This is a genomic window from Pseudomonas agarici (assembly GCF_001543125.1).
GTDB classification, from domain to species: domain Bacteria; phylum Pseudomonadota; class Gammaproteobacteria; order Pseudomonadales; family Pseudomonadaceae; genus Aquipseudomonas; species Aquipseudomonas agarici.
In genome coordinates this window covers 1,692,911-1,742,398 of record NZ_CP014135.1, presented here as the reverse complement: position 1 = coordinate 1,742,398, position 49,488 = coordinate 1,692,911, and the positions used below count along the sequence as shown (strand labels likewise).

At 58.0% G+C, this 49,488-nt stretch carries 36 protein-coding genes, 5 pseudogenes and 1 riboswitch; of the genes and pseudogenes, 22 read left to right on the top strand and 19 right to left on the bottom strand.

Features of this window, described 5'->3' with window-relative positions; genetic code table 11:
- Together AWM79_RS07640 and AWM79_RS24210 are read right to left on the bottom strand one after the other, a co-directional pair.
- A partial coding sequence (locus tag AWM79_RS07640; protein ID WP_156430093.1) for an Ig-like domain-containing protein occupies positions 1 to 1,057 on the bottom strand: 1,057 nt, incomplete at its 3' end.
- 928 nt (positions 1,058 to 1,985) lie between these two features.
- Positions 1,986 to 2,849 (bottom strand): annotated as a pseudogene (locus AWM79_RS24210) (transposase); the annotation flags it as partial.
- A gap of 302 nt (positions 2,850 to 3,151) precedes the next feature.
- Between AWM79_RS24210 and AWM79_RS07625 the strand changes: the two are divergent.
- Together AWM79_RS07625 and AWM79_RS07620 are read left to right on the top strand one after the other, a co-directional pair.
- A pseudogene (locus AWM79_RS07625) lies at positions 3,152 to 3,532 on the top strand (arginase family protein); the annotation flags it as partial.
- A gap of 273 nt (positions 3,533 to 3,805) precedes the next feature.
- On the top strand, positions 3,806 to 5,041 hold the full coding sequence (locus AWM79_RS07620; RefSeq protein ID WP_060783953.1) for a TIGR03862 family flavoprotein: 1,236 nt from the start codon (positions 3,806 to 3,808) through the stop codon (positions 5,039 to 5,041).
- Between the two features lie 71 nt (positions 5,042 to 5,112).
- On the opposite strand, the gene rhlE1 is transcribed toward AWM79_RS07620, so the two are convergent.
- From rhlE1 to AWM79_RS07595, 5 genes are all read right to left on the bottom strand, one after another.
- On the bottom strand, positions 5,113 to 6,453 hold the full coding sequence (rhlE1, locus tag AWM79_RS07615; RefSeq protein ID WP_060782537.1) for an RNA helicase RhlE1: 1,341 nt from the start codon (positions 6,451 to 6,453) through the stop codon (positions 5,113 to 5,115).
- A 61-nt stretch (positions 6,454 to 6,514) separates the two neighbouring features.
- Complete coding sequence (gene yedA, locus AWM79_RS07610; protein WP_017131470.1) at positions 6,515 to 7,405, bottom strand: drug/metabolite exporter YedA; 891 nt, start codon at positions 7,403 to 7,405, stop codon at positions 6,515 to 6,517.
- Positions 7,406 to 7,743: 338 nt separating this feature from the next.
- Complete coding sequence (locus tag AWM79_RS07605; protein ID WP_017131469.1) at positions 7,744 to 8,355, bottom strand: 3'-5' exonuclease; 612 nt, start codon at positions 8,353 to 8,355, stop codon at positions 7,744 to 7,746.
- A 27-nt stretch (positions 8,356 to 8,382) separates the two neighbouring features.
- Positions 8,383 to 8,862 carry an NYN domain-containing protein gene (locus tag AWM79_RS07600; RefSeq protein ID WP_017131468.1) on the bottom strand — a complete coding sequence of 160 codons (480 nt, stop codon included), beginning with the start codon at positions 8,860 to 8,862 and terminating at the stop codon, positions 8,383 to 8,385.
- Between the two features lie 153 nt (positions 8,863 to 9,015).
- The gene (locus tag AWM79_RS07595; RefSeq protein WP_017131467.1) at positions 9,016 to 9,765 is read right to left on the bottom strand and encodes a DUF2076 domain-containing protein; all 750 of its coding nucleotides are present in this window, start codon (positions 9,763 to 9,765) and stop codon (positions 9,016 to 9,018) included.
- Positions 9,766 to 9,945: 180 nt separating this feature from the next.
- Between AWM79_RS07595 and AWM79_RS07590 the strand changes: the two genes are divergently transcribed.
- From AWM79_RS07590 to AWM79_RS07580, 3 genes and pseudogenes are all read left to right on the top strand, one after another.
- Entirely contained in the window at positions 9,946 to 10,608 is a 663-nt protein-coding gene (locus AWM79_RS07590) for a YciC family protein (protein WP_017131466.1), read from the top strand.
- An 86-nt stretch (positions 10,609 to 10,694) separates the two neighbouring features.
- Positions 10,695 to 11,777: pseudogene (locus AWM79_RS07585) on the top strand (endonuclease/exonuclease/phosphatase family protein).
- A gap of 368 nt (positions 11,778 to 12,145) precedes the next feature.
- A complete protein-coding gene (locus tag AWM79_RS07580; protein WP_026013114.1) occupies positions 12,146 to 13,612 on the top strand; it encodes a benzaldehyde dehydrogenase in 1,467 nt (488 codons plus the stop codon).
- 75 nt (positions 13,613 to 13,687) lie between these two features.
- On the opposite strand, the gene pcaQ is transcribed toward AWM79_RS07580, so the two are convergent.
- Positions 13,688 to 14,602, bottom strand: a complete 915-nt coding sequence (gene pcaQ / locus AWM79_RS07575) for a pca operon transcription factor PcaQ (RefSeq protein ID WP_017131463.1) — start codon at positions 14,600 to 14,602, stop codon at positions 13,688 to 13,690.
- 302 nt (positions 14,603 to 14,904) lie between these two features.
- Between pcaQ and AWM79_RS07570 the strand changes: the two genes are divergently transcribed.
- A complete protein-coding gene (locus AWM79_RS07570; protein ID WP_143063256.1) occupies positions 14,905 to 16,125 on the top strand; it encodes an OmpP1/FadL family transporter in 1,221 nt (406 codons plus the stop codon).
- A gap of 57 nt (positions 16,126 to 16,182) precedes the next feature.
- Here AWM79_RS07570 and AWM79_RS07565 read toward each other — a convergent pair whose 3' ends face one another.
- On the bottom strand, positions 16,183 to 17,841 hold the full coding sequence (locus AWM79_RS07565) for a GMC family oxidoreductase (RefSeq protein WP_051000615.1): 1,659 nt from the start codon (positions 17,839 to 17,841) through the stop codon (positions 16,183 to 16,185).
- Positions 17,842 to 18,337: 496 nt separating this feature from the next.
- On the opposite strand from AWM79_RS07565, the gene AWM79_RS07560 reads away from it, so the two are divergent.
- On the top strand, positions 18,338 to 19,327 hold the full coding sequence (locus AWM79_RS07560) for a LysR family transcriptional regulator (protein ID WP_017131460.1): 990 nt from the start codon (positions 18,338 to 18,340) through the stop codon (positions 19,325 to 19,327).
- Positions 19,328 to 19,365: 38 nt separating this feature from the next.
- On the opposite strand, the gene AWM79_RS07555 is transcribed toward AWM79_RS07560, so the two are convergent.
- The 3 genes and pseudogenes from AWM79_RS07555 to AWM79_RS26050 form a co-directional block, all read right to left on the bottom strand.
- Complete coding sequence (locus tag AWM79_RS07555) at positions 19,366 to 19,947, bottom strand: NADPH-dependent FMN reductase (RefSeq protein WP_017131459.1); 582 nt, start codon at positions 19,945 to 19,947, stop codon at positions 19,366 to 19,368.
- 73 nt (positions 19,948 to 20,020) lie between these two features.
- A complete protein-coding gene (locus tag AWM79_RS07550) occupies positions 20,021 to 20,704 on the bottom strand; it encodes a nitroreductase (protein ID WP_060782536.1) in 684 nt (227 codons plus the stop codon).
- Between the two features lie 349 nt (positions 20,705 to 21,053).
- Positions 21,054 to 21,294: pseudogene (locus AWM79_RS26050) on the bottom strand (hypothetical protein); the annotation flags it as partial.
- Positions 21,295 to 21,705: 411 nt separating this feature from the next.
- A riboswitch (guanidine-I (ykkC/yxkD leader) is annotated at positions 21,706 to 21,808 on the top strand.
- A gap of 66 nt (positions 21,809 to 21,874) precedes the next feature.
- Between AWM79_RS26050 and AWM79_RS07540 the strand changes: the two are divergent.
- The 7 genes and pseudogenes from AWM79_RS07540 to atzF all read left to right on the top strand — a co-directional run bounded on the left by AWM79_RS07540 (position 21,875) and on the right by atzF (position 31,480).
- On the top strand, positions 21,875 to 22,942 hold the full coding sequence (locus AWM79_RS07540; RefSeq protein ID WP_060782535.1) for a putative urea ABC transporter substrate-binding protein: 1,068 nt from the start codon (positions 21,875 to 21,877) through the stop codon (positions 22,940 to 22,942).
- Positions 22,943 to 22,957: 15 nt separating this feature from the next.
- Positions 22,958 to 23,772, top strand: a pseudogene (locus AWM79_RS07535) (ABC transporter permease).
- The gene (locus AWM79_RS07530; protein ID WP_017131453.1) at positions 23,769 to 24,566 is read left to right on the top strand and encodes an ABC transporter ATP-binding protein; all 798 of its coding nucleotides are present in this window, start codon (positions 23,769 to 23,771) and stop codon (positions 24,564 to 24,566) included. The pseudogene AWM79_RS07535 and the gene AWM79_RS07530 overlap by 4 nt, the downstream one beginning before the upstream one ends.
- A complete protein-coding gene (locus AWM79_RS07525) occupies positions 24,559 to 25,272 on the top strand; it encodes an urea amidolyase associated protein UAAP1 (RefSeq protein WP_060782534.1) in 714 nt (237 codons plus the stop codon). Before AWM79_RS07530 ends, AWM79_RS07525 begins: the two co-directional genes overlap by 8 nt.
- Positions 25,273 to 25,282: 10 nt before the next feature.
- A complete protein-coding gene (locus tag AWM79_RS07520; protein WP_017131451.1) occupies positions 25,283 to 25,909 on the top strand; it encodes an urea amidolyase associated protein UAAP2 in 627 nt (208 codons plus the stop codon).
- Positions 25,910 to 26,114: 205 nt separating this feature from the next.
- Positions 26,115 to 29,720, top strand: a complete 3,606-nt coding sequence (gene uca / locus AWM79_RS07515) for an urea carboxylase (protein ID WP_060782533.1) — start codon at positions 26,115 to 26,117, stop codon at positions 29,718 to 29,720.
- Positions 29,717 to 31,480: an allophanate hydrolase gene (gene atzF, locus AWM79_RS07510; protein ID WP_017131449.1), complete on the top strand. Its 1,764-nt coding sequence runs from the start codon at positions 29,717 to 29,719 to the stop codon at positions 31,478 to 31,480. Before uca ends, atzF begins: the two co-directional genes overlap by 4 nt.
- Before the next feature lie 288 nt (positions 31,481 to 31,768).
- On the opposite strand, the gene hrpB is transcribed toward atzF, so the two are convergent.
- Entirely contained in the window at positions 31,769 to 34,291 is a 2,523-nt protein-coding gene (gene hrpB, locus AWM79_RS07505) for an ATP-dependent helicase HrpB (RefSeq protein ID WP_026013113.1), read from the bottom strand.
- Between the two features lie 230 nt (positions 34,292 to 34,521).
- Here hrpB and AWM79_RS07500 point away from each other — a divergent pair, with 230 nt between their 5' ends.
- Entirely contained in the window at positions 34,522 to 34,941 is a 420-nt protein-coding gene (locus AWM79_RS07500; RefSeq protein WP_017131447.1) for a hypothetical protein, read from the top strand.
- A 43-nt stretch (positions 34,942 to 34,984) separates the two neighbouring features.
- Positions 34,985 to 35,875, top strand: a complete 891-nt coding sequence (locus AWM79_RS07495) for a cation diffusion facilitator family transporter (RefSeq protein ID WP_017131446.1) — start codon at positions 34,985 to 34,987, stop codon at positions 35,873 to 35,875.
- An 11-nt stretch (positions 35,876 to 35,886) separates the two neighbouring features.
- Here the strand turns inward: AWM79_RS07495 and AWM79_RS07490 are convergent, their stop codons facing one another.
- On the bottom strand, positions 35,887 to 36,888 hold the full coding sequence (locus AWM79_RS07490; RefSeq protein WP_060782532.1) for a DUF6515 family protein: 1,002 nt from the start codon (positions 36,886 to 36,888) through the stop codon (positions 35,887 to 35,889).
- Positions 36,889 to 37,316: 428 nt separating this feature from the next.
- Between AWM79_RS07490 and AWM79_RS07485 the strand changes: the two genes are divergently transcribed.
- Positions 37,317 to 37,796 (top strand): Lrp/AsnC family transcriptional regulator, encoded by a 480-nt coding sequence (locus tag AWM79_RS07485; protein WP_017131444.1) that lies wholly within the window; start codon positions 37,317 to 37,319, stop codon positions 37,794 to 37,796.
- Between the two features lie 100 nt (positions 37,797 to 37,896).
- Positions 37,897 to 38,106 (top strand): DUF2788 domain-containing protein, encoded by a 210-nt coding sequence (locus AWM79_RS07480; protein ID WP_017123375.1) that lies wholly within the window; start codon positions 37,897 to 37,899, stop codon positions 38,104 to 38,106.
- Here AWM79_RS07480 and AWM79_RS07475 read toward each other — a convergent pair.
- The 4 genes from AWM79_RS07475 to AWM79_RS07460 all read right to left on the bottom strand — a co-directional run bounded on the left by AWM79_RS07475 (position 38,101) and on the right by AWM79_RS07460 (position 44,542).
- Positions 38,101 to 38,667: a pseudouridine synthase gene (locus AWM79_RS07475; protein ID WP_167375450.1), complete on the bottom strand. Its 567-nt coding sequence runs from the start codon at positions 38,665 to 38,667 to the stop codon at positions 38,101 to 38,103. The genes AWM79_RS07480 and AWM79_RS07475 overlap by 6 nt on opposite strands.
- A 193-nt stretch (positions 38,668 to 38,860) precedes the next feature.
- Positions 38,861 to 40,333, bottom strand: coding sequence for an AMP nucleosidase (amn, locus tag AWM79_RS07470; RefSeq protein ID WP_167375422.1), 1,473 nt, complete (start codon positions 40,331 to 40,333; stop codon positions 38,861 to 38,863).
- A gap of 99 nt (positions 40,334 to 40,432) precedes the next feature.
- Positions 40,433 to 42,082, bottom strand: a complete 1,650-nt coding sequence (locus tag AWM79_RS07465) for an acyl-CoA dehydrogenase family protein (RefSeq protein WP_060782530.1) — start codon at positions 42,080 to 42,082, stop codon at positions 40,433 to 40,435.
- A gap of 78 nt (positions 42,083 to 42,160) precedes the next feature.
- Complete coding sequence (locus AWM79_RS07460) at positions 42,161 to 44,542, bottom strand: hybrid sensor histidine kinase/response regulator (RefSeq protein WP_060782529.1); 2,382 nt, start codon at positions 44,540 to 44,542, stop codon at positions 42,161 to 42,163.
- 285 nt (positions 44,543 to 44,827) lie between these two features.
- Here AWM79_RS07460 and AWM79_RS07455 point away from each other — a divergent pair, with 285 nt between their 5' ends.
- The 4 genes from AWM79_RS07455 to AWM79_RS07440 all read left to right on the top strand — a co-directional run bounded on the left by AWM79_RS07455 (position 44,828) and on the right by AWM79_RS07440 (position 48,396).
- Positions 44,828 to 45,625 carry a hydroxymethylpyrimidine/phosphomethylpyrimidine kinase gene (locus AWM79_RS07455; protein WP_017131439.1) on the top strand — a complete coding sequence of 266 codons (798 nt, stop codon included), beginning with the start codon at positions 44,828 to 44,830 and terminating at the stop codon, positions 45,623 to 45,625.
- A gap of 71 nt (positions 45,626 to 45,696) precedes the next feature.
- Positions 45,697 to 46,320, top strand: coding sequence for a thiamine phosphate synthase (gene thiE / locus AWM79_RS07450; protein ID WP_060782528.1), 624 nt, complete (start codon positions 45,697 to 45,699; stop codon positions 46,318 to 46,320).
- Between the two features lie 17 nt (positions 46,321 to 46,337).
- The gene (hemL, locus tag AWM79_RS07445; RefSeq protein ID WP_060783952.1) at positions 46,338 to 47,621 is read left to right on the top strand and encodes a glutamate-1-semialdehyde 2,1-aminomutase; all 1,284 of its coding nucleotides are present in this window, start codon (positions 46,338 to 46,340) and stop codon (positions 47,619 to 47,621) included.
- Positions 47,622 to 47,847: 226 nt separating this feature from the next.
- Positions 47,848 to 48,396, top strand: a complete 549-nt coding sequence (locus tag AWM79_RS07440; RefSeq protein ID WP_017131436.1) for a tetratricopeptide repeat protein — start codon at positions 47,848 to 47,850, stop codon at positions 48,394 to 48,396.
- Between the two features lie 147 nt (positions 48,397 to 48,543).
- Here the strand turns inward: AWM79_RS07440 and AWM79_RS07435 are convergent, their stop codons facing one another.
- Positions 48,544 to 48,870: a DUF1820 family protein gene (locus AWM79_RS07435; RefSeq protein WP_003236992.1), complete on the bottom strand. Its 327-nt coding sequence runs from the start codon at positions 48,868 to 48,870 to the stop codon at positions 48,544 to 48,546.
- Positions 48,871 to 49,488 lie beyond the last annotated feature (618 nt).

The following is a 49,488-nucleotide window of genomic DNA, read 5'->3' as shown; positions in this document are numbered from 1 at the left end:
CGGCATCGGCGTCAGCATCCGCGTCGGCGTCGGCGTCGGCGTCGGCGTCGGCGTCGGCATCAGCATCGGCGTCGTTGTCATCTATATCAACCGCAACCACGGTAGTCGGAACAGACTCGTTCCCCGCCGCATCCGTCAGCGTGACGCTGAGGGTTTCGCCGTTGACTTGAGGCGGGTCCAGGGTGACCTGGAAGTTGCCATCAGCTCCTACCGTGCCGGTACCGATCACGTTGCCGTTGGCATCGGTGATGGTGACAGTGGTATTGGGTTCACCCTTACCGGTGAGAGCAGTGCCATCAGGGCTGACTTCCAGCCCGGTAGCGGCAGCAGGCGCGGTAGTGTCACCCGCCACAACCGTAGCTGGCGTCGACTCGTTGCCCGACGCATCCTTGAGGACCACCTGCAGGGTTTCGCCATTGGTTTGCGGCGTGCCCAGGTTGACCTGGAAATTACCGTCGGCACCGACAGTCCCGGTGCCGATCACATTGCCGGCAGCATCCTTGACCGTCACGGTGGTGCCGCCTTGGCCCTTACCGCTGAGGACCGTGCCCGCGCTGCTCACTGACAACTCGCTCGCCGGCCCTGGTGGGGTGACGGGCGGCGGCGCATCGTGATGACCGCCCCCACCACCGCCACCGTCGATGGCCGCTGCGGCACCGCCCACAGCAAGAATCCCCAGCCCCCACAACACCCAGCTCGGGATCGAACTGTCGGCGGCGATGGCGGCCACGCCCAAGTCGTCGAGAGTAGAAATCTGCGTAAAGTTGAAGCCCGAATACGGGGTGGAATAGTTGCCCAGCAACAGTGCTCCATCGGCGTTTTCCAGAACCAGTTGGTTCGTCGCACCGTCAACACCCACCACAAAAAAATTCTGAATAGTGACGGTTTTTCCGGACTTCAGAGTGACCACCAAATTCTGGCCGGACTGTTGAAAGGTTTGAACGCTTTCCAGTCCGAAGGGCAATTTTACAATGCTGGTTCCTTTAAGGCTGGTATTGCCAAAGGCATGTTCCGTCGCCGTCCCCGTCGCCTTGTCGACAATTATTATGTTTTTCATCTTTCACCCGTTTCTATCAATGAACACGCAGAGTTCAGCGCGAGCGAATGCCCACGGCGGTTATGACTGCCGAGCACTAAACATGTTATTGCGTTATTTAAGGGCTGTTCAGAATCCGCGCGGGTCAACCCACGCCGGTTTCTTCACGCGGTTGCACGTCGACCCACTCAGACGTGCAACGTGTTGGCGCCGATTCAGGAGAGGGGCTGGTATGCCCGCAAGCCCAGAGATCAAGCAATCGGGAGAGATGGCGTGCCGCGAGACGGACTTTTACAAGCTCTCGGGCAGCTTCGGTCGATGTGGTCGAGTGCCCGGGGATACCCGATGTACGATTCCTTTCGTTAGCCATCTCTGACGCACCTGCACAACTTTAAAAAGTACAACGCTTGGGCGGGAGCCGTCGATACATGGCGCCGCCGACAACGCCCGCGAGGCCGATACTAACGAGGCAAGAGTCAACATAAAAGGGAAAATTAAACACGCATTAAACATGAGCATTTAAACAGAACACTCACCGCACACCGATCGCACATCACTTATTAATCCATTATTACAGAATGATAACAAAGCACTCCTCCTCTACGAGCCGAGTGACGATACCGTTATAAAAAACAGGCTCCATTCATAAACATTATAAATTTGTAAAATCATATTTCAACGACGCACACACCTTCGAAAAGCTCAAGCCAAATAGTTAGCGGATTAGTAATAACTGAAGCTTATGTATTTATATAAGGCTCATTAATTTCGGGATGCAGAGATGCCTCCGCAATTTGCGGAAGAGGAAGGTATTCCTAAAAAGAGGGGTGCGAGCGGCAGGCGCAGCAAGGCCATAAACGAGGGAGGAGCGCTGTATCAACCAAAAACCCAGGGACCCGCCCGACGCGGCACCCCGTAAAATCGTCAGATTGCGCAGGGCCGTTTCTCAATCCGGTTTGGGCATATGAGCCACATAATCACGCTTGATCGTCTTCACGAAACTCTCCGCCATCCCATTGCTCTGCGGACTGCGCACAGGTGTTCTTCGCACCGTCGTCGCAGCGGAATTCGAAGCCGTCCGAGCACCAACGGGTATCACTGGTCATGACTGCGATTCGGCCTTCATGCCTGCGCTGGACGCCGGGCTGCTTTACGCGTCGTTGTAGCAGCAGATTGTGATCGCGCATCACGCGATAAACCCGCTTCACATTGATCGGTGGCAGCGACTGGGCTTCACGCTCACGGCGTAACAAACCCCAGACACGGCGGTAGCCATAGCTCGGTAAATCGCTGACTTGCTGCTCGATCTCGGCGACCAATTGCGTGTCGTTCACAAGCCGGCGTCGCCGTACTATGGGCGATACCGATTGCTGGATCCGAACCGTTAATTGCGAGCGCGACACACCGAGACATTTACTGACCAGTTTCACTGGTCGTCCCCCGGCAACAAGGGTGAGTGCGCAATCCATTTTCGCGACCGAGCGATCTCCACGGCCTCTTTGAGAACTTCCGCTTCCATCGTCTTCTTGCCTAGCATCCGCTGTAATTCGCGGATCTGTTTGAGCGCATCGCTTAGCTCGGACGCTGGTACCACGGCCTCGCCAGCACTGACCGCCGACAGACTTCCGTCCTGGTACAGCTTGCGCCACAGAAACAGCTGGTTGGCATTGATGCCGTTACGCCGGGCTACCACGGACACGCTTTGTCCGGGCTCAAGGCTCTCGCGAACCATGGCCAGCTTCTGGTCGGTGCTCCAGCGCCGCCGACGTTCCCGGCCGAGCAACTCGCCACCCTTATCATTGCTGTTAGTCATGAACATACCCGTTTGCCTATCCCCCTATCTTAAGGGGGGAACAGTGTCCTGTCTTTCATGGGGCTCGTTCAGTTAGGATCAAACGCGATACCGCTTTTGCTCCGAACTATCGATGGAAGTGAAGGACAGAAATCACTCCCATCCATTATGAAATCTTTCTCTGGTCTTTTACTCATCGGGATGAGCCTCCACACGCAATTGTTTTTGCATTTGCAAGGACACAGCGGTGGCTTTTTTCTTGATGTGACGCTGGTTATATACAGTCGCCATTCCGGGTGTTTGGGACCACCCCATCAACCTAGCATTGCGAGAAAAATTTCCCCGCACGCAAAGCCCCCAGCGACTGGGACATTCCACTGCCCATGGGCATGGGCGATGCCGACTACCTGCGGGTGGTGGATAACGCCCTGAATTACCTGCTACCGCTCTATCAGCCGGATCTGGTGCTCTACGACGCCGGTGTGGATGTCCATAAGGACGATGCCCTGGGTTATCTGAAACTGACGGACGCGGGGCTGGCGGCGCGAGACGAACAGGTCCCGCGCCATTGCCTGGGCCGGGACATTCCAGTGGTCGGGGTAATCGGTGGCGGCTACAGCAAGGACCGCCAGGCCCTGGCGCGGCGCCACGGCATCCTGCATCACAGCGCGCAGCGGGTCTGGACGTCATCAGGCTGTCACTGAATCGTGCTTGCTTACCCACAATGCCTGTGGAACCGCCTGTGGATAACCTGCGTGAAATGCGCTACAACACCTACGGAATAAGGGCTACAGACCGCTGTATGTTTTTTGTACAAGCCTCCTGAAAGCGCCGACAGTCCTGTGTTGGAGCGGGCTTGTCCACGAACGTCTCATCGCTGTTTTACCGACACCGCCTATTTTCGTTCTTCGTGGGCAAGCCCACTCCCCCAAAGAAAACGTAGAATGCCTGCCTACCATGCCACTTCGCAGCCTGCCATGACTCGCCCAACGCTCGACTCGCCTCCCCACGTCGCCATTATCGGCGGCGGCCCAGCCGGCCTGATGGCCGCCGAAGTCCTGAGTCAGGCGGATGTCCGGGTCGACCTCTACGACGGCATGCCTTCAGTCGGGCGCAAGTTTTTGCTGGCTGGCGTCGGCGGCATGAACATTACCCATTCCGAGCCCTACCCGGCATTTCTCTCGCGTTATGCCGAGCAGGCCTCACGGATCGCCCCGATGCTGCGGGCCTTCGGTGCCGATGATCTGCGCGACTGGATTCATGGCCTGGGGATAACTACCTTTGTCGGCAGTTCCGGACGAGTCTTTCCCAGCGATATGAAGGCCGCTCCGCTACTGCGCGCCTGGCTCAAGCGTCTGCGCGATGCCGGGGTCGTTATCCACACCCGCCATCGCTGGATGGGCTGGCAGGATGACCAGTTGGTTATCCACAGCCCGGACGGCAAAAAACACGTCCAGGCCGATGCCACGCTGCTTGCGCTGGGCGGCGGCAGTTGGGCACGCCTGGGTTCCGATGCGGCCTGGCTACCGCTACTGGAACAGCGCGGCGTGCGCGCTGCCCCATTGCAACCGAGCAATTGCGGATTTGAAGTCCAGGCCTGGAGCGAACTGCTGCGCGACAAGTTTGCCGGTGCCCCGCTGAAAAACGTCGCCATCGGCCTGCGACATACCGCTCCACGCCTGGGCGAGTGCGTGATTACCGCCAGCGGGATCGAGGGCAGTCTGATCTACGCCTTGTCCGCGCCGATCCGCGAGCAGATCAACCAAAACGGCTCGGCGATCATCGAAATCGACCTGCTCCCCGGCAAGACCCAGCAGCAGATCCAAGCCTCGCTCGCCAAACCACGCGGTTCACGCTCCATGGCCAAGCACTTGCACAACCAGCTCGGTATCGACGGGGTCAAGGCAGCGTTGCTGCGTGAACTGGCGGATGCCGCCTGCTTCAGCGACACCGCGCAACTGGCGAGCGCGATCAAATCCCTGCCACTGCAACTGGTCGCCTCCCGCCCGCTGGACGAAGCGATCAGCAGCGCCGGTGGCGTGCCTTTCGAAGCCATGGACGAACAGCTAATGCTCAAGGCGTTGCCGGGCGTATTCTGTGCCGGCGAGATGCTCGATTGGGAGGCGCCGACCGGCGGTTATCTGCTGACCGCCTGCTTCGCCAGCGGGCGGTTGGCGGGCAAAGGCATACTGGAGTGGTTACGGCGGGCCTAAGCCTTTTGCCCCTGCGCTCGGCCTGACGCCAGGGGAGCCGGTTGGCCTGCTCCCACAAGGTAACGCGCGCCTCAGGGCTTGCGCTTACGCGGCCCGGTGTTGAACACCGGCACCTTGCGCACCGGCTTGACCGATGGCGCCACGTCTTCCGGCTTTTCGCCGCTGTCCACCCATTTGCCCAGATTACGTTTACCACCACCGCCCGCGGCCTTCGGCTTTTTTGGTTTCTTCGGTTTTTTGATCACTTGCCCGGACACATCGGTTTGCGGCACTCGGTGTTCGGGCTCGAAATCTGCTTCTTCGCGACGGCTCAGCGCCTGGCGCGTCAGCACCTCGATGGCCGACAACAGATTGACTTCATCGGCACACACCAGGGAAATCGCCTCGCCGGTAGCGCCCGCACGACCGGTACGGCCGATACGATGAATGTAATCCTCGGCGACAATCGGCAGGTCGAAATTGACCACCAGCGGCAGGTCTTCGATATCCAGGCCACGGGCCGCGACATCGGTCGCCACGAGGATCTGGATCTCGCTGGCCTTGAAACGGTCCAGCGCCCGTTGGCGGGTCGCTTGAGGTTTGTCGCCATGGATGCCGTCGGCGTTCACACTCAGGCCCTGGAGTTTTTCCACCAACTGGTCGACGCCGTTGCGAGTCTTGGCAAACACCAGCACCTGCTTCCACTTGTGCTTGCGCAACAGATGCACGAAGAGCTCCGGCTTGCGCTTCTTGTCGACCGTCACCAGCCACTGTTTGACCGTGTTAGCCGCCACGTTGCGCGGGCTGACTTCAATGCTCAACGGATCGTTGAGCGTTTGCCCAGCCAACAGGCGGATGGCATCGGAGAACGTCGCAGAGAACAACAGGGTCTGGCGCTTTTTCGGCAAGGCTTTATAGATATTGCCCAGCTCTTCCTGGAAACCCAGGTCGAGCATGCGATCAGCCTCGTCGAGCACCAGGACTTGCAACTGGTTGAACTTGAGCGCGTTCTGGCGGAACAGATCAAGCAGGCGCCCCGGCGTGGCCACCAGCAGGTCGACGCCTTTGCGCAGCTTCATCATCTGCGGGTTGATACTGACGCCGCCATACACCGCATACGTGCTCAGCGGCAGGTGCTCGGCGTACTGGCGCACGCTTTCATGCACCTGCTCGGCGAGTTCGCGGGTCGGTACCAGGATCAGCGAACGGACCGAGTTAGCGGCGACCTTCGGTCCTTCCAGGGTCAGCAACTGCAACAGCGGCAGGGCGAAACCGGCGGTCTTGCCGGTGCCGGTCTGCGCGGCGGCCATCAGGTCGCGGCCAGCCAGCACGGCGGGAATGGCCTGGGCCTGGACCGGTGTCGGCGTCTTGTAGCCGAGAGTATCCAGGGCCCGGGTCAGGGGCTCGATCAGGCCGAGAGTCTCGAATGTCATGCAAGTACCATAGAAAGAAAAAGTGTCAACGCACAGGAGCGATGCGCGGCAGTTTACCTGCTCAAGCCTCTTTCGGCTTGCGCCACTGTGGTAAACCGATCAACACCACGGCGCTGATGATCACGCCCATGGCGATGCACTCGTGCCAGCCGATGTGTTCGTCGGCAAACAGGATGCCCAGCAACACCGCCACCGCCGGATTGACATAGGCATAACTGGTCGCCGCCGCTGGCCGCACATGCTTCAACAGGTACATGTAAGCGTTGAAGGCGATGATGGAACCAAAGACGATCAGGTAGAGCAGCGCCAGCCAGCCTTCGGTCGAGGGCATCTGGGTCAGGCGCTCGCCCCTGACAAAGCTGGCCAGCAACAGGACCGCGCCGCCCACCAACATTTGCGCCGCACTGGCCATGCCGCCCGGAGGCAGCGGCAGATGCTTGCTCCACACCGACCCGAACGCCCAGGTCGCCGCCGCCAGCAGCAGCAAGCCGGCACCCAATGGGCTGCCTTGCAGGTTGGACCCCATGTTCAGCAGGGCGATACCGATCAGGCCCAGCACGATCCCGGCCCATTCCAGAGCGGTATTACGAGCGCCCCAGAAATAGCCGCAGAGCAAGGTGAACAGTGGCACCGTGGCAATCGTCAGCGCCGCGACACCCGAGGCCACGCCCGTGTACTCGGCCAGGGTCACCGCACCATTGCCGAAACTGAGCAGTAGTACGCCGATGGCCCCCGCCGCTTTCCATTGTCGCCAGGTTGGCGCCGGTACACCGCGCCAGCGCTGATAGGCATACAGCAGGCTGCCGGCGATTACGAAACGGATACCCCCCATCATCAACGGCGGCCAGGACTCCACGCCGATACGAATACCCAGGTAGGTCGATCCCCAGATGAAGTACAAGGCAAAGAAGGCACCGATCAGCGGTAACGGAAAACGGCGTGGGGTTGGCATGGAAGGCTCTGGGCAGGACAAGGAAACGTTATTCTAGAAAGGTCATCGGCAAATAATAAGTTACAAAATCGCGTTATCACGCCAGTACACTTTATAAAGCATGGATATCTCGGGCGCAGAACCAGGCTTGGTCATGCAAGAGCATGGCCCGGAGTTTGAGGTGATGGCGAGTAAGGACTTGAGGTGCGAGGCTGATAACAGCCCGTATTGCATGCTCTATAGCTACGACACTATCAATGACACAGCCTTGATACTGAATCAGGTGCAAAACGTCGGGATTGGCCGGTGCATTACTGCCTGGTCAGAGACATCGACTGACGCTCGTCTCCGACCTTGCTTCAGGCGCGCTGATATCGCTTCAAATGCTCCCCCACCTTCGCCGCCGGCACTTTCTGCAATTTGCACAGCAGATCATGGGACAGCTCCCGCAGCCCATGCTTCTCGCGCAGTTCACTGGCCAGGTGCGCCAACAAGTTAGCGGCCATCTCGGCATCGGCCATGGCCCGGTGCGCCTGACCGGTGTGCGGCAGCCGCGCATGGGCCGTCAAAGTGCCCAGTTTGTGATTCGGTGCCGTCGGCATCAGACGTCGCGCCAGCAACAGTGAACAGGCAAAGTTTTGCAGGCGCGTGCGCTTGATCCGGCCCATCTCGAAGTCCCAGAACTTCTGGTCGAATGCAGCGTTATGCGCCAGCAGTGGCGTGATGCCAACGAATGCGTTGACCTCGTTCATCACCCGCTCCGCCGATGGTGCGGTGCGCAACATGGCGTTGCTGATGCCGGTCAGTTGTTCGATAAAGGCCGGCACTCGTACCCCGGCATTCATCAGGCTCTGGTAACGGTCGACAATGCGCCCTTGTTCCAGGATGACCACGGCGATTTCCGTTGCCCGACAGGCACTGCTCGGCGAGATCCCGGTGGTTTCAAAGTCGATGACCGCAATACGTTCCAAAAGCCCTGCCCTTTTCGATAATCGGTTTCAGTTTTTCAACAACAGCGTGCCTTCGATGGGCACGTAGCGGCTCGCTGCGCGGATCAGCGAATTGGCCGTCAGCCCCGGCACGCCATAGGCCACCGCCTCGACCCCGTGCTTGTCGATGATCCGCTCAAGCAGCAGGTCGAAATCACCGTCACCGGACGCCAGCACCACTTCGTCGACATTCGGCGCCACATCCATGATATCGATGGTGATGCCCACATCCCAGTCCCCCTTAGCGGAGCCGTCGCTGCGCTGGATATACGGTTTGAGTTTCACCGTGAAACCCAAGTTGCGCAGAATCTGCTGGAATTGCTGCTGCTTGCTGTCGCCACGGTCGATCGCATAGGCATAGGCCTCGACGATCTGTCCGCGCTGACTGATATCGGCCCACAGGGCGGTGTAATTGAAATGACAACCGTAAGCCTGGCGGACGGTGTAATAGAGGTTCTGGACATCGGCGAACACCGCGATTTTCTTCACCGTGAATCCTCATGGCGCAAGCGCGCACTGGCCGGGGTGACAGACACTCGAAAGCGAGTAGGCGCCCAGTATGCCAGCCCAAGGCAATTTTCAGCGAACAATCAGCCATGCCAGCGCAGTCCGGAGCGCAAAGGCGCTCCGGACCTTGGGAGGTCAGACGTAAGAATCGTCGTCGGCGAAAGAGGAAGAACTGTCGTCGCTATAGCCGCCGTCGAGGAAACCGCCCTGGTCGCTGTTGCCCCAGGCGTCGTTGTTGGCCATGCGCCGGTCATCTCCCCAACCATCGCTGTGGTTGCTCATCGGGCTGGGCTCAATGATTTCTTCGATGATCTGCGGCTGCTGGTGGTGATGGAACAGGCTGCTGATACCTTCGGCCAACATGACCCCGCCGGCGACGCCGGCTGCGGTTTTCAGCGCACCGCCAAGGAAACCGCTGCCAATAGGACTGGCCGCAGCCGGCTGCTGCGGCGCGTAATTGGGCTGAGGATTGTAATTCTGCTGTGGCGGGGCATTAAACGCCGGGCGTGTCGGTTCACGCCAGCCGCCACCGGAGTTGCTCGGCGCCGGAGCGGGTGCCGGATTGCGACTGCCACCGCCAAAGATGCTCGACAGGAAACCGCCGCTGCTCGGTACTGGCGCCGTACTTCGCGCGCGAGCCTCTTGCAAATCGGCCTGGGCTTGCTGCAATTGGGCCTGGAGCTGCTTGTTCTGCTCGTCGAGACTTTTGAGCGCATGCTCTTGCACCAGGATCGACTGAGTCATGTAGTACGTCGCAGCCGGTTGGCGCGTCAGATGCTCCTTGATCCGCGCCTCCGCCAGGGCGTCACGCGGGGCTGAATCCTTTTCGGCTTGTTGCAACCGTGAAAACAGTCCATCGATCAGGGTTTGCTCTTCGCTGTTCATGGCGACCTCATTAGATTGCCGGGTAGAAATCGGTCGCCCTGGCCGATCCGGTCAGGGCGTGCATCAGTTATGGGGCTGTTACAGGAAGTTTCAATGATCCTTACCTAACGTTTACATTTGAATGTCGGCCCACCTCATCGGTTAAAGTATCGCTTTGCTTTGACCTTCGATAGCGAGCCTATGAACCCGCTCACCATACTGCGCGACTCCCTGTACTTTTTTCGGCACAACCTGGGCCAGATCGCCCGCCTCTGCCTGCCGCTGGTGATCTTCGAAGCCGTGCTTCAGCGACTGCTGGACATCGCCATCGGCGCCCCTGTATCGCCTGCCTACGATCTGCTGGCCGGGCTGCTGGTGTACCCGCTGTACACCGCGGCACTGATCCTGTTTCTCGATGCCCGCAGCCGAGGCGAAACTCCGCGCAATCGCGATCTGCTGGCCATGTCCTTGCGCCTGTGGCCGCGCATGGCGCTGCTAGCGGCGATCAATACCGTGGCCATCGTGCTGGGGCTGTCGTTGTATTTCATCCCCGGTATCTGGCTGACCGTGGTGCTGGCGTTCGCCGAGTACTCATTGGTATTGCGGGGTCGCGAGCCGCTGCGGGCGATGAAGGAAAGCTTCAATCTCAGTCGCGGGCATTTCTGGCGGACCTTCAGTTGCATCCTCTGCGTCATGGGACCACTGTGGCTGCTCAAGGGCTTGAGTGCCAATGCTTACCCCGAGCCGCAAAATCCGCTTCTGACACTGATCATCGATAGCACTCACAGTTTCCTGCAACTGTTTACCAGCGTTGTACTCTTCCGGCTGTATATGCTGATCAGCCAAACAGCCGACAGGGACTGAGCGGGCCCCCTCCCGATAGAGGGTTAGGCGGCGACAAGGCTGTCGGCTATGCTCCCACACCTATTGCAACGTCATAAGCCGAGCCCATGACCCGTTTATTACGTTACACACTATTGAGCATGGCCCTTTTTGCCGGTCTGCTTGGACTGTTCATCTACAACCTGAGCTGGCATCCCGACAACAAGCAGGCGCTGCCGGTCAGTTGCACCGCCCAGGCCCCGGTGCTGGTCGCTGGCCAGGCCCTCAAGGCAATGACCTGGAATATCCAGTACCTGGCGGGCAAACGCTATGTGTTCTGGTACGACATGGCCGACGGCAGCGGCAAGGATGAACGCCCCACCCAGGAAGACATGGCCTTCAGCCTTGACGAAGTGTCGCGGATCATTCGCGACGAGCAACCGGATATCGTGCTGCTGCAAGAGGTCGATGAAAACGCCAAGGCCAGCGCCTATCAGGACCAGTTCAAGCTGCTCCAGGAGCGTGTGGCGGACCTCTATCCGTGCAGCTCGCAGGCCTTCGATTGGAAGGCCGACTTCGTCCCCGACTGGCATATCTTCGGCAGCGTCGGGCGCAAGCTGGCGACCTTGAGCCGCTATCGGATCGAGCATGCCGAGCGGCTGCAACTGCCCCTGGCTCCAGCCAACCTGATCCAACGCCAGTTCCAACCCCGCCAGGCGCTGCTGCTCAACTATCTGCCGCTCAGTGATGGCGGACAATTGGCGGTGATCAGTACCCAATTAGCTCCCTTTACCCAGAACGACACCCCGTTGCGCCAGGTACAGGCGATTGCTCGCCTGCTGGATAAGTTCGAAGGCCAGGGCACGCCATGGCTGATCGGTGGCGATTTCAACCTGCTGCCGCTAGGCCAATACCTGCGCCTGCCGCCGAGGTGGCGCGGCAGCTACTCGGCGGACAGCGAATTACATGTGCTGTAGGACAAGTACCCAATGATCCCGAGCAACAACGAAGCCAGCGGCATCGACCGCGAACACTGGCTGACCCATTACCCCAACGACCCCGACGTCAGCGGCCCGGACCGAACCCTGGATTACTTCTTCTACAGTGCCAAACTGAAGCGGGTCGAAGCGCGGGTACGGCAGGACGATACCTTGAAAATCTCCGATCACCTGCCGGTGATTGCGCGGTTCCTGTTGCCGGTGGCGCACTGACTGCCCCGGGTTACGCTCGCCGAGAAATAACGCCTGCATTTCCAGATTTATCGCCCCGCCCCTACTGAAACTTGCACGAACCGTTGTCGCAGCGTTACGTGTTTGAAAGGCACCATAAAGCTCAAACACCACCAAAGGCAGAAACTTGATCAGGAATTTTTTCTTCCACGCCCTGCTATTGCTCCATCAATAACCAAGAGGTTAATGATGCCTCATTTTATTTCAGTGTTACTCGCCCAATCTTCAAGCAAAACTCACTGTCGACCGACTGGTGATGAAGGTCGCCCGTCCCGCTTCTTTTCGAACTTCGATCGTCAGTTATTTTATAAAAGGCCTTCAATCAGGCTCCAACAATAAAGGAAAAAGCCATGTCTACTTTACCACTGCTACCTGCCGAACTCTGGAACGAGCGCCTGTTTACAGGAGACTGGCAGTTGGGGCCATTGCCTGCGACAGTTGTTGTCGAGCCAGCCAGCGGAGCACCACTTGGATCTATCGGCAACGCCGATGCTGCACTGGTTGCCCTCTCTTCGCAGACCGCTAGCCAGGCTCAGAAGCAGTGGTATGCACTGCCCCACTCCGAGCGGGCGCAGGTATTTCGTCGTGCTGCCCAGGCCTGCGAGACGCACCATGACGAGATTGTCGACTGGTTGATCCGTGAGAGCGGATCGACACGGCCTAAAGCGATGTTCGAAGTCAACCAGATGCTGCAGATTCTCAATGAGAGTGCGGCCCTGCCATCCCGCAGCCAAGGTGAAGTACTACCCTCGACTCCCGGGCGCTTGAGCTTGGCACGGCGTAAGCCTTTGGGGGTGATTGGGGTTATCTCTCCCTTTAACTACCCGTTATGTTTGGCAATTCGGGCGGTTGCCCCGGCACTTGCAGTGGGCAACGCCGTGATACTTAAACCTGATCCGAGAACTTCGATCAGCGGCGGTTTCGTGATCGCTCGGATCTTCGAATTAGCCGGGCTACCCAAGGGATTGTTACATGTACTGCCAGGGAGCGCAGAGGCAGGTGCCGCACTGACAACAGATCCACACATTGCAATGATCCAATTCACCGGTTCGACAGGTGCAGGGCGCAAGATTGCCGAAGCAGCCGGGCGCCATTTAAAGAAGGTTTCGTTGGAGCTGGGCGGTAAAAACTCGTTGATCATCCTCGACGACGCCGATCTTGATCTTGCGGTTTCCAACGCAACATGGGGCACCTACCTGCATCAGGGGCAAGTGTGCGTGGCGATCGGTCGTATTCTTGTTCACCGTAGCCTGTACCCGGCCTTTCTTGCACGATTGGTGGCAAAAGCTAAGAGTCTGACCGTGGGCGATCCCGCCAAAGGTGATTACGCCCTGGGCCCGCTCATCAACGCCCAACAACGCGATCACGTCGATCGCTTGGTTAAGGCGGCGGAACAGGCCGGTGCGCGCATCGAAGCTGGCGGCAACTACGAGGGGTTGTTTTACCAACCGACTGTCTTGAGTGGTGTCGATGAACGCAACCCGATCTTCAAGGAAGAAGTGTTCGGTCCCGTGGCGGTGGTAATGCCATTCGACAGTGATGAGGATGCGGTCAGACTCGCCAACAACACCGAGTTCGGCCTGGCCGGCGCAGTCATTTCAAACGATGTCGGCCGTGCGCTGAACCTCGGCGAGCAATTGCATGTCGGCTTGCTGCACATCAATGACCAGACGGTGGTAGACGAAGTTATCAACCCCTTCGGTGGCGTTGGAGCATCGGGTAACGGCAGCAGCATTGGTGGTCCGGCCAACTGGGAAGAGTTCACCCAATGGCAATGGATCACGTTGAAAAGTGAAGCGCCGCGCTATCCGATGTAAATCTCAAGCCTGATGAGAGCACTTTGGAGGGGAGAGCACTTCGCCCCTCCACGCCAAATAGCAAGAGTCATGAAGCTACAGGCTGTCATATCCCTGAGTTATCTCACGCAGCACTGCTATGCACCATTGCGCGGCCGGCGACAGCTCCAAGACGGGGTTGCGGCACACCCCGACCGATCCACCCGGCCCTCTGATACCCAGTTCCACCCATTCGCCTTTATTCAAATCCAGACGCACCGCATCCATTGGTGCCAGCCACAGGGCATGACTGCACTGCACGTACCGTCGACTCAGAGACACGGATAAGGTTTCCAAGACCCGACTTGGTAGATTGGCGTTATATTGAGCGAAAAGGCTATCGGCAAACTTACGAATAGTGGTGCCCGCCAAAGGCAGCACCAGTGGATAGTCCTCAAGTTTTTTGCATGCGCACGGGTCGGTAAACAGCGGGTGGTCACTACGAACTACAAGCGTCATCGATTCGTTATAAAGATGTTCGAACGCCAACCCCTGAATTTGAGGGCTGTCTGTCATACGTCCCACCACCAGGTCCAATTCTCCCTCTCCTAATCGGGACAGCAAGTACGCACTGGGGCCTGTGATGACCGTGACGATCAGCGACGGATGACGAGCATGCAGCCGACATACGACCTCGGGAATCAACACGCTCTCGACTGTCGAAAGCACTCCAAGCCGTATGGTGGTTGGCTCGTGAACACCAGAGCGCAGGCTGTTGACCCCCTCGCGTAAGGCCTGCACGCTCGGCCCGGCGAAGCGCAAAAAAGCCACGCCAGATGGGGTCAGTGCAGCCCCGGCCTTGCTCCGTACAAACAAGCTGACACTCAGTAGTGTTTCCAGCTCCTTTAGGGTCTTGGACAACGCCGGCTGGCTGACGGCTAATTTATCCGCAGCGCGCGCCAAACTCCCCTGCCGCGCCACTTCAAGGAAACACACCAAATGACGATATTTAATCCGTGTGTCGATGTTCACTAAGGCACTAACTCCTTTCATATAGCGGCCCGAAATGAACGTCGCGCTCTAGTGGCCTGTACGGTGAGTTCGTTATCCGAGCATCGCATAACAGCTATTTAGGAGGCAGTGAAAACTATGCAGGAAGATATTGCATAAAACGAATCCAAGAGCAGACAAGACCGAATTCGAGCATTTGCATCCATAACCGTCTGAGTAAGGGTAGGTTCTTTTTTTTCAATAGTTGAAACTATCTTTATCGAGAAATATAGGCGCTAGTGCGTAGCCGATACGTGCACCTAAAATAATAACAACGAGGCCGTATGAATAATTTATCCAAGCCGTTAAATTTCAATCGTTCCCCTTTGAAAAATACCTATACATTGAGCAGCATGGCAGTCAACACATTGTCACTTGGCATTGCGTTACTATGCTGTTGCGAGGTACAAGCCAACAATGGCATCCAACTTCCGGGATACGGTGCCAAAGCCATGGGTATGGGCGGCGCGTCCATCGCGCTGCCCCAGGACTCCGTGGAGTCCGCTAACAATCCTGCAGGCATGGCATTGGTGGGTGATCGAACGGACATGGACCTGACCGTCCTCCATGCCGACGTCAATTCCGAAGTGAATGGCCAGCATTACGGCACCGACCCCGTAGTTCCGGTGCCCGCAGGTGGCATCAACTTTACAATCAACCCAGATGTGACGGCTGGACTTTCCGTTTTTGGGCAAGGGGTTAAGCTCGATTACAAAGAGCCGATCTGGGGTACTAAGGACATGAAGTCTGAAATCAATCAGGTGATCATGGCGCCCACTATTACTTACCAATTCAAACCTGGGCATTATATCGGCTTCTCCCCCCGCCTTGCTTATCAGTATCTTGATATCGCCGGCTTCGAAGGATTCGGCTTCAACTCACCTGGCTCCGATCACGCGTTCGGTTATGGCTTCGCCGTTGGTTATATCGGTAAAATCCTCGACAATCTGCAGCTGGGCTTGACTTACTCCAGCAAAATCCGCTTTCAGCAACTTGATCGTTATAAGTCGCTGGTCCCCAATGGCCGGATCGATACGCCACAGCAAGCGGGTTTAGGTTTGAGTTACATGGCCACCCCCGACCTGACTCTGGCCTTCGATTATTTATGGATCAACTGGGCTGGTGAACGTGCTTATGGAAACAGCATGGTCGAAGGTGGGCCAATGGGTGCAAGCAATGGCCCAGGATACGGATGGCGTAACCAACGGATCTATCGCTTCGGTGTAGCCTATGAATTCAATCAAAAATGGACGGTACGCGCAGGCACTTCGCTGGCCAGTAAATTGATTCCGGACAGTGAAAGCACATTCGCGACTACCTCTCCACTTATGGATACCGACCACTATAGCGTGGGGGCAACATACAATTTGGATAAAAACATAGAAATAAATGGAAGCTACACCAGAGCCCTGAACGCCACCGTGCATGGAACTGGAGCCAGTAGTGGCGTTGACGCCAGTGTCTCGGTCGACTACTTGAATATTGGTATGGGTTACAAATTTTAGATTAGAAAACAAAGGCCCAATGATTTTAGTTAAACCATTGGGCCTTTGCCGATGTCGTTAGCCCTTGACGTATTCGCTCGCCTTGCTATGCGCCGAATGTTCTTGAACACGCCGTCCCCGAGTTCCCATCATATGATCGACGCCCTTGTCAGCAACGGCCATAGCAGTTGCGTTGGTATTGGCACTGATAATCACCGGCATCATCGAACAGTCGAAAACGCGTAGGTTTTGGACCCCTATTACTTTCAGGTCTGCATTCACCACCGACATCGGGTCGTCTTCCAGACCCATCTTGCATGTACCGACCGGATGGTAATTACTCTCGGTGGTTTGGTGGATGTAATCCATCAACTCTTCATCCGATTGCAGGTTCGCGCTTGGTGAAAACACCTCATCTATCGTTGAAGCAAAGGGTTCGGTCGCGGTAATTTTTCTGAGGTACTTGAGAGCCTGCAAGAGGCGACGACTGTCTTCCGGATTGCTGAGCCAGCCAAGATTCATTTCAGGATGATCCGCAGGATCTGCCGAGCGCAGCCGAACCTGACCGCGCGATAGAGGCTTGACCAAGTTCGCCAATAACGTGACCGCATCGGTCGGCTCGCGCTTGATCGATGGGTACATGACACCAACGCAGTAAATCTGTATATCGGGGTCAGCCTCGGGATCATCGAGGTTCACGAACGCCATGCTTTCCGAGCCGGTCGAGCCGATAGGACCACTGTTTTTAAAGGCGAAATATTGGATTGCATTTTTAAGCGCTTTCACCCCACGATCTTCACCGAAATAGCCAATCGGCCGTTTGGTCGTGGCGGATAGAATGGCGACATGGTGGTCCTGTAAGTTCTGACCGACTCCCGGTAAATCAACGAGCGGCTTGATTCCATGCTGCTCAAGATGTTCTCGTGGACCGATACCAGACAACATCAGCAACTGTGGTGTTACCAACGCACCTGCTGTGAGGATGACTTCTCCGGTGGTGGTACGCTCATGTGTCACTCCATTTACCACATATTGCACGCCCACTGCGCGCTTACCCTCAAAGAGAATGCGGTTTACACGCGCAGAAGTTACTAAGGTCAGTCGTGGATCATCTATGATCGGAAGCAGGAATGCGTCCGCCGCACTGCAACGCTTGCCTTTGTATATCGTGGATTGAGTGAGGCCAACACCGTGCAAATTGCCAGCGTTGAAGTCAGCAGTGAAGGGAACGCCTAGGTTTTGCATGGTGCGCAGAAATAAGGTATCGGCTTCGATCAGATAAGGAGCGTCCGATACTTTCAGCGGCCCATCACCACCATGAGCTTCGTTCTCGAAACGCTGGTTACTCTCTTGGCGTCGAAAATAGGGAACCATATCATCCCAGCCCCAACCGGCACCATCAGTGGCCTGATCCCATCTTTCGTAATCCAGGCGTGAGCCTCTTGCATACAGCATAATGTTGACTGAACTTCCACCACCCACAACGTTACCCTGAGGTATCTCGACAATCCGCCCTCCAAGCGAAGCCTGCGGCGTCGAAGCGATGCGTTTAACAAAGGGAGAGCTACCAGAAAGCATTTTAAAGCTGGCGGCAGGTATTTTAATAAGAGAATTGTTATCGCTAGGCCCCGCTTCCAGTAATAAAACTCGAGCATCATGTTCCAAAACAAGTCTGTTTGCAGTAACGCAACCGGAACTGCCAGCGCCAATAACAATATAATCGAAACGGTCTTTCATTATTATTTTATCCTAGCCATTAGTTGAACACAGCTCATTAATCCCAGGGCACAGCATTGTAACGAGTAGCTACCTGGAGATTTTTGCGACCCAAGTCAGCTAACAACATCCTTGCGCCATTTCGGCACAGAGATGCAAAAATTTTTAGCCGTTACAATTTCTCCATAACTGAAAAAATAGCATCGCACAGCGCTCCCCGGATCGGCAGTGAAAATTATGCAGAAAGACAATGCATAGAACAGGACGAATAATTCTCGTGACCCGCTCAATTTGAGAAAACTTTGAGTACCTGGAGCTCGCATCCGTTTTCATCTAAAGACACTTCCGACTTATCGCCTCCAACAATCTCCATCTTCGATCTTCCATAGAAATATAATTCTATGCAGTATCGAAATGCAGTAACCTCATTAGCTCTCAAACAGGGAAGCGGGCTTGCCAACGGCAGCTTTTTATAATCAAATCAATAGCTAATACGGCCTATCCGGAAATTTTCACCATGATTGCTTTCGACAAACTGGATCTCAATCTAATTAGAGTATTTGATGCGGTTATGGAAGAACACAGTGTGCTGCGTGCCAGCCAACGCCTGCATCTGAGTCAATCGGCTGTCAGTCATGCGTTGTCCCGTTTACGAGAAGGCTTGGGCCAGGAGATTTTTGTGCGCACGGGGAAGGGGATGACACCCACCAGCTATGCGATAGAGATCAGCGGCCCGCTTCGTGCGGCATTACTCAACATGAGTAAAACCCTAACCCAGGCGGCCTCTCCCTTCGAACCAGAGAAGGTGAGCCGCTCCTTTGTGATCGCGGCCAACGACTACATTTCGGCAACGCTTCTACCGCAACTCAATCATCAATTATCGACAGCGGCCCCGGGTATCGATCTGCAGATTACTCCGGCGACTCGCTTAGACCTCGCCGAGCAGATTGACTTGGGGCGAATTGACGTCGCGATAGGTACTTTCCGTAGCGTTCCCGAACGATTTCGCACAAAACCGGTACTGTTTCAGGACGAGGTCTTCATCTGTAGCGGTGAACATCCGATTGGTGCAAAAACGCTGCAATTACAGGACCTGACCAGATATCCGCTGGCGGTAGTATCCTTGGGCGGCGAAGGCGAAGGGGTGCTGAGCGGTTACATACTCGAAAGAGGGCTGGCCAGGCAGGCGCAAATGTATGATCGCAACGCCCTGGAACAGGCGATGGCAGAGGCGGGGTTATCGGTACGACGGCAAATCGTACTTCCACACTTTCTGGCATTGCCGATGCTTTTAGAGAAGAGCGAGCTATTGGCAATCATGCCGCAGCCACTGGCCAGGACATTTGCAAGAACATTGGGCTTCATGATCAAACCAACGCCTTACGCTGCTACCCGCCAGCAACTGGATATGATCTGGCACAGCAGCAATGACAATGATCCCGCCCAACGTTGGCTACATAGTCAAATCAGTGCAGCAGCAGATGAAGTTTCTCGTTTACAGAACTGAGCAAGGCCGTTCGTGGCGACATCCTGCTCAGATTCTGATCAGGCTTCGCGAAGTGCGCCGGAGTATCTGACCAAGGTCGCACCGATCGCCTTCACCTCGCCGTCCACCTGCGCATCGGCCAACTGACCATTTTCCGCAAATGCCTGGTGTGCGACGCCTAACGTAAACGTCTGGGGAATGAGCACAGCACCGAGCCTTTCCAGTACACCACGCATGGCCAACATGGAACGAATGCCGCCCATCGGACCGGGCGATGCCGATATCACAGCAGTCGCCTTATTGGCAAACAACGCTAATCCAGAGACTTTTTCCAGAGTCGGCCGACTCATCCAGTCGATAGCATTTTTCAGCAGGGCTGTATATCCGCCATTATAATCCGGGGAAGCTACCAGCAACGCATCGTGCTCACTGAACAACTTCTGCAGACGCAACGCTTGAAGCGGAACGCCCTGCTCCTTTTCAAGGTCACTGTCGAAAAAAGGCAGCGGATAGTCGCTCAACGAAATTACTGTCACTTCAGCGCCTGCCGACAATGCGCCCTGCACAACAACATTCAGAAGCTTTTGATTCAATGAACCCTTTCGGGCACTGCCGGACACGGCCAAAACTCTTACTGCCATTTTTATGTAGACCTCGTGTTGCCATATGAAGGATGCCGACTACTCGATAGATAGCGGAATCCTGAAAAATGGACTACTGATCGAAACCCAAGAAATGAGTAAAGGCTTGCGTTGTCTCTCGGGGCATACGCAGTGAATTCACCGGTGCAGTTTCATCCGCATAACCCAGCGACATGCCACAGACAATTTCCTGATGATCATCCAGCCGTAAAAAATCCTTGATCAGGGCCTGGAAACGAGCGAAGGAAACCTGCGGACAAGTTGCCAAACCGCGCGCACGCGCGGTAAGCATCAAGGTTTGGAGGAAGAGCCCGTAGTCGAGCCAACTGTATTTTTTCAAGTTGGCATCGATTGTAAAAATCAGTCCTACTGGTGCTCCAAAAAACTCAAAATTCAGTCCGCTTACCCTGGCTCGCCCGGCAGCATCGCATTTTTCTATTTGATGAAGAGCATAGAACAACGCCCCGAAGTGCTCCTGCCGCTCACGGTATTTCGGCGCAAGGTCGTCTGGCAGATGCATCAGCGGCTCGGCAGTCGGATCGGTGTGGGCAGTAGCCAGCAGGGCGCTCAAGGTCTGCTTCGGCGCCCCGGTCAGCACATGGATCGACCAAGGCTGCGTGTTGGAATTGCTGGGAGCCAAACGAGCGACGTCGATGATTTCACTGATCAACTTCTTTGATACCGGCGTCGGTAGAAAAGCCCGCACAGCCCTGCGCGAAGCAACCACTGCATCAAAGCCATCAACGGGCACACTCATAATACACTCCACAGCCTGAACTATCTTGTAATTAGTGCGAGGAGTCTTGCATAGCAACTCATCGAATAGCAGTGAAGTGTATGCAGCATGGTAATGCAGGCGGTGCAACAGGCTTGGCCGTCAACCAGGTAGATTCCGGACACAGGCAGGTCACCACCCAGGAGGTGTTTGTTTTATAGGAAATGGGCCAATCTGACGAAAGGCTTAAACCCGCAGTACTTGAAAGCTGGCCGTCATCACAAAGCATTCGCCCGAGCAGGCGAAGCAAAACTGCACGAGCTTCGATAGCGTAGGATCAAGCTCAATGCGATGAGAAAAGAAGGACTCAATGAGAGTGCACCTATAAATTTTATTTGTAAAAATCTCGAGATCTTCTTGAGATGTCATTTTCTGCCCAATCAAAATCCAGTTGCGACTCAGTACCATTCAGCCAGTTCGCAAGCCTGTAGGCGCTCGACCAAGCGCTGACTCATATCAATACTGGCGGAAACGCCTATAGAAGTAACGGATGCGCCTTCATCGACCGATAGGGACATTTCCTTGAGCCCATCAATAGCTTCCCCGTGCGTGGTTACTTGCTTGTCCGCTAACACGCAAAGTAACTTCTTGAATCATCAAAGATGCGTCTGGTGGAAGTAGCCGGATTTGGCTGCGAAGAGTCATTTCGCCGCCATTTCAAAAAATTTGCTTGGCATCAGCCCAGGCAGTTATCGCCAGCAGTCCGGCCAGGATTTAGCAGACGCCTGTGTGGTTAGTTCGCTCTTAAGCAATTAGACAAGCCCCCGTTGCTACCGCTACAAATCAGGGCACAAAGCCCTGAGTTGGTGCGATCAAGCCGAAGGGCAATATGACTGGAAAGGCCCGGTTGGTCTCCGTCGAATGCTGCCGCCCCCCGCCCCCGCCGGCTATCAAAAAACATCAAGCCTCGTAAAGTGATTGGCACGGATCTCGCTTATTGGTGGATGTGCAGGAGCAGCCAATGCTGAGTGCACCACAATTTGAAAATGGTTGGCTAGGGTTCCGATTCACTGAAAAGTGAACGCCTGGACCGAGAGCTGACGACCTCTAGTTGAGGTTACACGGCGGGATAAAAGCCCGGGAGACAGACCACCTGTTTACACAGGTGTCGCGCTGCTCCTTGCCTGGCCACCCTCAACTGGAGTCCTAGTTATGAGAAACCCTCTTCTTTTCGCCTGCTTAGCCGCCGGTCTCGCCCTGCTGACCAGTCCGTCGTCCCACGCTGGCGCGAAGACGGGCTTCAACGTGTGCTGGACGATCTATGCAGGCTGGATGCCTTGGGAGTACGCACAGGCTCAAGGCGTAGTCGATAAGTGGGCCAAGAAGTACGGCATTCACGTCAAGGTCACTCAGCTTAACGACTACGTCGAGTCCATCAATCAATACACCGCGGGCCAGTTCGATGGCTGCACCATGACCAACATGGATGCCCTGACCATCCCTGCTGCTGGCGGTGTCGATAGCACGGCGCTCATCGTCAGCGATTTCTCCAACGGCAATGATGGCATCGTCGTCAAAGGCACGGGTAAAACGATTGCTGACCTCAGCGGCATGGACGTCAATCTCGTTGAGCTGTCGGTATCCCATTACCTGCTGGCCCGAGCCCTCGATACTGTCGGTCTGCGGGAAAAAGACCTGAAGGTGGTCAACACTTCAGATGCGGATATCTCTGCGGCATTCAACACCGACGAGGTGCAAGCCGTCACAACCTGGAACCCCATGCTTGCCGACATCAAGGCCACGCCGGATGTCACCGAAGTGTTCGACTCCAGCAAGATTCCGGGCGAAATCCTGGACATGATGGTCCTCAACACTCAAACGCTGGAGGACAACCCTGCCTTGGGCAAAGTGCTGGCCGGCGCCTGGTTTGAAGTCATGGAACTCATGAGCAGCACAAGCCCCGCAGGGGAAGCGGCGCTTGAGCATATGGCTCAGGCCTGCGGCACTGATCTGGCAGGTTTCAAATCGCAGTTGGCAACGACCCGGCTGTTCCACACCGCTCAAGAAACGCTGGATTTTGCGAGCAGCCCTGAGCTTCCCAAGACCATGGCCAAAGTCGCCCACTTTTCCTTCGAACACGGTCTGCTCGGGGAAGGTGCCAAGGACAGTAGTGCCGTGGGCATGAGCTTCGCTCAAGACGTCATCCATGGAGATAAGGGCAACATCAAATTGCGCTTCGACCCTAGCTACGTGCAGATGGCCGTTGACGGCAAGTTGTGATCAGGAGAGCGCACTATGCAGTTGATTAACCGTCACCCTGATCGCTCTACGCGCTGGCTACTGGTGATCCTTCCGTTCGTTCTATTGCTGGGCGCCTACTTCCTGGGATCGGCGCAACGGCTTGCGGACAACCCAAATGACAAACTTCTGCCGAGCGCGGTGCAAATGAGCGATGCGGTAAAACGCATGGCCTTTACTGAAGACAAACGCAACGGCGGATATCTTCTGTGGCAGGACACTGCGTCAAGTCTGCGACGCTTGGCTATTGGCTTAGGCGCAAGCGCTCTGCTGGGTCTGTGCCTCGGTATCGCAGCAGGCACGCTGGCGCTGTTCGGTGCGACGTTGTCCCCACTGCTAGTGGTACTGTCGATGGTGCCGCCACTGGCGATCCTGCCAATCCTGTTCATTGTGTTTGGCCTCGGCGAACTTTCCAAGATCATGCTGATCGTTATAGGTATAACGCCAATCCTGGCACGGGATCTTGAACAACGTGCACGGGAAATACCCGTCGAGCTGCTCATCAAGGCCCAAACATTGGGCTCGTCGACCTGGACGCTGATCCTGCGGGTCGTACTACCACCATTGCTTCCTCGTTTGCTTATCTCAATGCGTCTGGTGTTGGGTTCCGCATGGCTGTTTCTTATCGCAGCCGAGGCCATCGCTTCGCAAGACGGTTTGGGATACCGGATTTTTCTGGTGCGTCGTTATCTGGCCATGGACATCATCCTGCCCTACGTGGTGTGGATCACCCTCTTGGCCTGGCTTATGGATTGGGGCTCAAGACCCTCACCCGCCGAGCTTTCCCATGGTATGAGGGGGCTCGCCCGTGAGTTTCATTCAAATCAATAACGTGTGGCAGCAATACGGCGATCACGTGGTGCTGGAAGGCCTGAACCTGAGCATCGCCGAAGGCGAGTTTTGCACCATGGTCGGCACATCGGGCTGCGGTAAATCGACCTTCTTACGCCTACTGCTGGGTCAAGAAAGAGCCAGCAAAGGTGAGATCTTGCTGGACGGTCGGCCGCTGGCCGCTGAACCGGATCCTAGCCGAGGCGTTGTGTTCCAACGCTACTCCGTGTTCCCGCACTTAAGTGTGCTGGACAACGTTGTGTTGGGGCTGGAGCTCCCCAACGCACCTCTAGTAGGACGCCTGTTCGGACCGCGTAAACGGCTCGCTCAAGAGAAGGCAGCGCAACTGCTATCCAAAGTGGGGCTTGGACACGCTTTGGAGAAATACCCATCACAACTTTCGGGTGGCATGCAGCAGCGGCTTGCCATTGCTCAAGCGTTGATCATGAAGCCTCGGGTGCTGCTGCTGGATGAGCCGTTTGGCGCACTTGATCCCGGTATCCGCAAGGACATGCATGCGCTGCTATTGGAATTGTGGCGTGAGACTCGGCTCACCGTATTCATGGTCACTCATGACCTTAGTGAGGGGTTCAGCTTGGGCACCCGGCTGATGGTGTTCGACAAGGTACGCATCGACCCTCATGCCCCCTATGCCTATGGCGCTCGCATTACCTATGACCTGCCACTAAACGCCAAGCGTAGCGAGGCGCAACTGACTATTGCCTCGGCTCTGCCAGGCTCTCACCCACTAAACTTGAGGCATTCCCATGAATGACCGTACCGTTTTCTGCGAAGAGTTACTGCCAGGTGGCGGTCACCGTTCCTTCGTTCTCAAGCGCGGTCAATTGCTGCGCCTGACTGACCTTGAGGGCGGCGCCAACGCCAGCCTTATGCTGTTCAACGCGAACGAAAAAAGCGAGCGGCTGAATCTACCCGACAGCCTCAAGGGCCAGCACACGGCCAAGCTGACGGCAGGTCATTGCCTGTACTCGGACATGGGCCGTGTACTGGCAGCTATCACTCGCGATACCTGTGGGTGGAGCGACAGCATTGGGGGCGTCCTCTGCGCTGCCGAAGTCGAGGAAAAGTACGGTCAAGGGCGCTATCAGGAATTACGCAATGGCTTCTTCCGTAACGGCACAGACAACCTTCTGGTCGAAATGGGCAAATGGGCGCTGGGCCTGGCTGACCTGTCCATGGTCTTGAATTTGTTCAGCCGAGTCGATGTGGATGACCAAGGCGGGCTGAGTTTTGCCCTGGGGAACTCCAAGGCCGGCGATTGCATCGAGCTCTATGCGCCGATGGACACCCTGTTCATCATCACCGCCTTGCAGCATCCGATGGATCCGGCAAGCGAATATTCGCCGAAACCCGTTCAACTGACCTTCATGAATGCGGATGCCAGTGTCGCCGAGCATTGCCGCACTTCGCGCCCGGAAAATCAGCGCGGCTTTACTAATACCGACCGTTGGTTCGCCTGAGGACTATTTCATGACCGTTAATCTGCGTCCGGAAGCCGCCATTTATCGAGCCACGATTCCCGCTGGCGAACCTTGGCTGACCGAAGTCAAAGCCAGTCAAACACTCCGGATCCTGGATCTGGAAGGTAATCAGGCCATCGACACTTTGTTCTACAGTGCGACCAATCCGCGCGAGCGTTACGACGTGCAGCGCACCCTTCGTCGGCAGAACAATGTCTACCTCGGGGTGGGCAGCGTCCTCTACTCCAACTTGGGCCGGGCACTGCTGACCATTCTCGAAGACAACTGTGGCCGTCACGACACGCTGGGCGGTGCGTGCGCGCAGGAAAGCAATACCGTTCGTTATGCCCTCGACAAGCGCCATATGCACAGCTGCCGAGACAACTACTTGCGTGCCTGCTGCCACGATGGCCGCCTGGGCAAACGCGACATCGGCCCAAACATCAACTTTTTCATGAACGTGCCTGTCACCCCGGACGGCGGCCTTACCTTCGAGGATGGGGTTTCCGCGCCGGGTAAGTACGTTCAACTGCGCGCAGAGATGAACGTGATCGTTCTGATCTCTAACTGCCCTCAATTGAACAATCCCTGCAATGGCTATAATCCAACGCCGGCGGAGTTATTGATATGGGAATGAAGGCCTGGCTCCACGTCGGGAGGGCTTGGCTATTCTTGATCTGCCAAAGCCGCGCAGCCCAGGTTCGGCCTCGCAGCGATCATCGCATCAAACCCCGCAAACCTGACTGACCGTTGCCTGGGGACGGCCCCAAGACCTTTCGAAGAACTGCGGGACGACCCGCAACCCAGTCGAGGCGAACACCTGCCGCCTTTAGGGGAGATCTATGTTCAACACCCTGTTAATCGCTAACCGTGGCACTATCGCCTGCCGAATTTTTCGGACATTGCGCGAACTCGACGTTAAAGGCGTTGCGGTCTACTCAGAGGCAGATGTCGCCAGCCGTCATATCCTTGAGGCAGATCAGGCGCTAAGCCTCGGTGAAGGCGCTGCCGCCGGAACCTATCTCGCTGTCGACAAAATTCTGGCCGCCGCCAAAGCTAGCGGCGCTCAAGCTATTCATCCAGGTTACGGCTTCCTTTCTGAAAATGCGGCGTTTGCCGAAGCCTGTGAAGCGGCTGGCATCGTGTTCGTTGGGCCGACGCCTGAGCAACTTCGATTGTTCGGACTCAAGCACACGGCCCGTGCCCTGGCACGTGAGCAAGGCGTGCCCCTTCTGGAAGGCACTGACCTGCTGGACAGTGTCGAGGACGCCTTCCAGGCGGCAACCCAGGTCGGCTATCCGATCATGCTGAAAAGCACGGCTGGCGGTGGTGGCATCGGCATGCGTGTATGCCGCTCGGCGCAAGAGCTGAACGAGGCCTTTGAGACGGTCAAGCGGTTAGGCCAGAACAATTTCAGCGATGCTGGCGTGTTCATCGAGAAGTACATTCAACGGGCCCGTCACCTTGAAGTTCAGGTGTTCGGCGACGGTGCCGGCGAGGTGTTGGCCTTAGGGGTTCGGGATTGTTCGGTTCAACGACGCAACCAGAAGGTACTTGAAGAAACCCCAGCTCCAAACCTTCCAGACGGCATGGCTGGGGCACTCTGTGAGGCAGCGATCAAACTCGCGAAAGCCGTTAATTACCGGAGCGCGGGTACCGTCGAATTCGTGTTCGACAGCGATGATCGGCGCTTCTACTTCCTGGAGATGAACACACGTCTGCAGGTCGAGCACGGCGTCACTGAGCAAGTCTGGGGTGTCGACCTGGTACGCTGGATGATCCAACTGGCGGCAGGCGACTTGCCACCGCTGAGCGAGATAGGCGCGCAACTGGTCCCTCGCGGTCACGCTGTACAGGCACGGCTTTACGCCGAAGATCCGGGCAAAGACTTCCAGCCAAGCCCCGGCCTGTTGACCGCCGTCAGTTTCCCCGTGGCTGATGGCAAAGCGTTGCGCATCGACACCTGGGTGGAAGCGGGATGCGAAATTGCGCCCTACTTCGATCCGATGATTGCCAAAGTCATCACTTGGGCCCCTGATCGGGAAGAAGCTCGCCTGCAACTGCACAAGGTACTCGGCGAAAGTCAGCTCTATGGGGTGCAGACCAACCGCGATTACCTTCGTCAAATCCTGCTTGATCCCCCCTTCACCAGCGGTCAGCCTTGGACTCGGTGCCTTGAGGGGCTGGTTTATCGGGCCGAAACCTTTGAAGTGTTGAGCGGCGGTACCCAGACCAGCGTTCAGGACTATCCGGGACGTTTGGGCTACTGGGCTGTGGGAGTACCACCCTCGGGTCCAATGGATAGCCGAGCCCTGCGCTTGGGCAACCGGCTCCTGGGCAATCCTGAAGGTGCCGCCGGATTGGAGATCACCATGAGCGGGCCTACCCTGCGATTCAATAGCGATGCGGTAGTGGCTGTGACCGGTGCGGTCATGCCAGTCATTCTGGATGGCGCCGAGGTCGCCATGAATGCGGTGCTCCTGGTCAAATCGGGCTCGGTCCTGAGCCTGGGCGCGATAGCCGGTGCCGGCGCCCGGAGTTACCTCTGCGTTCGCGGCGGCATTCAAGTGCCGGACTATCTGGGTAGTAAAAGTACTTTTACCTTAGGTCAATTCGGCGGACACGGTGGCCGTGCGCTTCGTGCGGGTGATGTACTGCACTTAGCGCCGCTGACAGACAAAACGGTCGGAGCAATGCTTCCCGAGCAACGCCCCCTCGGGGCGCTTCGCCACATCAGGGTTATCTATGGTCCACATGGCGCACCGGAATATTTCACCGAGCACTACATCGCCACTTTCTTTTCCACCGATTGGGAAGTGCACTTCAACTCAAGCCGTACAGGTGTTCGCCTGATCGGACCGAAGCCTGAGTGGGCACGTGCCGACGGTGGAGAAGCTGGGCTTCATCCATCCAATATTCATGACAACCCATACGCCATCGGTGCCGTGGACTTCACTGGAGATATGCCCGTCATACTAGGCCCGGATGGGCCAAGTTTGGGTGGCTTTGTGTGCCCTGTGACCGTGATCGAGGCAGACCTGTATCAACTGGGTCAACTGAAAGCTGGCGACAAGATTCGCTTCGTTCCGACCGATCTTGCCCGCGCCCGCCGGCTTGCTAGCGCGCCGTTGTTAGCCAGGCAAACCGATGCCGAGTCAGTTGAAGACATCGCTCCACAATCTCCCATTGTTTTGGATATCGGTCACGACAACACTCGTCTGATGGCACGTGTAGCCGGCGATACGCACCTTCTTTTGGAGATCGGTGCTCCTGAGCTTGATCTGGTTCTGCGCTTTCGCGGGCATGCCTTGATGCAGGCACTGGCAGCCAAGCGGTTAGCCGGCGTGATTGATCTAACCCCCGGTGTCCGCTCGCTTCAGGTTCATTATCAGCCTGAAGAATTATCTCTGGAATCCCTGCTTGAGACTGTCGCAGTTGAGTGGGATGCAGTGTGTGCTGCAAGCGACCTGCAAGTACCTTCTCGCATCGTGCATTTGCCCCTGTGCTGGGACGATCCCGCGTGCCAACTGGCCATTGAAAAGTACAGGACCACCGTGCGCAAAGACGCGCCGTGGTGCCCGAGCAACCTTGAGTTCATCCGCCGCATCAACGACCTGCCGAATCTGCACGAAGTACAACGAACGGTTTTCGCTGCCAGCTATCTGGTCTTGGGGCTTGGGGATGTCTACCTGGGTGCTCCGGTAGCGACTCCGCTGGATCCCCGCCACCGGCTGGTGACCACAAAATACAACCCGGCACGCACCTGGACAGCGGAAAACTCCGTCGGGATCGGCGGTGCGTACCTGTGCGTTTATGGCATGGATGGCCCCGGTGGGTACCAGCTCGTAGGCCGCACGCTGCAAATGTGGAACCGCTACCGAAACGTGGCAGCATTTTCGGGTAATCCTTGGTTACTTCGCTTCTTTGACCAAATTCGATTCTACCCGGTCACCGCAGAGGAACTGATCCGCATCCGCCGCGACTTCCCTCTAGGTCGTTTTGACCTGCAGATCGAGCAGAGTCAATTACGACTGGCCGATTACCAAGATTTCCTGGCGAAAGAAGCAGAGAGCATTCAGTCATTCCGGGACCAACAACAGACTGCATTCGCAGCGGAAAGGCAGCGCTGGATTGACAGCGGCCAGGCGCATTTCGAGAGCCATGAAGCGTCGGCGGTGGCGGGCGAAGAAGCGCTTTTACCTCCTCACCAAACAGGTGTTGAAAGCTCCATTGCAGGCAATCTATGGCAAGTCCAGGTCGCCGTCGGTGATGAAGTCAGCGCGGGTGCAGCGCTGGTGGTACTCGAATCGATGAAGATGGAAATCCCAGTGCTTGCCCCAAGCGCCGGTATCGTTCGCCAAGTGCTAGTAGAACCCGGCTGCGCGATACATGCGGGACAACGCGTAATCGTTCTCGAACCGGTGATCGTTAACGGCGAAAAAGCATGAAAGACAATCTGAGACTTGATGTGCTGAGAGCGCGCTACCTGAGCGCAAGCGTCTCCCCGCGCAGCCTCATTCTGGCGCTTCGGGAGCGGGCACAGGCACTGAATCCCGATTTCAAGATGTTTATTCATCTCCTCAGTATCGAAGCGCTGGAGCCTTACCTGGCAGCGCTGGAAACCAACAGGATCGAAGATCTGCCGCTATACGGCATTCCATTCGCCATCAAGGACAACATCGATCTGGCCGGCATCCCAACTACCGCGGCTTGCCCAGCTTATGCGTATACACCAGAGCATTCGTCAACCATTGTTCAGAAGCTGATCGACCTTGGTGCGATACCATTAGGCAAAACCAACCTTGATCAATTCGCTACAGGTCTCAACGGCACTCGTTCGCCCTACGGCGCCTGTACCAATAGCGTGCTACGCGAGTACCCATCTGGCGGCTCAAGCGCCGGATCGCCGCTGACGGTCGCCTTAGGCTTAGCCAGCTTCGCGCTTGGCACCGATACCGCCGGATCCGGCCGCGTCCCGGCTGCACTGAACAATCTGGTAGGGCTAAAGGCGACAAAGGGGCTGATATCGACAGCCGGTGTTGTTCCCGCATGCCGCACACTGGATTGTGTCACTACCTTCACAGCTACCGCTGCGGAGGCTAGTCGCCTTCTGGCGCTCACGGCGGGGCTCGATCCCAAGGACCAATACAGTCGCGCCAATCCAAGCTGGAACGATGAATCTGCGTTCGGGCATATCAAGGCATTCCGATTTGGGGTGTCGCGCGTAGAAGACCTTCAATTCTTCGGATGCACCGAAGGCCCAAGCCTATTTACTGCCGCCGTAGAGCGGTTGAAAGCGCTGGGCGGCGAGCCAGTGGTGGTGGATCTCTCGCCATTTCTGGAAGCGGCACGTTGGCTATACGAAGGCCCTTGGATCGCTGAACGCTATAGCGTGGTGGGAGAGCTGGCACGCACTCAGCCAGAGGCCGTTCTGCCAGTGATTCGCGCCGTTCTCGCCAAGGGTGCGGATGTGACAGGCGTAGACACCTTTCGTGCTCAATATCGCATGCAAACCTTGAAGGCCGAGTGCGACCGCGTGATGGCTGGCCTCGACTGCGTTCTGACTCCAACCCTAGGGCGACCCGTTACTCTGGCAGAGCTCGCGGCAGAGCCCGTGCTCCGTAATTGCGAACTCGGCTACTACACGAACTTCATGAACCTGCTCGATTATGCCGCGGTGGCCGTCCCGAGCGGTTTCATGGCCAACGGCCTGCCTTGGGGGGTAACGCTGTTCGGTCGACCGTTCACCGATCAATACCTACTGAGCCTTGCCCATGCCTACCAGGATGGCAAAGCTGCGAGTAACGCGGCACGCAACGATCAGACTCGGCTGGTGGTGTGTGGTGCTCATCTCGACGGCCTCGCGCTCAACTGGCAGCTCAAGCAACATGGCGCCACCCTGCTTGAAGCTACCACGAGTTCGCCAAACTATCGACTTCACGCACTCGCTGGTGGGCCAGTGAAACGTCCAGGGATGGTACGTGTCGCCGAGGGAGGCGTTGGCATCGCCGTAGAGGTATGGCAACTGCCGAGCGCAGAACTAGGCTCATTCCTCAATGGTATTCCGGCCCCTCTGGGGTTGGGCAAGGTCGAGCTCAAAGATGGTCGCTGGGAAACCGGTTTCATTTGCGAAGGCTATGGACTAGCGGGCGCGACCGATATCAGCGAGTGGGGTGGCTGGCGAGCCTGGTTGTCGTCGTTGGGCTGATGCACGGTAATAGCGAATCAAGGCTTAATTTTCTGTAAATCCAGAGTAGCTTTACGCTGAGAAACGGGCGGAAGTTCGCCCAAGCTTTCGGGGCAGGTGTAGTAATGAATCACGATTTCGAAAAGCATGAGCCGTTGATAAGTGCCTTCACTGAGGCGATTGAGGAAGCCACAGAATCAACGCTTTCTGAATCGACCCGGTTTGCAGAGGTAAGCAGTCCGTCAGTTGCCTGGATATACCTGGTTGACTGCAGGCCGAATCGGGAACAGAGAGGGTGTCATGATCCCGCTATGTTCCTCTCGGCTTCGCACGGGCCGTCGCCTCGGCCACTAACGGATCTTCGGGCCAATAGTGTTTTGGGTATCTACCCTTAAGATCTCTCTTCACTTCCACGTAGGTACTACGCCAGAAATTGGCGAGATCCTGAGTGACCTGTACTGGCCTTCGAGCCGGCGACAAAAGATGCAAGGTGAGCAGTTGCTTCCCTTGAGCAATTCGAGGTGTTTCAGATAAGCCAAAAAGCTCCTGCAGCCTCACCGCCAGAATCGGAGGATGCTGCGAATAGTCGATGCGGATATTCGAGCCAGACGGCACCTGGATCGCCTGGGGTGCCTGGGCTTCCAACTCCTGAGGAAGAGGCCAAGGCAGCAGATTCCTGACTATCGACGACAGATCAAGCTGGCTGAAGTGGCTGAGTCTGGTGACCTTCCCCAAGTATGGCGTGAGCCATTCCTCAAGAGTCATCAGTAAGTTTGCATCGCTTAGATCAGGCCATTTGCTGCCGGCCTGGCCATTCCGGATATCCAGCTGACGCAGCAGCTCGACCCGCGCTTGCCACTGCCGAAGCTCAGGGTTCCAGGGCAGGAGTTCGATACCCTTGCGTCGAACCAGATTGACCAGCGCGAGCGAACGGGCATGCTCGTCTAGGCTTGGCAAGGGCGTTGTGGAAAGTACCAGTTGTCCCACTTTCAGTTGCCGCTCGGCCTTAAGCACACCTTCCCGTTCATCCCAATCGACTTCGTCGACCGACCTCACAAGATCGGATAATTCATCATCGAACAGGGTGGGCTCAAGGTCACTCGCCAGGAAGATGCGCTCCTCACGCTGCCCCAGCCGGCTCCCTAAATCCGCCACCACCAGCCATTCATGCTTGGTGAGTATGTCTGGCTCTGAGAAGACTGCTGCGCGCCCATTGGATAGCCGGTACTCAGATGCACTTGAGCGTCTCTGCAGGCCGATTCGATCGGGGTATGCGAACGCCAGTAGGCAACCTACCCACTGTGGGTGATCTGTCTCTGTAACGGGCTCAGAGGCCTCTCCTCGCAACAGGGATCGATACTGCCGAGCCGACTGCTTCACCCGTTGGAAAGAAGCGCCACCATGACGTGAATGCTGCTCGCCCGACAATGCACTCAGCCTGGTATGCAGATCAGCACCTGCCCCTCGTAGAATGTCCTTTTCACCCAATAGCGCTGCGATGTTACAGGCCAAGTCATCCAGGCCCATGGAGTTGCCTTTGATGAGCAGGTGAGCGATGCGTGGATGTGCAGGAAGCTCGCTCATGGCCGATCCGTGAGGCGTGAGCTGACCGGCATTGTCCAGCGCGCCAAGGCGCTTAAGCAGGTCTCTGGCTTGAGCAAAAGGCGCCGAGGGAGGTTGGTCGAGCCAGGTCATTTCGTCTGGCTTCATTCCCCATCGGGCCAACTGGAGCGCGAGGCTCGCCAGATCGGCCTGGAGGATTTCAGGGATGCTGTAACCGGCCATTTGCTCATGTTGCGACTCTGACCACAGGCGGTAGCAGACTCCCGGTTCAAGACGGCCTGCACGGCCCGCTCGCTGGGTAGCGCTGGCCTTCGAGATGCGTTGAGTGTCGAGCCGGGTCATGCCACTTCGCGGATCGAACTTGGGTACTCGCTCAAGGCCGCTATCGACCACCACCCTGACGCCCTCAATGGTCAAGCTGGTTTCCGCGATATTGGTGGCCAGTACGATCTTTCGCGTTCCAGGGGCAGCGGGCTCTATCGCCGAACGCTGTGCGTTGAGGTCAAGGTCACCATATAACGGACACACCACAACATTCGGACGATGACTCAGTTGCTCTCTAAGAGACTCGGCCACCCGGCGAATCTCTGCCTGTCCGGGAAGGAACACCAAGATGCTTCCCGCCTGCTCATTGAGGGCGGTCAAGCAGATGTCTGTGACTCGGACATCTGCTGGTTGGCCGGGTTGATAGGGGCTTCCCCAGATCGCCGAGACGGGATGCATCCGTCCCTCGCTGGTAATCACGGGGGCATCGTTGAGCACTCTCGAAAGTCGCGCTCCTTCGAGCGTCGCCGACATGAGCAGCAACTTCAGTGGGGGTTCATCGCGCAGAAGCTCACGAGCGCTCAGGCAGAGGGCGAGTGCAAGGTCAGAGTCCAGACTCCTGAGGTGGTACTCGTCAAAGATGACCACACCCACACCGTCCAGTGCGGGGTCAACTTGAAGTCGGCGAGACAGAATGCCCTCGGTGACGACTTCGATCCGAGTCCGAGGCCCCACTTTACTTTCGAGTCGGATTCGATAGCCGACTGTTTCTCCCACCTTCTCACCGAGCTCACTGGCCAAGCGCGCCGCCGCCGCTCGGGCGGCCAGCCGACGAGGCTCGAGCAGCAGGATCTTCTGCTCGCCGAGCCAGGCTTCGCTCAATAGCGCTAGCGGTACTCGCGTGGTTTTACCCGCACCAGGAGGAGCCTCAAGGATCACTTCGTTACGGTCGGCTAAAGCCTTTCGCAAGGCTGGCAATACGGCGTCAATCGGTAGAGAAATCATCGAGGCTCCCAAATCAGGTGGTGCAGTATACGCCTGGGTGGGGATGATCAAGCTTTCAAGCTGAAACCGCGTTGTCTGGAAGTTTTTGACAAGAAAAGACTGCAACCGCCACGGAAATCATAATGGCGCCAAAGCTAACCGCCGAGTATAACGGCGAACTACATGGCATTAATCAGGGTCTTAAGCGTTGATCCTTGTATAGTTTCGGCTTTCTTTCGGGAGCGCTTTGCATGCGTATTTCTTCACGTATTATCGGTGGTGCGCTGGTCGCCACTTTGCTGACTCAACTGACCGCCTGTGGCTCGATTTTCTTCCCGGACCGTCGTGGCCAGATCGAAGGCAAGATCGACCCGCTGATCGCCGGGCTCGACGCCATCGGCCTGCTGTTCTACGTGCTGCCCGGCCTGATCGCCTTCGGCGTCGACTTCGCCACCGGTGCCATCTACCTGCCCGGCGGCACCACCGCACAGATCGCCCCGCAGAAACTGCATGAAGCCATCGGTGCCGACGGCCAGGTCGACAACGACAAACTACAGGCGATCATCCAGACCGAGCTAGGCCAGACGCTACCGTTCAACGACCCTCGGCTGATCCAGCACAAGGGCAGCCTGCAACAACTGGCAATGTACGGCCTGCGTCCATCCGCCTGATCCCTGACCGAACTGATACCTGAGAAAAAGGACCGTCTCCCCCATGAGCAGCAGCCCTGAACATGCACGCCTGTTACGCCTGGCCACCCGGGCCTCGGTGTCGGTCGCGTGTATCCTGATCGTGACCAAGGCCATCGCCTGGTGGCTCAGCGGCTCGGTGAGCATGCTGGCCGGCCTGACCGACTCGGCGCTCGACGGTGTGACCTCGTTCCTCAATCTGCTGGCGGTGCATTACGCCTTGCGCCCGGCGGATGACGATCACCGTTATGGTCACGGCAAGGCCGAGTCGCTGTCCGGCATGGCTCAGGCGCTGTTTATCGCCGCCAGTGCGGTGCTGATCGCGGTGCAGGCGGTTGAGCGGATCAAATACCCGCAACCGGTGGGCGCGCCGTGGATCAGTATTGCAGTCATCGTGCTGTCGCTGGCGCTTACCGTTGCCCTGCTGGTGCTACAGCAGCGGGTCATTCGCCAGACCGGCTCGACCGCCGTGCGCGCCGACTCGCTGCATTACCGCTCGGACATGCTGCTCAATGGCAGCATTCTGTTAGCCCTGGTCCTTGCCAGCTTTGGCTTCGCTCAGGTCGACGCCTGGTTCGGCCTGGGGATCTCGGCCTACATCCTGTGGAGCGCGATCCAGATCGGTCGTGAAAGCTTTGCGGTGCTGATGGATAAGGAACTGTCGCCGCAGATCAGCCAGCATATGCTGGAGCTCGCCAAGAGCGTGCCGGGGGTAATGGGCGCGCATGACCTGCGCACGCGCGTGTCCGGCAACCATTGGTTCGTGCAGTTGCACCTGGAGTTACCGGGAGAATTGACCTTGTCGGTGGCCCATGGCCTCAGCGACCAGGCGGCCGAGGCGATACATGCCGCCTACCCAAAGGCCGAGGTGCTGGTACACGCCGACCCTCGGGAAGCGGTGAAACCCCATGATTAAGGGCCAGGCCACTAGTAGTTGACCTGATAACCGCGACTGCTCAAGCAGTTGCCCTGGGCCTGGCGATAGGCCTGCACCACCGCCGGATCCGGTGCGTAAGTGACATTGGCCGGGTTGAAATGGCTTTGCTGTACCGCCCAGCGATAACAGTCCTCACCGTCCTGCTGTACCTGTTGCGGGCTCTGGCCGTTGGCCGGATACGCCACCACGTCATAGCCATTGCCTGACGGTGCGGGGGCCACTTGTGGCGCGGCGGTGGGTGGATCGACGACCACATAATCCTGAGTGTCTTCCTGATAAAGGTAATAGGCTCCGGCGGCGAGGAAAAACAACGAACTGCCGACCCAGACTTCCCGTGCATAATCGGGCAGGTAGCTGACGCGAATCCCACGCGGCGGCGCGACCACTACATAGCGCGGCCCCTGCGGGCGGTACCAGTAGCCCCCGGAGAAGAAGTAGTCCTGGCCCCGATAAGGCACACGCCAGTTGCGCTCGGGAAAGCGCTCGATCACATAACCCGGACGATATTGCGGCCCCGGTCCCCAGCCACTGCCATGGCCAGACGGGCGCCCGGCCCAGCGATGGTCATTGGGGTGGTCAAAGCCTCCAACGGGGCGCCCGTTGTTTCCGCTCGCCTGCCAATTGGGGTTATGCCCATCGCGCCGGTGAATGTCCGAGTAGTTGCCGCGCTGCGGTTCTTGGGTCTGGCGCACGCTGTCGGGCCGACTCTGAATCGGCAAGTTGTTCGGTGCCGGGCGACTCTGTGGGCTCGGCTCATGCTGCGGCGAACGCCCTTGCCATTGGCCACCGGGGTTTTGCTCGTGGCGCTCGAAATGCGGATTGTTCTGCGCACGCCCCTCGTTAGCATCGGAGCGCCCTTCAGGGCCTCGCTGGCCGCCATCGGGATGTGAGTGTTGCGGATTATCGTCACCCCGGTCTCCAGCCAGCGCCTGCGCACCGACACTCATACAGAGCAAGCCAACACCTGCCCAACGCCAGATGTGCGATTTCATGCGGTTCCTCACTGCGGTTCAGGGCATACCTATAAGACGGGAAAAACGGACGCCGGTTCTGCAACACTTTATCAGTCGCGCGACTTATTTTACGCACTAAAAAAGGGAGGCCCGTCGGCCTCCCTTTGGAGAATTTCGTCCGTGCTCGGCGCTTTTGATGCCGGCTCACCTCACGCCGTCTTCTGGACAGTGTGCAGCCCGGGGGGCCGGGGCAACCCTGTGGGATTGTCGGCCGCGGCGCACCTGGTTCGGCGGGCCGCTGTGGACGCTATGTCCGGGCAGTGATTTTGTTGCAGTGATTCTGGTGATAAGCATAGGCCCGACGTGGTGACAGAGGATTGCTAATATTGCTCAATTAAACATGCCTTGCGCAATAATTACCTTAAGATAGATAATTAAGCGCAATAGTTATGAGAAAGGCCTGAGTAATGAGCAAACTCGATCGATACGACCTGAGCATTCTGGCGCAATTGCAGCGCGATGCCCGCCTTTCTAACCAGGAACTGGCCGAGCGCATTGGTCTGTCACCATCGCCGTGCTCGCGGCGGGTCAAGCAATTGGAAGACGACGGTTACATCTCGCGCCAGGTCGCCTTGCTCGACCGCAAGATGCTCGGCCTGAACCTGACTGCCTATGTACTGATCGGCATGGACCGCCACACGCCGGAACGTTTCGAGAACTTCGAGGCGGCGATCCGCACCCTGCCCCAAGTCCTGGAATGCAGCCTGGTGACGGGGATGGACGCCGACTATCAGTTGAAAGTCGCGGTGCCAGACATGGACCACTACCAGAAGCTGCTGCTGGGGCACCTGACCCGCATCGAGGGCGTGACCAGCGTGCGCTCCAGCTTTGTGCTGAACCAGGTGCTCAATAGCACTGAACTGCCCTTGACCCACCTGCGTAGCTGAGACACTGGGCCTGAGTCAAACCGACGCAGGTCCATGCTCGCCGCCCCCCTCTGGCGTATACTCGGCAGGCTTTTTTCCCCGCCGGTGCTGGAGAGATTCGATGGATCCTGCCGTTTTCGAAGAGTGGATGATGACCGGCCTGGTCAGTATCCTGATCATTTTCATGGGCTTCATCGTTTGGGACTTGGCGAAAAAATCCAAGGCCGGGCGTTTCGGCACCTTTATCCTGTTCTTCGTGCTGGGTCTGGGTATCGCCGCATTTGTGATCAAGAGTGTGGTGATCGGTCTGATCGAGTCCGGCTCTCTATAAGCGCGCGGGAACTTCCTTCCACTGGCCCTGATCGAGCCCTTCGAGCGTCCAGTCGCCAATACGCACCCGCACCAGGCGCAGGGTCGGCAAACCGACCGCTGCCGTCATCCGCCGCACCTGACGGTTGCGACCTTCGCGAATGATCAGTTCCAGCCAATGGGTGGGAATGCTCTGGCGAAAGCGCACGGGCGGGTGGCGCGGCCACAGTTCTGGAGCTTCCAGTGCCCGGACCTGGGCCGGCAGGGTCATGCCATCGTTCAACTCGACGCCCTTGCACAGGCGCTCGATCTGCTCCGCCGTCGGCACGCCTTCGACCTGCACCCAGTAGGTTTTTGCCAGCTTGTGCTTGGGATCGGCAATTCGCGCCTGGAGCTGGCCATCATTGGTCAGCAACAGCAGCCCTTCGCTGTCGCGGTCCAGGCGACCAGCCGGGTACACGCCCGCGATGTCGATAAAATCCTTGAGCGTCGCACGCCCTTGGCCGTCGCTGAACTGAGTCAACACATCGAACGGCTTGTTGAATAGGATCAGCTTAGGCTCGACAGGCGGAGCCTTGGCGATCCGACGCGGTGCAACGGGACTTTTCGCGGTCGAACGGGGTGCGACGGGACGGGGTGGTCGGGACATGGCAACGAAGGCATCTGCAGATCAGGAACCGCCATGCTAGGGCGTACCAGCCATTATTTCCAGATACCCGCCAACCATGTGCTCGCGCCCCCGCCGGAGCGAGGGAACGAGGGAACGAACCGCAGGCTTAACGGAACGGCGGCTCATCAAAGCTGCGCAGTTTGCGCGAATGCAGCGAATGCAGCTCGGTACGCAGCAGGTCCACCGCCGCGATACCGATCTTCAAATGCTGGCTGACGGCACGTTCATAGAACGCGTTCGCCGAGCCCGGCAGCTTGATTTCGCTGTGCAGCGGTTTGTCGGAGACACAGAGCAACGTGCCATACGGCACGCGCAGGCGATAACCCTGGGCGGCGATGGTGCCGCTTTCCATATCCACGGCCACGGCACGGGACAGGTTGATCAGCGGACGCTCCTGGGCCCAACGCAACTCCCAGTTGCGGTCGTCGTAGGTCAATACCGTGCCGGTGCGCAGGCGCTTCTTCAGGTCGTCGCCTTTTTCCCCGGTGACGTTGGCCGCCGCCTCTTGCAGGGCCATCTGCACTTCGGCCAACGCCGGGATCGGGATATTGGGCGGCACCACCCGGTCGAGAATTCCGTCGCGACGCATATAAGCGTGGGCCAGCACATAGTCACCGATGGTCTGTGATTGGCGCAGGCCGCCACAATGGCCGATCATCAACCAGCAATGGGGGCGCAACACCGCCAGGTGGTCAGTGATGTTCTTGGCGTTGGACGGGCCGACGCCGATATTCACCAAGGTCACACCATGACCATCGTCGGCCTGCAGGTGATAGGCCGGCATTTGGTAGCGGTGCCACACCACCGCCGCAGCGACCGCCTGGGCCTCGGCATAGTCCATGTTCTGGTCGATGATCACGTTGCCCGGCAGAACCATGCGCACGAAGCGCGGGTCGTCGCGCAGTTGTTCCAGACCATGGAGGATGAACTGGTCGACATAGCGGTGGTAGTTGGTCAGCAGAATCCATGGCTGCACATGGCGCCAGTCGCTGCCGGTGTAATGCACCAGACGGCGTAACGAGAAGTCGACACGGGCAGCATCGAACAGCGCCAGGGGCAACGGCGAGGTATTTTCCCAGTCCTGCAGGCCATCGGCGATGCCGTCGGTGGCGGCGGACAGGTCGGTACTGGGGAATACTCGCGCCAGGGCGGCGGCAGTCACGCCAGAGCCGGCCAGTTCATCGCCTTGCTCGACGACATAAGGGTAAGGAATGTTCTGTTGGCTGACGCCGACTTCCACCGTCACGGTGAAATCGCGCATCAACGGCACCAGTTGTTCCAGCAGGTATTTGCGAAACGCCGCCGGGTGGGTGACGGTGACGCTGTAGGTGCCCGGCAACTGGACCTTGGCGTAGGCGCGAGTGGTCGCCGGGACTTCGCCCTGGTAGGTGTAGGTCAGGCGCAGTTCGGGGTAGCGAAACTGCGCGCGTTGTTCGGCACTGGGCTCGATGCGGTCCTTGAGATAACGCTTGAGCGCCTGGCTCAGGGCCGTGGTAGCACGCTCATGGAGTTGCGCCAGGCGGTCTACCGCCTGTTCGGGAGATTGCACGACAATAAAAGCTTCGGTCACGGAGAGCATCCTGTCTTCTGATGTTGCAGACCTTCATCTTGCCTGCAACATCGTCGGACGGAAACAGCGGGTTGTCGTTCACTGCCACAATGTCCGTGTGCTCTCTGCTCAGAAACCCTGCGGCGTCGAGCGGGCGACGATGGCCTCGACATCCACTCCCCGCGGCAAGGTGCCGTAAACCCGGCCACCCGCGCCCAGACGACTGGCGATAAAACCATCGCTGACCGGCGCATTCCCCGCCTCCAGCAATAGCTTGGCCTGCAGCGCCAGGGCAATGTCCTCGGTCAACTGGCGGGCACGGTACTGAATGTCGTGGGTATCGGTAAACGCCAGCTTCAGGTGCTCGATATGCCGGGCCAACCGCTTGTCGCCGTGACCGTCGCCCAGCTCGCTAAACAACACCTCCAGCACGCCCGGCTCTTTCGATAGCGAACGCAGCACATCCAGACACTGCACATTGCCCGAACCTTCCCAGGTCGAATTGACCGGAGCTTCGCGATACAGGCGCGGGAGGATGCTGTCTTCCACATACCCGGCCCCGCCCATGCACTCGGCCGCTTCGTTGATCATTGCCGGCGCCCGCTTGCAGATCCAATATTTACCCACCGCAGTGACCAGCCGGGCGAACTTGCTTTCATGCTCGCTCCCCAGCCGATCAAGCGCCCGCCCCATGCGCAGGCTCAAGGCCAGTGCCGCTTCGCTCTCCAGCGCCAGATCCGCCAGCACGTTGTGCATCAACGGCTGTTCACTCAACACTCGCCCGCCCACCAAGCGATGAGCGCAGTGATGACTGGCTTGGGTCAGCGCCTGGCGCATCAAGGCGCTGGAACCGACCATGCAGTCGAAACGGGTCATTGCCACCATCTCGATAATGGTCGGCACGCCTCGCCCCTCCTCGCCGACCATCCACGCCAGGGCGCCGCGAAACTCCACTTCGCTCGACGCATTGGAGCAGTTGCCCAGTTTGTTTTTCAGGCGCTGGATATAGAACTGGTTGCGGCTGTCGTCGGGACGGTGGCGAGGCAGCAGGAAGCAGGTCAAGCCCTTGTCGGTCTGGGCCAGGGTCAGGAACGCGTCACACATCGGCGCCGAGCAGAACCATTTGTGGCCCACCAGTTCATAGGCTTGGCCTGGGCCGCCAGCCCCCACCGGATACGCTCGCGTGGTGTTGGCCCGGACATCGGTGCCGCCCTGTTTCTCGGTCATCGCCATGCCAATGGTGGCGCCGTTCTTGTGGGTGATACCGATATTGCGCGGATCGTATTCGCTGGAGAGGATGCGTGGCAGCCACTGTTCGGCAATATCCGGCTGCAACTTCAGCGCCGGCACGCAGGCGAAGGTCATGGTCAGCGGACAACCGGTACCGGCCTCGGCCTGGCTGTGCAAGTAGGTCATGGCGGCACGGGCAACATGGGCGCCGTCCTGGGGATCGGTCCAGGGCAATGACGGCAGGCCATGCTCAATCGCGGTACGCATCAACTCGTGGTAGGCCGGGTGAAAATCCACCAGGTCCTGGCGATGGCCATAACGATCGTGGCTGACAAACACCGGTTTATTCTGATTGGCCAGGAAACCCGCTGCCATCAGGGGGCCACCGGCCAGCGCTCCGTAGTGATCGATGTGTGCCCGCGCCCAGCCGGCACCGAAGCGTTCCGACCATTCCTGCAGCGGCAGGTCGATACGGTAGAGATTGGTCCCATCGAGCGACGGCGGCTGGTTGGTGACTTCGTGGGTTTCGGCGTATTGATGGAAGTTCATGCTGTCGGGCGCCTCTGGGAAGTTGCCAGGAAGTCCAGTGAATCACGCACGCGACGAGGAAAGAAGTGACATTTTTGCCTAAATATCGGCGCTTTCACCCTCCACCTGATTCAACAGGCGACGCGCCAGCAGGCTTTGCAACTCTTCGAAACGTATTGGCTTGTGCAGGTAGTCGCTAATCCCGGCAACCAGGCAGCGTTCGCGCTCCCCGCCATTGAGCAAATGGTTCAGGGCCAATATCAACAGCGGCGCACAGCCGGACAGGCTGCACAACTGGCCGCACAAAATCGTCCCGTCCGACTGATCGGCGGAACAATCGAGCAGCAAGGCATCCACCGCTTCGCCCCGTAGGATATCGATTGCCGCCCGCGGGTTATCGGTCGTCAGCACGCGATAGCCGAGCTTGAGCAGCATCCCGCGAACCACCAACTGGCTGACAGCGTTGCCGTCCACCAGCAACACCGTGCATTCTCGTGGGCGACGCGGTGTCGAGCAAGCGGCTCGGTTAACGCGGGGGCTCAACACTTCCAGAGCGACCTCGATCTGGAACCGGCTACCCTCTCCCGGTGCGGATTGATGGGTCAGGCGCCCGCCTAGCAACCCAATCAACTGTCGGCAGATTGCCAGGCCGATGCCCAGGCCACCGTACTCGCGAGTCGTCGACCCATCGAGCTGGAAGAAACGCTGGTACAGCGTGGCCTCGTCCAGATCGGTAAAGCCGATGCCGCTGTCGATCACGGCGAAGGACAGGGTCAATTGCGCTGGCTGCGCCGAATGACCGATCACCCGCAGCACGAGCCCACCTTCATGGGTGAATTTGATGGCGTTGTCCAGCAGGCACTCCAGGCAACGGGCAATTTTCGTCGCGTCGCCATGCAGGCTATCAGGCAGCTCGTCGTCCACCTCGACGGTAAAGTGCAGGCCTTTTTTTTGCACATTGGCGGCAAACTGCTCCCGCAGTTCCTCAAGCAACTCGCGCAGGCTGAACGTCTGCGGGTAGACCTTGAGACGCCCGGCCTGTAACTCGGTCAGGGTGAGGATACCGTTGACCATGCGCATCATGTCTCGCGCGGAGCCCGCGGCGGTCTGCTGGTATTGCTCCAGCTCCGGGTCCAGCTCCACGGTCTGCATCAGTTCCAGCGAGCCGATAATGCCATTCATCGGCGTGCGCAGTTCGTGGGTGACAGTGGCCAGGAATTCATCCTTCAGGCGATTGCTGTTGGCCAGCTCCTGGTTCAGCACCTCCAGTTTTTGTCCGGAGCCCAGCAACGTCTGGGCCTGTTGCTCGCGCATCGCATTGATCCGGTCGGCCAACGCCATGGACAGCAGACCGACCTCCAGGGCCGAGCCGATCTGGCTGGCGTACATCGTCAGGAACACGTTCGGCAAGTAACCGAGCACCATCAGCGTATTGACCAATCCACCCAGCAGGAACGCCGACCAGGCGATGATGAAATAGCGCGCCGCCCGCTGGCCGTAACGCCAGGCACTGATCCCAGCGTAAAAAATTGTCACGGTGAAGGCCAGGGCCAGGGCTGTCGCCAGGCGCAATGCCAACGCATAACCGGTCATCAGCGACAAGGCCATGACCAGCGCACCGAACGCCATCAGCAGCAACAGCAGGCGGTCCAGCCAGCGACTGTGGGCCGCCGTATGCAAGAAGCTGCGGGCGAACTGGCAACCGAAGATCCCCGCGCAACCGATCAGGAACGGTGTTGCGGCGTTGGCCCACCAGGGGTTGTTCGGCCAGAAGTACTGCACCGCTGCACCGTTGACCGATAGTTGGTAGAAGCCGAACGAGGCAATATAGAAGATGTAGTACAAATAACTGGTGTCACGCACGCTGAGGTAGATGAACAGGTTGTAGACCAACATCCCCAGCAACACGCCGTAAATCAGCCCGAGGGCGTACAACCGTACCGGCTGCTCTTCCAGGTAAGCCTGGCTCGACCACAAGCTCAGCGGTGCCTGGACCGATCCCTCGGTTTGCAAGCGCAGATAGACGGTTTTGCTTTCACCGGGAGCAAAGTTGAGCTCGAACAGGTAATTGTTCTGCTTGATCGACCGGCTGGCGAAGGGCAGCTCATCACCTGTGCGCTGGGCCAGGCGGTACTCGCCGTCGACGTCCGGCAGATAAAGGTCGATGTGGTCCATCGGCGGATAGGCCATTTCCAGCAACCAGGTGCGCTGCGCGTCGGTTTTTTTTGGTTTGTAGGTCAGGTCGACCTTGAGCCAGAACGCCGATCGCGAGTAGCCCCCGTTGAGGGTGTCCTTGTCATGGCGACGGAACTGGCCGGCCTTGGCAGGTGCGCTGATGTCCGCGATATCGGCCTGGCCGCTCGCGTCTTCGAACACTTGCATGACCCGACCCAGGGGCAGGTTCTGAGTGGACTCATCAAACTCGACCGCGCTCGCCATCAGCGGCAGCCAGCTCAATAACATCATCAGCAGATAACGCATAGGGCCCCAGCATGGCCAGTCTGGTCGCGTCAGGAGCCCCTTTTCCCTTTGAGACGACGTGAAACCGCAAGGCCTGTTATTCGTTTGGACTCACTCTAACATAGCCACTAATGGCCAAAGCGCACCATTGAAAACTTTTATTCAAAGGCTCTAGAACAGGCGCATCAGCGATCAAATGGTTTCGGCGAGTACGGGGATCGGTCGCAACGGACAACGTTTCGGGACTGAAATGCCAGGCTCTGCCGAAGATTCCGAAAAAGCCGTTTGGTGGTAAGCTCGCGCACCATGAATATCTACAGCTCTCGTCCCGTTGTCCTCTGTCTCTCCGGCCATGATCCCAGTGGTGGCGCTGGCCTCCAGGCAGATATCGAGGCCCTGCTCGCCCAGGGTTGCCATGGCGCTGGCGCCGTCACCGCGCTGACCGTGCAAAATACGGTCAATGTCAGCGATTTTCGTGTCCTTGATCGCCAGTGGGTACTGGCCCAGGCCAACGCCGTGCTCGAGGATTCGACGGTGGCGGCGGTCAAGCTGGGGATGCTCGGCTCCCTGGAAATGGTCGACACCGTGGTCGAACTGCTCAAGGCACACCCGCACCTGCCGGTGATCTGCGATCCGGTACTGCGCGCCGGCGGCGGTGGTCGCCTGGGCAAGGACGAGGTCGGTTACGCCATGCGCCAGTACCTGCTGCCACTGGCGACGATCGCCACCCCCAATCTTCCCGAGGCCCGCATCCTGGCCGGACTGCCCGAAGGCAGCGCCGATGAATGCGCGGAAACACTCCTGCCATTCTGCCGACACCTACTGATCACCGGCGGCCACGGCGATGAAGAAGACATCCACAATCGCCTGTACAGCCGTGACGGCACCCGCCAGACCTTCAAATGCCAGCGCCTGCCTGGCAGTTATCACGGCTCCGGCTGCACCCTGGCGAGTGCTCTGGCCGGCCGTCTGGCCCTCGGTGAAAGCCTGGTCAGCGCCGTGCAATCGGCATTGAATTACACATGGCGCACCTTGCGCGACGCCGAACGGTTGGGCCAGGGACAATTTGTGCCACGCCGTCTGCCGCTGGATTTCTGCTCATAACGGCTCATTACGCCAGGGCAGGCAAACCTGTGCTACAAACTCTGTGTTCGTAACGCTTCGAGGCCGAACCGATGAAACTACGTGGCCTGTACGCCATCACCGATAGCCAGTTGCTGGCCGGCAAGCTCCTGTCCTACGTGGAAGCTGCGCTGGAAGGCGGGGTGACGCTGTTGCAATACCGCGACAAAAGCACCAACGAGGCTCACCGCCTGCGTGAAGCCGAGGCGCTACGCCAACTCTGCGAACGCTACCAGACCCGGCTGATCATCAACGATGACGCCGAACTCGCCGCACGCCTCGAGGTGGGCGTACACCTGGGCCAGACCGATGGCCCGTTGACGCCCGCCCGGACCTTGCTCGGCAACAAGGCCATCATCGGCGCCACCTGCCACGCGCAGTTGGAACTGGCCGAACAGGCCGCCCAGGAAGGCGCCAGCTACGTGGCCTTCGGACGCTTTTTCCATTCCAACACCAAGCCCGGAGCCCCGGCGGCAGATATCGCGCTGCTGGAACGGGCTCGCCCGGCGTTGCACCTGCCGATCTGCGTCATCGGCGGCATCACGCTTGACAACGCCGCGCCGTTGGTAGCCCACGGTGCCGACCTGCTGGCGGTGATCCACGGCCTGTTCGGTGCCGAGAACGCCCAGCAAGTAACGCGTCGCGCCCGCGCCTTCAATGCCCTCTTCACTTCATGATTTTTGAGAGCCCGACCATGTCCCGTTCCGAAACACTGTTTGCCAACGCCCAGAAACATATTCCCGGTGGCGTGAATTCGCCCGTTCGCGCATTCAAGAGCGTCGGCGGCACCCCGCTGTTTTTCAAGCATGCCGAAGGGGCCTACGTCACCGACGAAGACGACAAGCGTTATGTCGACTATGTCGGCTCGTGGGGCCCGATGATTCTCGGCCACAGCCATCCGGATGTGCTGGACGCGGTGCGCCGCCAGCTTGAACACGGCTTGTCCTACGGGGCACCGACCGCCATGGAAACCGAGATGGCCGAGCTGGTCTGCTCGATTGTGCCCTCGATGGACATGGTGCGCATGGTCAGCTCCGGCACCGAGGCGACCATGAGCGCGATCCGCCTGGCCCGTGGCTTTACCGGCCGCGACAGCATCATCAAGTTCGAAGGCTGCTACCATGGCCACTCCGACAGCCTGCTGGTCAAGGCCGGCTCAGGCGCCCTGACCCAAGGCGTACCAAGCTCGGCCGGCGTACCGGCAGCCTTCGCCAGACACACCTTGACACTGCCATTCAACGACATCGACGCGGTGGCCAAGATGCTTGGCGAAGTCGGCCAGGACGTGGCCTGCATCATCGTCGAGCCGGTGGCCGGTAACATGAACTGCGTGCCACCGGCTCCGGGATTTCTCGAAGGCCTGCGCAGCCTGTGCGACCAGCATGGCGTGGTATTGATCTTCGACGAAGTGATGACCGGCTTTCGCGTCGCCCTCGGCGGTGCCCAGGCCCATTACGGCGTGACTCCGGACCTGAGCACCTTCGGCAAAATCATCGGCGGCGGCATGCCCGTCGGCTGCTTCGGCGGCAAGCGCGAAATCATGTCGCATATCGCCCCCTTGGGCCCGGTCTACCAGGCTGGCACTCTTTCCGGCAACCCACTGGCCATGGCCGCCGGCCTGACCACCCTGCGCCTGATCAGCCGTCCGGGCTTTCATGCAGAACTGAGTGACTACACCACACGCCTGCTTGACGGCCTGCAACAGCGCGCCGATGCCGCCGCAATCCCGTTCGTCACCACCCAGGCCGGTGGCATGTTCGGCCTGTATTTCAGCGAAGCCGAGGACATCATCACCTTCGACGACGTGATGAGCAGCGACGCGCAGCGCTTCAAGCGCTTTTTCCACCTGATGCTCGATGGCGGTGTCTACCTGGCTCCGAGCGCCTTCGAGGCCGGTTTCACTTCAATCGCCCACGGCGAAGCCGAGCTGAAATTGACCCTGGATGCCGCTGAACGCGCCTTCGCCGCACTGAAATAAACGCCCGATCCGACGCCGCTTGCAGCCGGCGTCGGTTTTCCCACCTAAACTTCCCTGGTTTCTTCTCGTCATCTAACCCATTACTTGCAAAACAAGGCGATATAACCGCCCACGCAGCAGAAAAACGAGTAAAGACTTTGTAAGGTGGCCCCCGCTTATTTCATAATGCGCACCATACACATCCCCTGGCCGGGTACGCCCGCCCTTCAGAGGTACGTCGATTCCCATGAACCGCACCGGCCGCGCCCTTTCACTGGGCTGCCTGTTGCTCCTTCAGCCGCTGCTGGCACATGCAGGCGGTAACTCGTTGTTGATCCCGGCGATGGGGCGCTGCGCCCTTAATACCCAGCCCCAGGATCTCGCCGAGGCCCTGGCAGCCTGTGAACAGGCTGCCCAGGGTGGTGATGCGAAGGCGCAATACGAGTTGGGTGAGTTCTATTACGACGGCAAGAATGCGCCGCGCGACCTTAACAAAGCCCTGAACCTCTTCGAACAGGCCTCGCTGCAAGGCCATGCCCAGGCGCAATTTCAGCTCGGCAGCATGTTCTACAAGGGCGAAGGCGTGCCGGCCAACAATATCCAGGCCTATATCGTGCTGAAGATGGCGGCGGTCAATGGCGCCGAAGACGCCCTGGACACCGCCGATGAAGTCGCCGCGCAGATGCCACGGGACGAGCTGGAAATGGCGACCCAGGTACTGGGACAGATTTTCCGCAAATACTTGCTGGAACTACAGACAGCCGACGGGCGCACGCCGTTCTCACCGCTGCCCTGAATATCCTGGCCGTAACGATCGGTTCGTCGCCATGCCGTGCAGACCACGCCCGCGCCACACCGAGTCTGAACCAAGCCCTGATAGTGGGCACAATCGACAGACCGAGAGAGCGGGCCTGTGCGCGAAGAAGAGGTGCGCCAGGCTTGGTTATTTTTCAGGCATCGGCATCGGAAACGGCATGACGTTGCTCACGCCCCGGGCCTCGCTGATCTTTGGCGTGCCCAGGCGCTCGACCTCATCGATCCGCACGATCGAGTGCATCGGCACGAAGCTGCGCACCACTCCTTCGAACTGGGCCTTGAGTTTTTCCTCGCCCGGATCGACCACCAGTTGCGTGCGCTCGCCAAAAACGAATTCTTCGACTTCCAGAAAGCCCCACAGATCGCTCTGATAGATCTGCTTGGCGTACATTTCGAACACCTGGCCCTGGTTGAGGAAAATCACCTTGTAGATCGGGGCTTCACGTTTGGTCATGGTGGGCGGACAACACATCGGGGATATAAAAGAGGGCGCAGACTATAGCATAGCCACCGGGCACACCGTGGGCGATCATGATGCCAACGGCACACATCGGCGTCGGTGACTTGGATTCGGTCGATTTTGTAAACCTTTCTCCTCAGAAGACCTGCTGAAAATCGCAACAGTGATGCATGGATCATGGTGGTTGGCTATCCCGGGATCTCGAAAACGCAGAACGTGACGATCGTCGGGAACACTGGCTACTGGCCAGTGTGGTGAGTTCTATCAGCCCATTTCGAATGCTCCTGGCCCTGGCATCGAACCGGAGGCAAGAAATCGCCAGGATGTATTTAACCGCGAACCATCTCGCCCTCCGCTCGCCGTTGTCCGGTGCAAGGGACAGTAAAAGGTAGTTGTCGAACGGGCGCAATCAAATAAATGTTGAAGGCAACGCGGTGTTGATCAAGCCGCTTATTTACGGGTCAGTATTTTTCGGAAGTGTCCTACTTACATTCAACAACCAACGTTGTAGGGTCGACTTGGGCTAAGCACATTCTCTCACTGATTATGAGTCAGGATTATAAAAATGCATATGTCGGCGTCCTTGTTGTATACCCACCGAGTCTCTTCTGA

Bases quoted from the DNA above. Each gene is read 5' to 3' on its own strand.
- AWM79_RS07525 (WP_060782534.1), top strand. From the start codon at position 24,559: ATGAATGACCGTACCGTTTTCTGCGAAGAGTTACTGCCAGGTGGCGGT.
- AWM79_RS07495 (WP_017131446.1), top strand. From the start codon at position 34,985: ATGAGCAGCAGCCCTGAACATGCACGCCTGTTACGCCTGGCCACCCGG.
- thiE (WP_060782528.1), top strand. From the start codon at position 45,697: ATGAAACTACGTGGCCTGTACGCCATCACCGATAGCCAGTTGCTGGCC.
- amn (WP_167375422.1), bottom strand. From the start codon at position 40,333: ATGCTCTCCGTGACCGAAGCTTTTATTGTCGTGCAATCTCCCGAACAG.
- rhlE1 (WP_060782537.1), bottom strand. From the start codon at position 6,453: ATGACATTCGAGACTCTCGGCCTGATCGAGCCCCTGACCCGGGCCCTG.
- AWM79_RS07480 (WP_017123375.1), top strand. From the start codon at position 37,897: ATGGATCCTGCCGTTTTCGAAGAGTGGATGATGACCGGCCTGGTCAGT.
- AWM79_RS07440 (WP_017131436.1), top strand. From the start codon at position 47,848: ATGAACCGCACCGGCCGCGCCCTTTCACTGGGCTGCCTGTTGCTCCTT.
- uca (WP_060782533.1), top strand. From the start codon at position 26,115: ATGTTCAACACCCTGTTAATCGCTAACCGTGGCACTATCGCCTGCCGA.
- yedA (WP_017131470.1), bottom strand. From the start codon at position 7,405: ATGCCAACCCCACGCCGTTTTCCGTTACCGCTGATCGGTGCCTTCTTT.
- hemL (WP_060783952.1), top strand. From the start codon at position 46,338: ATGTCCCGTTCCGAAACACTGTTTGCCAACGCCCAGAAACATATTCCC.
- AWM79_RS07595 (WP_017131467.1), bottom strand. From the start codon at position 9,765: ATGAACAGCGAAGAGCAAACCCTGATCGATGGACTGTTTTCACGGTTG.
- AWM79_RS07460 (WP_060782529.1), bottom strand. From the start codon at position 44,542: ATGCGTTATCTGCTGATGATGTTATTGAGCTGGCTGCCGCTGATGGCG.
- AWM79_RS07590 (WP_017131466.1), top strand. From the start codon at position 9,946: ATGAACCCGCTCACCATACTGCGCGACTCCCTGTACTTTTTTCGGCAC.
- AWM79_RS07570 (WP_143063256.1), top strand. From the start codon at position 14,905: ATGAATAATTTATCCAAGCCGTTAAATTTCAATCGTTCCCCTTTGAAA.
- AWM79_RS07580 (WP_026013114.1), top strand. From the start codon at position 12,146: ATGTCTACTTTACCACTGCTACCTGCCGAACTCTGGAACGAGCGCCTG.
- AWM79_RS07560 (WP_017131460.1), top strand. From the start codon at position 18,338: ATGATTGCTTTCGACAAACTGGATCTCAATCTAATTAGAGTATTTGAT.
- AWM79_RS07435 (WP_003236992.1), bottom strand. From the start codon at position 48,870: ATGACCAAACGTGAAGCCCCGATCTACAAGGTGATTTTCCTCAACCAG.
- AWM79_RS07490 (WP_060782532.1), bottom strand. From the start codon at position 36,888: ATGAAATCGCACATCTGGCGTTGGGCAGGTGTTGGCTTGCTCTGTATG.
- AWM79_RS07455 (WP_017131439.1), top strand. From the start codon at position 44,828: ATGAATATCTACAGCTCTCGTCCCGTTGTCCTCTGTCTCTCCGGCCAT.
- AWM79_RS07465 (WP_060782530.1), bottom strand. From the start codon at position 42,082: ATGAACTTCCATCAATACGCCGAAACCCACGAAGTCACCAACCAGCCG.
- AWM79_RS07555 (WP_017131459.1), bottom strand. From the start codon at position 19,947: ATGGCAGTAAGAGTTTTGGCCGTGTCCGGCAGTGCCCGAAAGGGTTCA.
- AWM79_RS07520 (WP_017131451.1), top strand. From the start codon at position 25,283: ATGACCGTTAATCTGCGTCCGGAAGCCGCCATTTATCGAGCCACGATT.
- AWM79_RS07500 (WP_017131447.1), top strand. From the start codon at position 34,522: ATGCGTATTTCTTCACGTATTATCGGTGGTGCGCTGGTCGCCACTTTG.
- atzF (WP_017131449.1), top strand. From the start codon at position 29,717: ATGAAAGACAATCTGAGACTTGATGTGCTGAGAGCGCGCTACCTGAGC.
- AWM79_RS07550 (WP_060782536.1), bottom strand. From the start codon at position 20,704: ATGAGTGTGCCCGTTGATGGCTTTGATGCAGTGGTTGCTTCGCGCAGG.
- AWM79_RS07565 (WP_051000615.1), bottom strand. From the start codon at position 17,841: ATGAAAGACCGTTTCGATTATATTGTTATTGGCGCTGGCAGTTCCGGT.
- AWM79_RS07485 (WP_017131444.1), top strand. From the start codon at position 37,317: ATGAGCAAACTCGATCGATACGACCTGAGCATTCTGGCGCAATTGCAG.
- hrpB (WP_026013113.1), bottom strand. From the start codon at position 34,291: ATGATTTCTCTACCGATTGACGCCGTATTGCCAGCCTTGCGAAAGGCT.
- AWM79_RS07540 (WP_060782535.1), top strand. From the start codon at position 21,875: ATGAGAAACCCTCTTCTTTTCGCCTGCTTAGCCGCCGGTCTCGCCCTG.
- AWM79_RS07620 (WP_060783953.1), top strand. From the start codon at position 3,806: ATGACTCGCCCAACGCTCGACTCGCCTCCCCACGTCGCCATTATCGGC.